This is a genomic window from Porphyromonas sp. COT-052 OH4946 (assembly GCF_000765965.1).
GTDB lineage: Bacteria > Bacteroidota > Bacteroidia > Bacteroidales > Porphyromonadaceae > Porphyromonas > Porphyromonas gulae.
The window spans coordinates 56,806-114,476 of record NZ_JQZY01000008.1 but is presented as its reverse complement, the minus strand read 5'-3'; the positions used below and the strand labels follow the sequence as shown (position 1 = coordinate 114,476).

54 protein-coding genes and 4 pseudogenes (2 of these 58 only partly in view) are annotated in these 57,671 nt (G+C 44.0%); 31 read left to right on the top strand and 27 right to left on the bottom strand.

Features of this window, described 5'->3' with window-relative positions:
• Window positions 1-39, top strand: partial view of a DUF1896 family protein gene (locus tag HQ50_RS02235; RefSeq protein WP_039428000.1) — the end only. Its footprint begins 408 nt before the window's first position; 39 of the gene's 447 nt are visible here — the last part of the coding sequence; its start codon lies off the left edge, out of view; the stop codon is at window positions 37-39.
• A complete protein-coding gene (locus HQ50_RS02230; RefSeq protein WP_039427997.1) occupies window positions 26-5,731 on the top strand; it encodes an N-6 DNA methylase in 5,706 nt (1,901 codons plus the stop codon). Before HQ50_RS02235 ends, HQ50_RS02230 begins: the two co-directional genes overlap by 14 nt.
• 44 nt (window positions 5,732-5,775) lie before the next feature.
• On the opposite strand, the gene HQ50_RS02225 is transcribed toward HQ50_RS02230, so the two are convergent.
• The 6 genes from HQ50_RS02225 to HQ50_RS02200 form a co-directional block, all read right to left on the bottom strand.
• Window positions 5,776-6,546, bottom strand: coding sequence for a YhcG family protein (locus tag HQ50_RS02225; RefSeq protein WP_255327674.1), 771 nt, complete (start codon window positions 6,544-6,546; stop codon window positions 5,776-5,778).
• Window positions 6,547-6,604: 58 nt separating this feature from the next.
• Complete coding sequence (locus HQ50_RS02220) at window positions 6,605-6,916, bottom strand: helix-turn-helix domain-containing protein (RefSeq protein ID WP_039427995.1); 312 nt, start codon at window positions 6,914-6,916, stop codon at window positions 6,605-6,607.
• A gap of 15 nt (window positions 6,917-6,931) precedes the next feature.
• Window positions 6,932-8,980: an AAA family ATPase gene (locus tag HQ50_RS02215; RefSeq protein WP_039427991.1), complete on the bottom strand. Its 2,049-nt coding sequence runs from the start codon at window positions 8,978-8,980 to the stop codon at window positions 6,932-6,934.
• Window positions 8,943-9,302 carry a helix-turn-helix domain-containing protein gene (locus tag HQ50_RS02210; RefSeq protein WP_021680126.1) on the bottom strand — a complete coding sequence of 120 codons (360 nt, stop codon included), beginning with the start codon at window positions 9,300-9,302 and terminating at the stop codon, window positions 8,943-8,945. The genes HQ50_RS02215 and HQ50_RS02210 overlap by 38 nt, the downstream gene beginning before the upstream one ends.
• A 182-nt stretch (window positions 9,303-9,484) precedes the next feature.
• A complete protein-coding gene (locus HQ50_RS02205) occupies window positions 9,485-10,336 on the bottom strand; it encodes an RteC domain-containing protein (RefSeq protein ID WP_039427988.1) in 852 nt (283 codons plus the stop codon).
• A gap of 153 nt (window positions 10,337-10,489) precedes the next feature.
• Window positions 10,490-10,987 (bottom strand): nuclear transport factor 2 family protein, encoded by a 498-nt coding sequence (locus tag HQ50_RS02200; protein ID WP_235317911.1) that lies wholly within the window; start codon window positions 10,985-10,987, stop codon window positions 10,490-10,492.
• Between the two features lie 141 nt (window positions 10,988-11,128).
• Here HQ50_RS02200 and HQ50_RS02195 point away from each other — a divergent pair, with 141 nt between their 5' ends.
• A complete protein-coding gene (locus HQ50_RS02195) occupies window positions 11,129-11,443 on the top strand; it encodes a helix-turn-helix domain-containing protein (protein WP_039427985.1) in 315 nt (104 codons plus the stop codon).
• Window positions 11,444-11,493: 50 nt separating this feature from the next.
• On the opposite strand, the gene HQ50_RS02190 is transcribed toward HQ50_RS02195, so the two are convergent.
• From HQ50_RS02190 to HQ50_RS02165, 6 genes and pseudogenes are all read right to left on the bottom strand, one after another.
• A complete protein-coding gene (locus HQ50_RS02190) occupies window positions 11,494-12,282 on the bottom strand; it encodes a carboxymuconolactone decarboxylase family protein (protein WP_039428066.1) in 789 nt (262 codons plus the stop codon).
• Between the two features lie 146 nt (window positions 12,283-12,428).
• A complete protein-coding gene (locus HQ50_RS02185; protein ID WP_039428064.1) occupies window positions 12,429-13,217 on the bottom strand; it encodes an AraC family transcriptional regulator in 789 nt (262 codons plus the stop codon).
• A 54-nt stretch (window positions 13,218-13,271) separates the two neighbouring features.
• Window positions 13,272-13,790, bottom strand: coding sequence for a hypothetical protein (locus HQ50_RS02180; RefSeq protein ID WP_021679521.1), 519 nt, complete (start codon window positions 13,788-13,790; stop codon window positions 13,272-13,274).
• 26 nt (window positions 13,791-13,816) lie between these two features.
• Window positions 13,817-14,236 carry a virulence RhuM family protein gene (locus tag HQ50_RS02175; RefSeq protein WP_021679520.1) on the bottom strand — a complete coding sequence of 140 codons (420 nt, stop codon included), beginning with the start codon at window positions 14,234-14,236 and terminating at the stop codon, window positions 13,817-13,819.
• Window positions 14,237-14,256: 20 nt separating this feature from the next.
• Complete coding sequence (locus HQ50_RS02170; RefSeq protein ID WP_039427983.1) at window positions 14,257-14,775, bottom strand: ORF6N domain-containing protein; 519 nt, start codon at window positions 14,773-14,775, stop codon at window positions 14,257-14,259.
• 268 nt (window positions 14,776-15,043) lie between these two features.
• Window positions 15,044-16,234, bottom strand: a pseudogene (locus HQ50_RS02165) (site-specific integrase); the annotation flags it as partial.
• A gap of 1,157 nt (window positions 16,235-17,391) precedes the next feature.
• On the opposite strand from HQ50_RS02165, the gene HQ50_RS02160 reads away from it, so the two are divergent.
• From HQ50_RS02160 to HQ50_RS02135, 6 genes are read left to right on the top strand one after another with little or no spacing between them, the layout of a single operon-like run.
• Window positions 17,392-17,733: a helix-turn-helix domain-containing protein gene (locus HQ50_RS02160; protein ID WP_039427979.1), complete on the top strand. Its 342-nt coding sequence runs from the start codon at window positions 17,392-17,394 to the stop codon at window positions 17,731-17,733.
• Window positions 17,734-17,735: 2 nt separating this feature from the next.
• The gene (locus HQ50_RS02155; protein WP_039427975.1) at window positions 17,736-18,125 is read left to right on the top strand and encodes an AlpA family transcriptional regulator; all 390 of its coding nucleotides are present in this window, start codon (window positions 17,736-17,738) and stop codon (window positions 18,123-18,125) included.
• Window positions 18,122-20,170: a bifunctional DNA primase/helicase gene (locus tag HQ50_RS02150; RefSeq protein WP_039427972.1), complete on the top strand. Its 2,049-nt coding sequence runs from the start codon at window positions 18,122-18,124 to the stop codon at window positions 20,168-20,170. The genes HQ50_RS02155 and HQ50_RS02150 overlap by 4 nt, the downstream gene beginning before the upstream one ends.
• Entirely contained in the window at window positions 20,167-20,361 is a 195-nt protein-coding gene (locus HQ50_RS02145) for a helix-turn-helix domain-containing protein (protein WP_004585376.1), read from the top strand. Before HQ50_RS02150 ends, HQ50_RS02145 begins: the two co-directional genes overlap by 4 nt.
• Before the next feature lie 8 nt (window positions 20,362-20,369).
• Complete coding sequence (locus tag HQ50_RS02140) at window positions 20,370-21,038, top strand: DUF6088 family protein (RefSeq protein ID WP_021644795.1); 669 nt, start codon at window positions 20,370-20,372, stop codon at window positions 21,036-21,038.
• Entirely contained in the window at window positions 21,035-22,045 is a 1,011-nt protein-coding gene (locus HQ50_RS02135; RefSeq protein WP_021644794.1) for a nucleotidyl transferase AbiEii/AbiGii toxin family protein, read from the top strand. Before HQ50_RS02140 ends, HQ50_RS02135 begins: the two co-directional genes overlap by 4 nt.
• A gap of 19 nt (window positions 22,046-22,064) precedes the next feature.
• On the opposite strand, the gene HQ50_RS02130 is transcribed toward HQ50_RS02135, so the two are convergent.
• The 14 genes from HQ50_RS02130 to HQ50_RS02065 form a co-directional block, all read right to left on the bottom strand.
• Window positions 22,065-22,733, bottom strand: a complete 669-nt coding sequence (locus HQ50_RS02130) for an HAD family hydrolase (RefSeq protein WP_039427964.1) — start codon at window positions 22,731-22,733, stop codon at window positions 22,065-22,067.
• 82 nt (window positions 22,734-22,815) lie between these two features.
• On the bottom strand, window positions 22,816-23,343 hold the full coding sequence (locus HQ50_RS02125) for a hypothetical protein (RefSeq protein ID WP_039423437.1): 528 nt from the start codon (window positions 23,341-23,343) through the stop codon (window positions 22,816-22,818).
• A gap of 10 nt (window positions 23,344-23,353) precedes the next feature.
• Window positions 23,354-23,641 carry a hypothetical protein gene (locus HQ50_RS02120; protein ID WP_235317909.1) on the bottom strand — a complete coding sequence of 96 codons (288 nt, stop codon included), beginning with the start codon at window positions 23,639-23,641 and terminating at the stop codon, window positions 23,354-23,356.
• 372 nt (window positions 23,642-24,013) lie between these two features.
• Window positions 24,014-25,420, bottom strand: a complete 1,407-nt coding sequence (locus HQ50_RS02115) for a hypothetical protein (RefSeq protein WP_039427961.1) — start codon at window positions 25,418-25,420, stop codon at window positions 24,014-24,016.
• A gap of 11 nt (window positions 25,421-25,431) precedes the next feature.
• On the bottom strand, window positions 25,432-26,166 hold the full coding sequence (locus tag HQ50_RS02110; protein WP_021644789.1) for an outer membrane lipoprotein-sorting protein: 735 nt from the start codon (window positions 26,164-26,166) through the stop codon (window positions 25,432-25,434).
• Window positions 26,163-28,415, bottom strand: a complete 2,253-nt coding sequence (locus tag HQ50_RS02105; RefSeq protein WP_039427955.1) for an RND family transporter — start codon at window positions 28,413-28,415, stop codon at window positions 26,163-26,165. The genes HQ50_RS02110 and HQ50_RS02105 overlap by 4 nt, the downstream gene beginning before the upstream one ends.
• 23 nt (window positions 28,416-28,438) lie before the next feature.
• Complete coding sequence (locus tag HQ50_RS02100; protein ID WP_039427952.1) at window positions 28,439-29,569, bottom strand: beta-ketoacyl-ACP synthase III; 1,131 nt, start codon at window positions 29,567-29,569, stop codon at window positions 28,439-28,441.
• Entirely contained in the window at window positions 29,562-29,987 is a 426-nt protein-coding gene (locus HQ50_RS02095) for a hypothetical protein (RefSeq protein WP_039427950.1), read from the bottom strand. Before HQ50_RS02095 ends, HQ50_RS02100 begins: the two co-directional genes overlap by 8 nt.
• A gap of 426 nt (window positions 29,988-30,413) precedes the next feature.
• The gene (locus HQ50_RS10310; protein WP_051322484.1) at window positions 30,414-31,010 is read right to left on the bottom strand and encodes a TetR/AcrR family transcriptional regulator; all 597 of its coding nucleotides are present in this window, start codon (window positions 31,008-31,010) and stop codon (window positions 30,414-30,416) included.
• Between the two features lie 178 nt (window positions 31,011-31,188).
• Entirely contained in the window at window positions 31,189-33,432 is a 2,244-nt protein-coding gene (locus HQ50_RS02085; RefSeq protein ID WP_369794161.1) for a helicase-related protein, read from the bottom strand.
• A gap of 740 nt (window positions 33,433-34,172) precedes the next feature.
• Window positions 34,173-34,643, bottom strand: a complete 471-nt coding sequence (locus HQ50_RS11670) for a hypothetical protein (RefSeq protein WP_161780802.1) — start codon at window positions 34,641-34,643, stop codon at window positions 34,173-34,175.
• 77 nt (window positions 34,644-34,720) lie between these two features.
• Entirely contained in the window at window positions 34,721-35,185 is a 465-nt protein-coding gene (locus HQ50_RS02075; RefSeq protein ID WP_039423017.1) for a hypothetical protein, read from the bottom strand.
• Complete coding sequence (locus tag HQ50_RS02070; RefSeq protein ID WP_235314656.1) at window positions 35,172-36,008, bottom strand: hypothetical protein; 837 nt, start codon at window positions 36,006-36,008, stop codon at window positions 35,172-35,174. Before HQ50_RS02070 ends, HQ50_RS02075 begins: the two co-directional genes overlap by 14 nt.
• A gap of 180 nt (window positions 36,009-36,188) precedes the next feature.
• Window positions 36,189-36,662: a histidinol phosphate phosphatase gene (locus HQ50_RS02065; RefSeq protein WP_039428054.1), complete on the bottom strand. Its 474-nt coding sequence runs from the start codon at window positions 36,660-36,662 to the stop codon at window positions 36,189-36,191.
• A gap of 469 nt (window positions 36,663-37,131) precedes the next feature.
• Between HQ50_RS02065 and HQ50_RS02060 the strand changes: the two genes are divergently transcribed.
• The 5 genes and pseudogenes from HQ50_RS02060 to tssD (HQ50_RS12460) form a co-directional block, all read left to right on the top strand.
• A complete protein-coding gene (locus tag HQ50_RS02060) occupies window positions 37,132-37,857 on the top strand; it encodes a tetratricopeptide repeat protein (protein WP_039427943.1) in 726 nt (241 codons plus the stop codon).
• Window positions 37,854-38,576, top strand: a complete 723-nt coding sequence (locus HQ50_RS02055; RefSeq protein WP_039445744.1) for a tetratricopeptide repeat protein — start codon at window positions 37,854-37,856, stop codon at window positions 38,574-38,576. Before HQ50_RS02060 ends, HQ50_RS02055 begins: the two co-directional genes overlap by 4 nt.
• Window positions 38,573-39,310, top strand: coding sequence for a hypothetical protein (locus HQ50_RS02050; protein WP_039427939.1), 738 nt, complete (start codon window positions 38,573-38,575; stop codon window positions 39,308-39,310). Before HQ50_RS02055 ends, HQ50_RS02050 begins: the two co-directional genes overlap by 4 nt.
• 23 nt (window positions 39,311-39,333) lie before the next feature.
• Entirely contained in the window at window positions 39,334-39,762 is a 429-nt protein-coding gene (gene tssD, locus HQ50_RS02045; protein WP_039425937.1) for a type VI secretion system tube protein TssD, read from the top strand.
• Between the two features lie 19 nt (window positions 39,763-39,781).
• Window positions 39,782-40,117 (top strand): annotated as a pseudogene (gene tssD, locus HQ50_RS12460) (type VI secretion system tube protein TssD); the annotation flags it as partial.
• On the opposite strand, the gene HQ50_RS02040 reads toward tssD (HQ50_RS12460), so the two are convergent.
• Window positions 40,034-41,194 (bottom strand): DUF3945 domain-containing protein, encoded by a 1,161-nt coding sequence (locus HQ50_RS02040; RefSeq protein ID WP_235317908.1) that lies wholly within the window; start codon window positions 41,192-41,194, stop codon window positions 40,034-40,036. The pseudogene tssD (HQ50_RS12460) and the gene HQ50_RS02040 sit on opposite strands and share 84 nt — an antisense overlap.
• Before the next feature lie 271 nt (window positions 41,195-41,465).
• Between HQ50_RS02040 and tssD (HQ50_RS02035) the strand changes: the two genes are divergently transcribed.
• The 17 genes and pseudogenes from tssD (HQ50_RS02035) to HQ50_RS01975 all read left to right on the top strand — a co-directional run.
• Complete coding sequence (gene tssD, locus HQ50_RS02035; protein ID WP_018966015.1) at window positions 41,466-41,858, top strand: type VI secretion system tube protein TssD; 393 nt, start codon at window positions 41,466-41,468, stop codon at window positions 41,856-41,858.
• Between the two features lie 103 nt (window positions 41,859-41,961).
• Window positions 41,962-42,423: a hypothetical protein gene (locus HQ50_RS02030; protein WP_039427937.1), complete on the top strand. Its 462-nt coding sequence runs from the start codon at window positions 41,962-41,964 to the stop codon at window positions 42,421-42,423.
• Window positions 42,424-42,440: 17 nt separating this feature from the next.
• Window positions 42,441-43,835 carry a DUF5458 family protein gene (locus HQ50_RS02025; protein ID WP_039427933.1) on the top strand — a complete coding sequence of 465 codons (1,395 nt, stop codon included), beginning with the start codon at window positions 42,441-42,443 and terminating at the stop codon, window positions 43,833-43,835.
• 52 nt (window positions 43,836-43,887) lie between these two features.
• Entirely contained in the window at window positions 43,888-45,720 is a 1,833-nt protein-coding gene (locus tag HQ50_RS02020) for a phage baseplate assembly protein V (protein ID WP_039427929.1), read from the top strand.
• Between the two features lie 9 nt (window positions 45,721-45,729).
• Entirely contained in the window at window positions 45,730-47,103 is a 1,374-nt protein-coding gene (locus HQ50_RS02015; protein ID WP_039427926.1) for a M48 family metallopeptidase, read from the top strand.
• Between the two features lie 23 nt (window positions 47,104-47,126).
• Entirely contained in the window at window positions 47,127-50,678 is a 3,552-nt protein-coding gene (locus tag HQ50_RS02010) for a DUF6531 domain-containing protein (protein ID WP_052074868.1), read from the top strand.
• A 25-nt stretch (window positions 50,679-50,703) separates the two neighbouring features.
• Window positions 50,704-51,324, top strand: coding sequence for an RHS repeat-associated core domain-containing protein (locus tag HQ50_RS12385; RefSeq protein WP_304412767.1), 621 nt, complete (start codon window positions 50,704-50,706; stop codon window positions 51,322-51,324).
• A gap of 20 nt (window positions 51,325-51,344) precedes the next feature.
• On the top strand, window positions 51,345-51,755 hold the full coding sequence (locus HQ50_RS02005) for a hypothetical protein (protein WP_039427923.1): 411 nt from the start codon (window positions 51,345-51,347) through the stop codon (window positions 51,753-51,755).
• 71 nt (window positions 51,756-51,826) lie between these two features.
• Window positions 51,827-52,117: pseudogene (locus tag HQ50_RS12360) on the top strand (RHS repeat domain-containing protein); the annotation flags it as partial.
• A 3-nt stretch (window positions 52,118-52,120) separates the two neighbouring features.
• Window positions 52,121-52,504: a sugar-binding protein gene (locus HQ50_RS10540; RefSeq protein WP_081960023.1), complete on the top strand. Its 384-nt coding sequence runs from the start codon at window positions 52,121-52,123 to the stop codon at window positions 52,502-52,504.
• A gap of 6 nt (window positions 52,505-52,510) precedes the next feature.
• On the top strand, window positions 52,511-52,996 hold the full coding sequence (locus HQ50_RS02000) for an SMI1/KNR4 family protein (RefSeq protein ID WP_039427920.1): 486 nt from the start codon (window positions 52,511-52,513) through the stop codon (window positions 52,994-52,996).
• A 256-nt stretch (window positions 52,997-53,252) separates the two neighbouring features.
• The gene (locus HQ50_RS01995) at window positions 53,253-54,833 is read left to right on the top strand and encodes an RHS repeat domain-containing protein (RefSeq protein ID WP_235317907.1); all 1,581 of its coding nucleotides are present in this window, start codon (window positions 53,253-53,255) and stop codon (window positions 54,831-54,833) included.
• On the top strand, window positions 54,814-55,563 hold the full coding sequence (locus HQ50_RS01990) for a hypothetical protein (RefSeq protein ID WP_143733893.1): 750 nt from the start codon (window positions 54,814-54,816) through the stop codon (window positions 55,561-55,563). Before HQ50_RS01995 ends, HQ50_RS01990 begins: the two co-directional genes overlap by 20 nt.
• 18 nt (window positions 55,564-55,581) lie before the next feature.
• A pseudogene (locus HQ50_RS10535) lies at window positions 55,582-56,072 on the top strand (RHS repeat-associated core domain-containing protein).
• Window positions 56,073-56,082: 10 nt separating this feature from the next.
• On the top strand, window positions 56,083-56,454 hold the full coding sequence (locus HQ50_RS01985) for an Imm10 family immunity protein (RefSeq protein WP_039427914.1): 372 nt from the start codon (window positions 56,083-56,085) through the stop codon (window positions 56,452-56,454).
• Between the two features lie 38 nt (window positions 56,455-56,492).
• A complete protein-coding gene (locus HQ50_RS01980) occupies window positions 56,493-57,263 on the top strand; it encodes an RHS repeat domain-containing protein (protein ID WP_369794160.1) in 771 nt (256 codons plus the stop codon).
• 20 nt (window positions 57,264-57,283) lie between these two features.
• On the top strand, window positions 57,284-57,671 hold the 5' portion of the coding sequence (locus tag HQ50_RS01975) for an Imm12 family immunity protein (RefSeq protein ID WP_018966123.1). Its footprint extends 56 nt past the window's final position; the window shows 388 of its 444 coding nt (coding positions 1-388); the start codon lies at window positions 57,284-57,286; its stop codon lies beyond the right edge, outside the window.

Genomic DNA, 57,671 nt, shown 5'->3' with positions numbered 1-57,671 from the left:
GGCATCATTCAATTGCTGTTAGAAGATGGGCTACAATAAGCGTATTCATCTGCGACAGAATATCGACGCCATCCGGCTGGTGTTGATGCTCGACAAAGAACGACGGGAAGCTACGCCCGAAGAGCGTAGCGTGCTATCTCTCTATTCGGGTTTTGGAGGGCTCAAGGCTATCCTAAATCCTGTTGATAAACCCGAAGATATCCGACATTGGTCTAAATCCGAAGCTGAGCTTTTCCCTTTAGTCGCAGAACTTCATCAGGTACTTCGTGAATACTCCTCCACACCGGAAGCGTATAAACAATATATCGGTTCATTAAAAAACTCTGTACTCACCGCCTTCTATACGCCTAAGCCTGTTGTTGACATCTTGGCAAAAACACTGAAAGAAAGCGGGATTGAGCCGATGCGTTTCTTGGAGCCGAGTGCAGGGACAGGAGCGTTTATAGAGGCTTTTAAGGAAGAGACTCTCGAATCCCGGTATATGGCATTTGAAAAGGATTTGCTGACCGGTAAAATCTTATCGCATCTCTATCCCGATGAGTATATCAGAATAGAAGGCTATCAAAAAATCGAGAACCGTTACTCCGGATATTTTGACGTCATCGCTTCCAATATTCCTTTCGGGGATGTAGCCGTCTTCGACCCGCAATTCTCGAATCACAAGCATCCTGCGGTCAAGCAATCGACACAGGCTATTCACAATTACTTTTTTACCAAGAGCGTTCAAACGGCGAGGGAGGGCGGAATCATCGCTTTTATTACAAGCCAAGGCGTTCTTAATTCGGAACAGAACAAGCCGGTACGGGAATACCTGATGACCGGTTGCAACCTCGTTTCCGCTATCCGTCTGCCGAACAATCTTTTTTCAGACTATGCCGGGACGGATGTCGGGAGCGACCTGATTATCCTGCAACGAAAAAGTGAAAATACATCTCTAAGCCCAAGAGAACAGGATTTTATCGAAAGCCGGAAACTGTCGAACGGTATTTCGATCAACAATCTGTTTCGCGACTTTTCACGGGTGGTGCAAACCCATTCAAAAGTAGATACCGATCCTTACGGTAAACCGGCCATTGTCTTTACGCACGAAGGAGGGATAGACGGTATTGCCCGGGATTTGGGACAAATGCTGAAAGAAGACTTTGCCCGGCATCTGGATTTGCGGCATTATCATATCTATACTCATCAAGAAGAAATAAAAAGTGCCGCACAGTTGGATTGGGAAGAAAATCCTTTGGGACTTGAAGACGTTTTTTCCGACGAGGAGTTGGAAGATATCCGGCTATCAAACGAACAGCAATTAACCTTAGAAGAAACTCGACCTACTTTTAATCAAGAGACCTCTCGTCCCCCTGATGATCTAGATCCTTTTTGGCAGGCTATTGAGGACGAGTGGTTCCCTGAAGAAAAAAAGTTTTGGAATCAGGAAGAAAAAGGTCAATCACGAGTAATTCTTCAAGAGGAAAATCATTATAAGAATGGGGATGGAGTACAGCAGGATACTCTCTTTAAATTAGATGAGTTCAAAGAGCCGACTTCGGAGGTGAAAGTAGATACGGTTTCACAAGCACCGGTCATTACGCTTTACGACCTCTTCGGTTTCTCGCAGGAGGAACGCAGCCAAGTCAAAAAGCCCAAGAAGAAGGTTAAGCGAGCAAAACCCAACGTAGAATCGGAGCAAGCTCTCCTTTTCATGGACTGGAGAGAGGAGATGGCTTACGAAGCCGCTCAAAAACGGGAGCAAGAGAAACAGGTAATACCCATCCCTTATTACCTTTCCGAAAAGATGCCGGCCCATTATCGTGAAGGCTCACTGATAACCGATGAAAACAACCGTATCGGCTATTTGCGGGACATGAACGGATTTCAGCCGATGTTCCATCCGCTTCAACTGACGACTACACAGCAGGCGAAAGCGTCCCTTTATATTGAGATACGGGACACTTATCACCACCTGTACAGTAACGAAGCGACACGATTGGAAGCGAATCCTGCCCTTCGTGAAATGCTGAACAGGCTTTACGACGATTTTATCCGTCGTTTCGGGAACATCAACGACCCCAAAAATCTCAGCCTGATCAAGATGGACGCGGGAGGAACGGAAATCCTCTCACTCGAACGCTACATCGATGGCAAAGCCGTCAAAGCCGATATATTCCGGCAGCCCGTCGCATTCAATCCGAACGAGATAACTCATGCCCGGAGTGCCAGAGAAGCCCTGACTGCTTCTCTCAACAAATATGCAACCGTGAACCTTGAGTATATGGCGGAACTCACGGGAGGAACATCCGAAGAACTATTAGATGAACTAAAAGGCACGGTTTACTTCAATCCCATGATCGCGGCTTATGAAATCAAGGATAAGTTCATCAGTGGCAATGTCATTTCCAAAGCCGAACAGGTGGAACGTTTTCTGGAGAGCCATGCTGACCATAAAGCGGCCAAAGAGTCTCTTTCGGCTTTACACGAAGCGATTCCCCGGCCAATTCTTTTCGATGAGCTGGATTTTAATTTCGGCGAACGATGGATTCCGACAGGAATTTACAGTAAATATGCTTCATACCTGTTCGACACGGACGTTTCGATACACTATGCCCCAAGCCGGGACGAATATACCCTTACTACAAACAGTAAAAACGTAAAGATATGGGATCAATTTGCGGTAAAGACCCAAAGTCGAACGTTCGACGGCATTGCCCTGATGAAACATGCCTTGCACAACACATCGCCGGACATTACAAAGAAGGTCAATAAATACATTGACGGAGAATTGAGAGAGGTGAAGATACGAGACGCTGAATCTATTCAACTTGCCAACTCAAAGATCGATGCAATACGAAACGGCTTTACCGACTGGTTGAAAGAACAATCCGAGGAGTTTAAAGAACGGCTGGCAGACAAATATAACCGCACATTTAATTGCTTTGTTCGCCCCGATTACGATGGTTCGCATCAAACTTTTCCCGGTCTGGATTTGAAGGGATTGGGTATTCCCAATCTATATAAGAGTCAAAAAGATGCCATCTGGATGGATATATTGAACGGCGGAGGGATTATCGATCACGAAGTTGGCGGAGGAAAAACGCTGATCATATGCGTAAGCTCTTATGAGAAAAAACGGTTAGGACTAGTCAATAAACCTGTTATTATTGCCTTGAAAGCCAATGTTCACGAGATTGCGCAAACCTACTGTACGGCTTATCCCAATGCCAAGGTGCTGTATCCCGGCAAAGAAGATTTTACTCCGGCCAAGCGGATAAAAATCTTCCATGAGATGAAAAATAATAACTGGGATGCCATTATCCTGACACACGAACAGTTCGGTATGATCCCTCAATCGCCCGAGATACAGCGGCAGATACTGCAAGCGGAACTCGATAGTGTGGAAGAGAATCTGGAACTCCTTCGGAGGGAAGGTAAGGAAATATCTCGTGCGATGGAAAAGGGACTTATCAAAAGACAACAGAATCTCGAATCCAAGCTGGAACGTATTGCTTTTCAGATTGAGAACCGGAAAGACGACACGGTCGATTTTCGCCTGATGGGTATCGACCATCTTTACGTGGATGAATCGCATCGTTTCAAAAACCTGACTTTTACGACCAGACATGACCGTGTCGCGGGATTGGGAAATGCCGAAGGTTCACAGCGTGCCCTCAATATGCTCTTTGCTCTGCGGACGATTCAGGACAGGACAGGTAAAGATTTGGGTGCGACATTCCTTTCGGGAACCACCATTTCCAACAGTCTTACGGAACTGTATCTTTTATTCAAATACCTTCGTCCGAACGAATTGGAGAGGCAAGGCATCAATACATTCGATGCGTGGGCGGCTATTTTCGCCAAGAAATCGATTGATTACGAATTTTCGGTAACGAATGAAATCGTACAGAAGGAACGTTTCCGCTATTTCATTAAAGTCCCTGAACTGGCCGCGTTCTATGCCGAGATAACGGATTATCGTTCTGCCGAGGATATCGGTATCGATCGCCCGGCAAAGAATGAAATCCTGCATCATATACCGCCCACTCCCGACCAACAGGAGTTTATCGGAAAGTTGGTGGAATTTGCCAAGACGGGAAATGGGGAGATACTGGGGCGTGAGCCTTTGTCGGAAAAAGAAGAGAAAGCCAAAATGTTGATCGCAACCGACTACGCCCGAAAGATGAGTCTCGATATGCGAATGATTGATCCTGACAGTTACGGTGACCATATAGACAATAAGGCTTCTCATGTGGCTAAAATGGTATCGGAATACTACAAAAAGTTCGAGGCTCATAAAGGAACACAGTTTATCTTTTCGGACTTGGGAACATACAAGCCCGGCGAATGGAATCCCTGCTCGGAGATTAAACGGAAACTGATGGAAGATTATGGCATTCCGTCGCACGAAATACGTTTTATTCAGGAAGCCAAAACGGACAAAGCCCGTAAGACCATGATTAAGGAAATGAACGAGGGGAAAATTCGTGTGTTGTTTGGTTCTACTGAAATGCTCGGTACGGGTGTGAATGCCCAGAAACGCTGCGTTGCCATTCACCATTTGGATGCTCCGTGGCGACCGTCGGATTTGGAGCAAAGGGATGGCCGGGGTATCCGCAAAGGCAATGAAATCGCCAAGCAATATGCCGGCAATAAGGTTGATGTGATCATTTATGCTGTGGAGAAATCATTGGATGCGTACAAATTTGGGTTATTGCATAACAAACAGCTTTTTATCCGTCAGCTGAAGAACAATTCATTGGGTAGCCGTACAATCGACGAAGGAAGCATGGATGAAAAAAACGGGATGAATTTCAGTGAATATGTGGCCATACTTTCGGGGAATACGGAACTGTTAGAGAAAGCCCGCTTGGAAAAGAAGATTGCCTCCCTCGAATCGGAGAGGCAAGCGTTTATGCGGGGTAAATCCTCTTCACGCTATAAATTGGAGGATGCTCTTACGAATGTGGAGAAGAACAACCGTTTTATCAGCCGCATATCCCAAGATATGAAAGCCTTTAGCGCTCGTGTACAGTATCAACCGGACGGTATTACCCGTTTGAATCCGGTACTGCTGGACGGTCTGCAAGGGAGCAATCCGAAGGAAGTCGGCTTAAAATTGAATGAAATTGCCGATAACGCCCGTACACACGGAGCACATGAGAAAATAGGCTCGCTTTACGGTTTCGATCTGCTGGTCAAATCCGAGACAACGGTCAAAGACGGTTTCGACCTGATTCAAAACCGCTTCTTTATCAAAGGCGCAGGCGATATTCTCTACAACTACAATCATGGGATTATAGCCTCCGATCCAAAGACGGCATCGTTGAACTTCCTGAATGCCCTTGACTCTATGCCCAAACTGAGGGACAGGTATCAGGCGGAAAACGAAAAGTTGCAGAAAGATATTCCGGTACTCAAAGAGGTGGTGGAAGGTTCATGGCGGAAAGAGCCTGAGTTGAAAGCCTTGAAAGAAGAGTTGATACGGTTAGACCGCAAAATACAACTCTCCCTGAAACCGATAGAAGAACAGGAAGGAGAAGAGGTAACTGCCGACAAGGCTGTCTCTTTAAAGCCTCTTAATCAATTACAAGTAAAACGCGAAACATCCATAGCACCCGATGTTTCATTACCTAGTACTTTGGCAGGTGTGAAAGAAATCATGGGAGACAGGCTTGTTATCTCATCGGTGGGAGGCAGTATGCCGAAAGTAGAGAAAAGAGAGGTTGTTAAAGGTGTAAGATTATAAACCAAAAGCGGCTAATCTCACAAGTTAGCCGCTTTTATTTGTTATCATTCATCAAATAATTCCTGTAATTTTCGTTGGAGGATTTTCTTGTCGGGTAACTGGGTCTGGTACTCCGATACCATCGTGGGTGATAAATACCTGCTTAGCGCATATTCTACGACTTCACAGTCTTTGTCTTTACATAACAGAACGCCAATGCTCGGATTCTCATTGGGCTTCTTTACATCCCTATCCAATACTTCCAGATAAAAATTCAGCTGTCCCAACTGTTCGGGCTTAAACTTATCAGCCTTCAATTCAAACGCCACCAAACACTGCAATCCCCTGTGATAGAAAAGCAAATCAATGAAAAAATCACTGTTGCCAACCTGTATCCGGTATTCCTCGCCAACAAACAGAAAATCCTTTCCCAACTCAAGGATAAAATTTTTCATCTGTCCGATCAGCCCTTTTTGAAGTTCTTTCTCATCATGGTCTTTCGGCAATGTCAAAAATTCAAGCACATAACTATCCTTGAAACTGTTTTTTATGAAAGGGTGAGTTTCTCTCAACACTGTTGAGAGTTTTGTGTTTCCAATCATAGTCCGTTCAAATAGTCCTGAAGAGATTTGTCTATCCAATTCCCTTTTTGAGTACCGTTCATTTATGCTTTGATTGAGATAAAACTCCATCTCTTCAATACTTTTGCTACGTGAGAATATAAGCAGGTTATTCGTCCAGTTAATTTCTCTCACCAGTGGTGAGAGTTTTGGATAATCCCTGTACGTTTCATAAAACTGTTTCATTCTCCAAAGGTTTTTATCGGAAAAACCCAAATATCATCAGTAGACACAATCTTCTGACAATATTCTGAATGCAAATTCCTTGGGTTCATCACAACGTTTCGGAACTTCTCCCATTCCGTTTCTTATTAAAATTCTCTCTGATAAATGTATGTACGTCGCTCTCCTTATAGAAAGTCTTTTGATAAAGTGTATGAAAAGGCAACTCCCCCGAACTTCGATAACGCTGCAAGGTACGTTTGCTCACGTGAAGCAATTGGCACAAGTCCTGATTGTCAAATAACAACTCTCCGTCCAACATATTCCGATGTTGCCCCATTTTATCGAGGGTCTTATCCAATCTGCTGAAGCGATCCATAATGCGTTCCATCCATGCTTCAAAATTTTCCTTGTCGATATACATAACCTTATGTTTTTTTTAGATGATGTGACCTATGATAAAGTAGTTTTGGTTCGAGGGATCTTTGATAATAATTTCTTTTTCTCTCATATATTTGATGTAACTTTTAGCGGTACGCTCCTTGACATCCATCGTCTGCTGGATGCGGTCGCAAAGATCAATATAAGTCAGATGCTTCTGCATACCGAATATCTCACGGGCAACATTCGCCAGTTCCTTTTCTTTCCGTTTCTCTTTCTCCTCTCTCGGTTTTTCTCCCAGATAGGTGTGCATGCCTATTTCCTTATTCCATGCAAACTGCATCAAGGGAACATCGAGCGGGCTTCCGTCCCTTACTTTCAATGCCTTGACAACCGATACCGACGGCTCGGTATCAAGTTCAATACTCAAAATTGCTGCTGCTTTACGTTGTAACTCCGAACCGAGATGTCCCCGAAGTTTCAGACCATTAGGTACATAATGCAGAACACAGACGATACACGTACGGTAAATCCCGGCCAATCGATATAACTCGTCTACTATACGAATGCTTTCCGCTTCATCGTTGGCAGACAGCACCAAGTCGGCAATCCCGTCGATAACCACCAAGCGGATGCCCTCGTATTCGTAATAGTATTTATCCATACTCTGAACAATGGCTTGCAAACGTTCTTTACGCGACATCCCTGTTAGAGAGAATGCCCGGAGCTCCTCAGGTTTCTCTGTCAACTTAGCCCGTTTGAGCAGATTAGATACATTCTTGAAAAGCTGTACTTCCGATTGCTCCGTATCATACAGCAGAATGGCTCTACCCTCCGGATTGTTACACACTTGGATGCCCAGCGTGTCTATATTTCGATGATCTTTGATGACTGCACCGGCAATTAAGGATGCAACATAGTTGCTTTTCCCGGTACCTTCACCTCCCGTGATACAAAGAATGTTGCCTTGTGTACCGAGTGGTACATCCCCTGCAGAAATTACCTCCTCAGCTTTAGCGGGAGGATTATTGAAATCGATTTCACATGACTTGAGCATGGTCATGGTTTCATTATACAGGTTGTCAAGAAGATCAATGAATAGTTTTTGGAATTCTTTGTGACCGTTCCCCTTGTGAAAATAGTCCGTAACATCTTTGTCTTTTTTATCTCCGGAGAGCGGTAATATCAATCGTTTGACGTCATACTCCGCCAATGCCTTTTCATGTCTCAAGGCTGCCTCTCTACCGGTTTTATCTACATCATAGAGCAATACGATATGTTTGAAGCGAAACGTAAGCTTATAGATGATTTCCGGCGAGATAGTAGAAGTTTCACTATTGAAACAGATGGCGTGAAAACCATGTGCTGCGAGTGTCATCACATCTTTTTCTCCTCCTGTGATGAACAGCGTATCTCCTTTCGATGGAAGTTGCTCCAATCCGAAACAATAGCCCTCGCCGATCATTCCGCCGTACAGGAAACGGACTTCCGAAAAAGGACGATAGATTTTGATATATCGCTTGCCCATATAGCCAAATATCGGCTCACTATCTGACGAAATGTAACCAAACGGTCTGCTTTCCCGGTTTTCGCTTCGGAACTCTTTTAGAGAAATGACTTTATACTGTTTCAGTATTTCGGGAGTGATGCCCGACTGAAACCAAAAATCCAGTTCTTTCTGTGAGAACTTTTGTTGGATGATATGATAAGGTTTGCTCTTAGGAGGCTCGCTATGCAATGGCGTATTCTTTTGTGGTAAAGGAATGGCTGATGGTCTATAAGACATGCAACCGGCATCCTCCAGATGCAAAGACATGTCCCGGTTAATGGTTTTTAGAATTTCCACGAAATCCGTTCCGTTGTTACAGTCCAGACCTTTGAGTTTTCCGACAAAAAAGAAACAGTCTCCACTATACGTATCATTACCGAAGTCTTTGATCCGATAGATGTTATTATGCCGGTCGAAGTAAACATTGCAAGATGCTTTGCGGTCTTCATACAGCGGATTCAGAAAATTTCGTCCCACTCTCCATTGTACCGGAATGTAGTGCCTGAACACGTCCAGTCCGTTATTTGTCCGCCTTAATATTTCGTCTTTGCTGAGCATGGAGCTTATGATTATTGACAAGGTCGTTCATACATTCATCGGTACTGCGGATTCTCTTTTCGGCAAGCATCCGTTTGATCTCGGCAATGGTATAATACGATTTACCGGAGATAATGGAATAAGAAATCTGCCGTTTACTGCGTAAACGTTGCAAAGTGCGTTCGCTGATTTTAAGAAAAGTGCAAACATCATAACTGTCCACCCACATTTCGTCGGGGTTCATCTTGTCACCGTCCTGATGGTCGATGACAAACTTGGCTATGGCGTTTATTTTAGCAACCAGTTCTTTGTAAGCTTGACTGTCTATAGTGATGACTTCCATTGCTGTAATTTTCTTGATTCGGTGCAAAGTTCGGAAGCCTGAAAACGATACTCTGCCAAGTTGGTAAAAGTTTTTTTGAGTCAAAAAACAACGATTTCAGAGGGCTTCTGTCAGGTCTGAAACGAACAAAAAAGAACTACCAACTTGGTAGTTCTCAGGAAAAATAATAAGTTGATCTTCAACTATCTTTCATCATCTTCATCCATTCGTCTGACAAGATTTTCAGTGATGAGATTCAAGTATTTTGTCCGGTCAATTTTTCGTTCCCGGATGGATACATAGGTTCTGTAATATTCGCCCAGATCAATATTAAAGACCGTTTCCAAAGCCATCATAATCTCTTTGATATCAGCATTACCTCGGTTAAGGTATTTGCTCGCATCCAAAGCATATCCCAACTCGACCAGAGCGACCTTGGGCCCTGTCCACTTCAAATCATTGACAGGATAGGTTGCCCTGCTTTTATTAATAACCGTCTGTTTTTTCAGTGCATGCATTTTCCTGTTAAGGAAAATACGTAACATCTCATTGCAGATGATTTTTGCAACCTTATAATCGTAACCTGTTGCAAATTCATTGTCCATGATATAGTGCACACTTTCGAGTCCCAGCTGATGGCAACGCTTGTGTCTGATGAAGTAATGCTTATCCAAATGGCTGGACTTAGAGCGGTAATACTGATAGAAGTCGAGGTTTTGCTGAAAGAAATAGGTCAGTCCATCCAATTCTCTCTGGTAATACGCTGCCAATGTGTCGTTGCTCCCATTAGGGCATTTCAACTCGATCGTATGTATTTTGTTGAAGTAAAGAAGAAATCCGAGAATCTCCGGCTTGATTTCTTTGAAAAAGACAATTTCATCTTCCTCTCTAATAGATTCAAAGGAAACAAAGCGGGTTCTTATCTCTTGCAAGCATCCTTCCAAGTATTCAATAATCGAAACCAAAGCTTTTACGGAGATATCACAGCTTTCCATGTCGATGGCCTCCAATTCTTGGTGAACTTCTTTTAGTTTCTGGGATAGGTATTCTTTCATCAATTGTTATAAGTAATACTTACCTGCTCGCTTTGAGGAATGTTTTTCACCATAATGACTTTATTGCCCATTACTGAAGACGATAGTGTATCCCACTTTCTAGCTGATTCAGAAAGTGGGGATAATATCGTCTTTTGATGATGCTGTAATAACTTACTTTTTATTTGACAGACTTGTCCAGAAAGCATCTTCCTCTTCAATTCTTTCGGAAAAAAGCCAGACCTCTTTGATAAGTCCGTCCTCCAAACGAAGCAAATCCACGCCTCTCATCGCCATAGAAACTCCATTTTTATCCAAAGCAAAACGGATAGAAGCCACCACCATAGCCCCATTGTCGGCAAGGTAATCTACTTTAATACCCAAATCGCCACCGCTCCATTCAGCCAATTTCCCTAAGTGGGCAAAGACGGCTTGTTTCCCGGTGAAAGTACCCGACTGAACGCCCTTGCCCGGCTGATGCCAAACCAAATCATCGGCAAAAAGCGACGCCACTTTTGCCATATCGCCATTTTCCAACGCAGAAAAATACTGCTGTACAATTTCTAAATTTGTCATTTTTAAATCTTTATTTTTAGATGAATTCTTGTTTTCACCGAATTGACAAGATGCAAATCCCATCAAAACAACTGCTAATAAAACTATCTTTCTCATTACCGATTGATTTTTGTGATGAAAAGTTGAGTTTTTGATGGCAAAATTATATCTTTGCTCTCTATTTGTCAAGTACCTACAATATTGTATGATACTTACCATATTGTTAGATTTATTGATAATCAATAATAAAAAATTGCTATGGAGAGAAAAAATTCAGACAATGAATGCCCAGTACGAAAGTCGATGCAGATTTTTGCAGGTAAATGGACTTTACTCATTATTTATCAAATCAACAGCAGAATAGTCCGCTACGGAGAGCTCAAGCGTGCCATTCCGGGTATAAGCGAGAAGATGCTTATAAACGAACTGAAATTCCTCTGCGACAAGGGATTGATTGCCAAAAAACAATACCCGGAAGTGCCTCCACGTGTAGAGTATTCGCTTACACCATTGGGCGAGAAAGTGCTGCCGATTATCGATGAAATTGCCCGATTCGGAATGGAAAATCTGTGAATCATATTCTAATGGCACTCTCTGCTATATGCACGCCATGCGGAAACAGGTCATTTACCTTCGTCAAGTACTTCTCTTAATGCATTCATCCCGTTAATGGCGGATGGGAAACCCGAATAAACAGTCATCAAAAGCATAATTTCCTTGATGCTTTCTTCGGAAAGTCCGACATTCAAGCCTGCTTCGATATGAAACTTCAACTGGGGGCGGGCATTGCCCAAGGCTGTTAACGCTGCAATGGTGGCTATTTGACGATATTTTCTGTCCAAATTTTCTCTTGAGAAAATATCTCCATATCCGTATTCGAGTATAAATTGTGTCAATTCAGGAGCAAAACCATCGTAAGTGCTTTGCAGCTTTTCCACCATTCCCGGAGCTATCGCCGACAATTGCTGTTTTCCTAACTGCAATCGGTCTTGGGCGTTTTTTCTTTCTTCAAAACCCTCATTGTCAGAAACACCATGCTGTTTTCGTTCCTGCAAGACTTCTTTTAATGCATTCATCCCGTTAATGGCAGAAGGGAATCCGGCATAAACAGACATTTGTAAAACAACCTCTTTCAGCTCATCGACAGAGCTTCCCGTATTGAGCGCTCCGTTGAGATGAACCTTCAGTTGCGGTCGGGCATTGCCCAATGCCGTAAGTGCAGCAACTACCGCAATTTCTTTCGATTTCAAATCCAAGCCGTCACGAGAATAAATATCTCCAAACGAATACTCTATAATGAATCTTCCCAAGTCGGGAGAAATCTCTTTGAGACTTTCAATTACTTTCTTGCCGGCCTCACCATCAATTTCTTTAAGCTTTTGCCAGCCTCTATTAAAACGTTCTGAATCCATATCTCTTTCTTTTATTTGTGCTTGTGGCAAACGCTGAAATAAATAAAAACAAAATACCAATTATCGGTTTCATCTTTTTTTGGGTTACAAAGATAATTCGGCAAGAATGCGTTCGGATAGGATTTTTCTCCTTTATTTGGGTGCTTTTACGACCTTTTTAGATATTTCTTTTGGAAAGCAGTCGGTGAGAAAGATGTTTTCCGGCGAAATATTTTTGCAAAATAAGAGTTGTCTTCAAATCCTAATTTAAAAGCGATTTCATTGATGTTCAGAGAGGTGTATAACAATAATCTTTTGGCTTCGGTTATTTTCATATCCAACTGCAACTGCTTAGCTGAAAGCCCCGTTTGCACTTTGCATAGTTCACTTAGTGTATCAGGAGTTGTTTTCAGTCGTTCGGCATAAGCTGTTATGGGTAGATTCGTATGGATATTTTCCATAAGTAGTTTTTTGTACTTAAAAATCAAGCTATCCTGACTCCTATAAATAGTCGTCCCATTCTTAAGCAAAGAAATAAAATAGGAAATGGCTATCTCCTGCTTTTGCTTATCCTCTTCCGCAAGCATTTTCTTCAAAACAGTCTCCATAAAAGAGATTTCCTCTTTGTCAATATCCCGGTAGGGAGTAGAAAAATCAATATTATACTGTTGAGCAAAAGACGTTTCCATCAAGATGAAATAACCCTGTGTCTCAGCAGAATATTCCCAGTTATGGATTTGTCGAGGATTTGTGGTAAAAATTCGCTGAGGGCAAATTTCGTATTCTTCAAAGTCAATAACATTAAGCCCTTTTCCTTGAGTAAACCAGACGATTGAATAAAAATTGTGTCTGTGAGGCCATTCAATATCTGCGTCCGGCGTCTCTTCAAAAATGCCGATATAATGCTGTACCGGTTCGGTACTATCTAATATGTCGCTAATTTTATAGATTTTCACTTGAAAGAGTTTTTCTTGCAAAATTACAATATATACCAACAAATCCCCAACATATCAAATTCCATTCTTCCTATAACATTGATTCCCATTAGGGGATAAATAAAAATCAAATGTTTCCTCAACGGTCGTACCTGAGATATTGAGCAAATACTTACAACGGATAATCACAGCCAGCACATCATTTGTATTTCTACTGCCATATCCCTGTAAGTTGTCAGGAAGTAAACTTTTAAGCGAGTCGATACGAGCATCCATTCTTTGAATATCTACCGCATATCTATCATATTCACTTTTAAGTTTTGTCTTGGTTTGTAACTCCTTGGTCATAGCTTTGGCAAGTTCGATACGTTTGATGACAACTTCCTTATCCTTTCTAAAATCGTTTGTCAGATAAGCAATACTGTCGGCAACCGTGACTGTGCCTTGTTCCGACATTTCCAATACCTTAAAGTCAATGCCGGATTGACCTTTCAATACATAATCACGAATGGTTTTCTCGTACTTGCTATTCATATTTGAACCACTGCAAGCAACGAAGAGAACCGCAATCAAAAAATAAATTGTCTTTTTCATAACTGAATTGTTTGTGAATATTCTACTTAATTTAGTTTTATATCAGCAAATCTTGACGATAAGTTATATACCACCCAAACCTCTTTTCCTCTTTCTGGTTTTGTACGGATATATTCGGTCAAAGCCTTCATGACCCATTCCCTAAAAGCTCTTGCTTCAAAGGAGGCCGTCCGGTAGCTTACGAATATGAGAGCATCCAAATTATAGAGCTTCATTTCAGATTCGCGACCATTATACTTATATTTATGTATACAGCTCACTTCGTCTTCACACAATAACCCGAATTTGAATATACTCCGAAGCTGATTGCCGATGCTACTTACATACACATTGAACAGACTCGCAATCTCATGCTTAGTCATCCATAAAGTGCAATTTACAAGTTTTGCTTCAACAACAAATTGATTTTCGCCGTTTTCTCGGATTTTGATATAACCTCGATTCATAACACAACATATTTAATCGGTTATTCCTCCTCTTGCTTTGCTGTGAAACCGATTTGCCGGCGAGGTTTGTTTTCCTGCTCTTTTTGTGATGCGAGTTCGGTGAGTGCTTGGTAGATGTCACTAAACTGCATATTCGTTTCAATCATAAATTCCTCCAGTTTGCGATTCAGTTCGGCGTAGCCTAAGGCGTATTGACGCAGTATCACGAATGCTCGCATGATAGAGATATTCACCTCGATAGCTTGGGGACTTCTCAATACGGAAGAGAGCATTGCCACCCCTTGTTCGGTAAATGCAAATGGAAGGGCTGGACTGAATTTCAGGTTCTGAGGCAGGTTGTCACACATTGTGATAAGCTCTTGCCATTCACTTTTCGTGAGTTCAAACATAAAATCCGGTGGAAAACGCTTTATATTACGTTTCACAGCTTGTTTCAACGCACGTGTTTCAACCTCATAGAGCTCGGCAAGATTATAATCGAGCATTACTCGTTGTCCCCGAATCTCGAAAATCTTGTTTTGAATAAGTTGTAATTCCATATATTGAAACCAATTAGTTGATGTTTGCTATGGAGATTTCTGTCTTTACTTTTGAGTGAAGACCCATTTTCTTCTCAAATGTATGTGCCCAAAGGGAAGACTTCTCTTCTTCGGAAAGACTGTGCCACATTGTAGATATACGTTTAACCCTTTCCGGATCATGCGACAATGTATCCGGAAGATTAAACAATGCCATCTTCTCTCCCAAAGAAAGGCACTCGAATAATCTGTCTAAACATGAATTCGACCTTATTCTCTTTTCCTCCAATCGTTTTGCGAATGACGCCATATCGCTGCTTACCTTTGCATCGGTAATCCGAGCATAAATCTGTGTCGTTTTGATATTGGTGTGTCCCAACATTTTCGATACGCTCTCTATGGAAACTCCTTTTGTAAGCGTTAAAGTTGCAAAAGTGTGGCGGGCAAGATGGAAGGTCAAGTCTTTGCCTATGCCACAAATTGTTCCGATTTCTTTCAAGTATTCGTTCATTTTCTGGTTACTCGCTACAGGAAGGACTTTATCATTGGGCAGTTTTCCTGAGTATTTTTCAATAATCTTCTTAGGAATATCCAGTAGAGGCACACTAAAACTCACTCCGGTTTTCTCCCGTTTACCCATTACCCACAGTCTGTCATCAAACGAAGTGCGGATATTGGATTGACGCAGGTTTTTTACGTCAATGTATGCCAAACCTGTAAAACAACTGAAAATGAAGATATCCCTGACTTTCTCCAAGCGTTCGGTCGTGAACTCTTTTTGCATGATAGTGTCTATCTCTTGCTGCGTAAGGTATCCGCGATCCGTTTTTTGGAATCTTATTTTGAAGTTGGCAAACGGGTCGATGTGTATCCAGCCGTTATTTTTAGCCATGATAATAATGGTACGGAAGCGCTGAAGAAATTTAGCTGTAGTGTTCGGAGCACACCGGCAGGTGGTCATCAGGTAAATCTCAAAATTGTGCAGAAACATGTGATTTACTTCTTTCAGAGAAATATCAGAGACGTTATAGTACTCTTTAATAAATCCAGCCATCCGCTTATAGGCTACTTCATATTTTTGAAGCGTCTCTTTAGATTTATTGATACCAACCAGTTTTGCCACATCCTTATTGTGCCGTTGAAAGAGTTCTAAAACTGTCTGGTGTTTTACCTCAATCCCCAGAAAGAGATTCTTTACCCGTTCGGCATTAACGTTATTCTCCTTGGTCTGCAAATCATGATATACGTTATGGATGCTTGTCTTAATAGTATCCAGAAGGGCATTGATTTCGACCGCTTCTTTCGATTTGCCTATGGCAGCACCGGTTTTGGCATTCCATACATTTAGATTCACATTTGTCTTCGTATAGAAACGGCTGGCCTGCCCGTCAATCGTGATGCGACACATAATCGGAAACGTGCCGTCTGCCCGTTGTTTGTCCTTTTTTACGTAGAAAAGGATGCGAAAAGTACTTTTCATAAACTCATTTTTTACTGTTACAAAACTACAATGAACTATCTCAAAATGAATCTTATGCGTACTGCCAAATCGGTACATTGTCCTGCCAATTTCGGACAAACTGTACCCCCTTCGTCTTAATTTACTGTACCCCTTGTATTTTTCGAGGTAGGGGGTACAGTTTAGGGCCTCTATTTTGTCGTTTTTTGTCTTTTTCTTGACTTTCGACTAAGACAAAATACATAGAAAAAGCCCTTCAAATTCACTGAATTTGAAGGGCTTGTCTTTCTTTTGTCGCCTTTTGTCTTAGGCTTTCTGCGGTATGGACGGGAAAAGAACCATCCATTGTATCCTTTTTATTTTCAGCTCCTTAAAAGGAAGTCTTTGCTTATGTAACCAAAATGAAACCAAAGACAGATTATCTTCAGACGATGCTCAGACGACATTTTTTGATGTCCTTAGATAAAGGAGCAAAGGAAATTCATTTTGCTCTTCAGACTTCTTTCAGACTAACTGAATTGTTCCAGCGGTGCGTACGGGATATGAACCAACCCGTATCAACAACCTTATTTCCAACTGTTTAATGAATGGCATTTGTCTATTGCAACCAAAACGGAACCACAGAGTAGTTATTTTCAGGCTATGTATAGACGAAACCTCATTACTCAAATTTCAGGTACAAAGGTATTACTTTTTTGAACCTAAACCAAACTTTATGTGAAATAAATAATTGAAAAAATTTTGGGTTACATTTTTAGTGCAAGTGCAAGCCCCCTATATATAAGGGGAGCTTGCACTTGCACTAACGGAACCTGTATCTGTATTATCCTGATTTTAGTTGTTTATTAGTCATTCAATCTCTACGTAAGCCAATTTTATCGGATAACATAATTCCCTTTTTTCTTCCTGTTTTTTTGTATCATTCTTCAAGCCTCTAAAATATAATCATAGCAGATAATGAGGTTCTCCTGCATATGTGTTGAAAAATCATAACAAACCGCAATGATGTTAAATATTTTCCATTGAACGCAACGGCCTATACTTTAGTCTCATTTTAGATATAGAGACGTATATTATAAAAACCATTGCATCCTACGCAAAATTCTTTACGGAAAGCGAAAAAAGATGTGTAATAAAAGTAATGGAAGCTGCCGGGGTGCAACTAACTTTACATTGTTATGCAGAACGTAGGATTAAGACTCAAACAGGAGCGGAACAGAAAAGGCTATTCTTTACAGTATGTTGCTGCTTCACTGAGTGTTAGTACCACTACAGTCTATCGGATCGAAACCGGAAATAAATATTTAAGTATGGAGCTTTTCGACCGGTACTGTGAACTTTTGGGACTGAATCCCAGAGACGTGTTTTCGAATCCTGCAATGGAAGAACGAGACCGGATTGCTCTTGAGATCGGCCGAAGGTTTATAGAGATAATGGAGTTGGGGGTAACAATTATCCTGCCCAAGATTATGAATATCAATATCCGCCCCGGGCCTCCGGACAGTAAAATGAAACAATAGATATGATGGAAAGCGATGAAATAAAAAGCATTCAAGAAAACCTCAAAGATATTCAGGGGGTGTTATCGGAGATACATGGTTTTATGAGAGACCTGAAAAAAGATTACAGCCCGGTGGATGAAAGCATCAGTCTGGATTCGAGTATGCTCGCCATGCTTTTGAATGTCTCTCCTACTACTGTTTACCGATGGAGAGCAAGGAATGAGTTGCCCTACACGATTCTGAGCAGCGGAGCATGTGCCTATCGATTCGACGAAGTGTACGTGGCTGTCAAATGCGGCCGGTTAAGAGCCCGCGGATTCAATCGGATAGAGGCATTAAGGACTTTATCCGTCTATCGGGACGGTATCATCAGAGGGTGTGGTTTTGAAGCAAAGGAAAAAGACGAATGAAGCATATCAAGGAACAAATACTGGAAAGAACGGATGGAGGATTACTTGTATTCAACTACTATATGCCTTTTCCTTTCAAGCCGAAGAAGAAATTTCAAAACCCGCTCTACGAAGACAAACGAGCTTCCTGTTATATCTATAAGGTGGCAAAAACGGGAGTTTACCGGATGAATGATTTTGGCGATCCCAATTATTCGGGAGATTGTTTTTGGTTTGTCGCCGCCATGTATGGTATGGACGTACAAAAAGATTTTGTGCATATCCTGAAAAAAATTGTCCGTGACCTTTCTCTTCCGATAGCTATACCTGCATACTCGAAAGAGCCTTTTCCGGCACGAAACAGAAAACTCCCATATCTCGAACAAACTTTATCAGAACCGAAAGAAGCATCCATGAGACCTTATAAAATCACAGAAAAACCTTACACCCGGAGCGAGCTTTCTTTCTGGGAACAATATGGTACCGGACAAAATATTTTGGATCGATATCATGTCAAATCTCTGCAAACTTTCCAAAGCGAAAATGCCGAAGGAAAAAGCTACTGTTTTACGAATACCTCAAAAGAGCCGATTTTCGGTTTTCTGCGCAAAGACTATGTAAAGGTATATCGCCCTTTCAGTCAATGCCGGTTCGTTTACGGGGGAATATTGCCGGAAACCTACGTGTTCGGGATGGAACAACTTCCGCAAAGAGGAGATATACTTTTCATCACGGGAGGAGAGAAAGATGTATTATCCCTTGCCTCTCATGGATTCAATGCCATCTGTTTCAACAGTGAGACAGGCAATATCGAAGAATCCGTCATCGAAATGCTTGCTCGAAGGTTCAGGCATATTTTCTTTTTGTACGATATGGACGAAACGGGCATAAAAGCCTCTACACGCTGGTGCGAACGTTTTTCTCACCATAAATTACAGCGGATCGAATTGCCTTTATCCGGGAACAAACAAGAGAAAGATATCTCCGATTACTTCAAGCTGGGGAACAGCACAGAAGATTTCAGGAAGCTGATATCCGACCATTTGGAGCAATTATATACACAGACCATTATGCTTTTAAGTTCATGTGAAATCAATTATAACAATCCGCCCGATCGTTCCAAAACGGTTATTTCCGTGAACGACGTTCCTTTGGGAACTTACGACAATCTGTTCTGCATTACGGGTGGTGAGGGAACGGGCAAGAGCAACTATATCGCGGCGATTATTTCCGGAGTGTTGCATACTGAAAAGAGGGATTTCCCGATAGATCTGCTCGGACTGGATGTTTGTCCGAATATGCGGAGCAAAGCGGTTCTGCACTACGATACGGAACAGTCGGAATACCAACTTCATAAAAACATCGGAAAAACACTCCGAAGAGCCTCTCTTACGTCTGTTCCCGATTTCTATCATCCCATATTTCTTGCAGCTCTTTCACGTAAAGAGAGATTGCAGTTGATAAAAGACAGCATCGATTTGTATCATCACCGGTATGGAGGAATTCATCTGGTCGTCATCGATGGAATAGCCGACTTGATCCGTTCGGCCAATGATGAAAGCGAGAGTATTGCCATTGTGGACGAACTCTACCGGCTTGCCGGTATCTATAATACCTGTATTATCTGTGTGCTCCATTTTGTCCCGAACGGGATTAAACTGCGTGGGCATATCGGTTCGGAACTTCAGCGCAAGTCGGCGGCCATCCTCTCCATAGAGAAAGATGAGAATCCGGCTTTGTCGGTCGTAAAAGCCCTTAAAGTAAGGGATGGCAGCCCGTTGGATGTGCCTTTGATGCTGTTCGGATGGGACAGGGAAAAGGAAATGCACGTTTACCGGGGAGAGAAATCTCCGGAAGACAAAGAAAAACGGAAACTTACGGAATTGGGACAAATCGCAAAAGAAGTCTTTCACGCCCAAGAGCATTTATCTTACAACGAACTGGTCGAAAGAATCATGCAAACGGTCGACGTCAAAGACCGTACGGCCAAGAGTTATATCAGTTATATGCGAAACAATGGAATTATCGAACAACAAACGAATAATCTTTACAACCTGAAACTATGATGACAGAGAAAAATTTGAAAAAGGAGGAACAAATCTATTACGATGCTTTTGATGTAGCGAGGATTTTGCGAATACATTTCAAAACAGCTTTGAGATGGGGAAAAAACGGGAAATTACCGTCTTTCAAAATAGGAAACCGGCGTTATTTTCCGGCAGAAGGCATTCTGGCTTATAAAAAAACGATGTGGTAAGTTTTTCAATGAAAGGTAGAATCTTTTGCAAAAAGTTTCTACCTTTGTGGCTGAAACCAACGGCGATGATTATGTCAATAACAGATGCTATAACAGCCCAAATCGAAAGAGCTCAGCAAGGAGATGTTTTTTTTGTATCCGACTTTGCCAAATCCGGAAATGATGTATTTATCAGTCGTGTATTATCCGAACTGGTAGATAAAGGAAAGCTGGATCGTCTTGCGATTGGAATTTACTACAAACCGCAATCGACGGACTTTGGGCTACTTAAACCATCTGTTGATCAAATTGTAAAGGCCATTGCCCGAAGGGATCACGCACAAGTCATGCCAACCGGTTTGACGGCAGAAAACCGTCTGGGACTTTCTACCCAAGTTCCGATGAATTATGTATATCTCACAACCGGCTCTGCTCGAAATATCATCATTGGCAATCGAAAGATTGTCTTTAAACGATGTGTTCCCAAAAATTTCGCTTTCAAAGGAAAATTAATGCCTGTTCTGATTCAGGCAATGAAATCGATCGGAAAAAAGAATGTAACGGAGAAACAAATTGATCATATCAAAGGATTATTAAGAAAATGTCCTGAGAACGAAACCTTTGAGCATGACTTGGCTTTGGCTCCGATATGGATTAAAAAGATTCTTTCCAAAATTCAAAAAGAACTTACATTATGAATTGGTTATCAAACTCCATCGAGAACAGGCGAGCCATGCTTCAACAGGCGGCGGAAGCTGAAAATTTGCCCGAATATGCCATTGAAAAAGATTGGTGGGTGACAATGGTGATCAAGGCTTTGTTCCAATCGGAATGTGCCGGATACTTGCTTTTTAAGGGTGGCACCAGTTTGAGTAAGGGTTGGCAGTTGATACAACGCTTCAGTGAAGACATTGATCTGGCTATCAACTATCAGTATTTTAAGGAATCGATTGAAAACAACAATCAATTAAAAACTTTGCGTAAGCAATGTCGCAAATATATCATAGACACTCTTGTCGAAGACATCGACAGCCGAATGAAGTCCATCGGATTGTTCGATTACAGGATTTATCCCGTAACAGAACAAGATGGAATCGCAATATCAACGGATAGCGATCCGACTGAAATCATGATCGAATATTCTCCCATAGTTGAAGAACAATCCGGCTATCTTAGACCCATGGTCAAAGTGGAGATCAGTTGTCTCTCCATGAAAGAGCCTTTTGAGGAAAAAGTGATTACCACAATGATTGGCAAACATTTCCCTGATGCAGATCGGGATTCTACAGCAGTTATTCCGACAGTTCTTCCTTCGAGAACATTTCTGGAAAAAGCTTTTTTATTGTGCGAAGAATTCCAGAAAGAAAAGCCTCGCAGTCTACGCATGAGCAGGCATTTGTATGATCTGGAGAAATTAATGGATACCGAATTTGGGCGACAAGCGTTAGCTGATAGTGCTCTGTATAGAGCAATTGTAGAGCATCGTAGAAAATTCTATCATGTATCCTATGCTAACTATGATAAAGATTATCCGGACAAAATAGAGTTCTATCCTCCTGTAGAATGTATAAAGGATTGGGAGAACGACTATGCTGCTTTACAGGAATCTTTTATTTATGGAAACAAAATTTCTTTCGGACAACTTTTGCTTCGCATTAAAGAATTACAGCAGCGATTCCGAAGTATCGGCACAACGAGTAAGTAGAAAATTTTTGCAAAATATTCTACTTCATAAGGGTGCAATCGTTTTCCATATTATCTCTCAAAAGGTCTCTCAAACCCTCGAAAGAGGAGACAATATAATCGGTGTAGGGGTTGGAAAGGTATTCCTTTCTGACCATCAGGACGGTTGTAAATCCCAACTCCCGTCCTGCTTTTATTTCGGAAGTGGGATCATCGCCTACTACGTACGTCTTTCGGTCTTTTAGGTCCAATTCCCTGCTTAATTCACGGAAGATATCCAGTTTGCTCGAATTCGCATAGACGGGATCGTTGATGATTATCCGGTCGAAGTCTTGACTTATCTGCAGTTTTCTCAATTTTTCCTCTTGTAATCTTTTGAATCCGGTAGTCACCAAAATCTTATATGCCGGTATCGCTCTGAAAGCGGCGTAGTCCTCATACGGCACCATGGCAGAATGCTCCAGAGAGATACCGTTCAATTCATCCAAGACAGGTAATATCATTGATTTGGGCAATCCGTACTTCTCGCATACCCTGTCGAACGGATTGGATACGATGTCTTGAATGATCGAGAGGATGATTTCCGCGGTAAAGCGTCCTGATAAATACTCGGTTGCTTTGTGAAGCAACGACGCAAACAATTCGGGATCGATGCTCGAAGTATCGAATATCGTGTTGTCCAAGTCGCAAATGATAACCTGATCCTGCATCTTGTTCTTTGTGTTAATGCTTCAATAAAATGAGAGAGGATGCAAGGGAGCCGCATCCTCTCTCTACAGGAAAATGATTAAATCATTTGAGTTTGCCTTCCTTCTTCAATTGCTTTAGGAATTTAGCCCATCCGGGAGCTCTTTTCTCCGCATTCCGGCGAGTACCCTCCGGGTCCCAATAATCCGGCCAATTATCGTTCAGAAAATAGGCATTCTTCTCCATGTCATAAAATAACACAAGATTGTTGTACGCCCGGTTGACAACATGACTTATATGAGCAACAATCGTAAAGACCGTTTCTTCCCCTACTTTCATTTCTATTCGTGCGTAGACCGGAATAGAGTTGATCTTTCTGAATCTAATTTCCCGTGTTCTCGGATTGAACCATTCGATATCGTCTCCCGTGAAAGCGAGCCTTGCAGAAATCGAACCATATTGTGATTCATCATCGGATGCTGTTTCATATTCCGAGACGATCCCTTCCACATTGCCGCTCCTTGTGACGGCCGTTATCAAAGATTTCCCTTCGGTAACCGGTTCATTGTCCGTTTGGCTGCAGCCGGCGAAAACGATCAGACATAAAATAAATACATACATTTTTTTCATCATACAATTCCTCCTATAATAATTTATTAAACAATCTTTTTGCGAATTTCTTCACGAACATTTCAGGAACCGGTGCGATATAAGCTCCCTTTTGATTGTACTGATTACGTCTCCAATCATTTTTTATCGCCTCGATTTCTGCACCATATTCTGAAAATATTACGCAAAACATATAGTGGGACACTGCCTTGGTGGCAGTCTCGCGACTATCGTTAAAATACAGGTTGATAAAGAATACCAGAGCCTCCTGTTGTTTTTCCCGGCAATATGCGATCAGGTTTTTCCCTTCCTGAATCTCCATAGGATCCATACACGTCGCAGTTGCCGTAATAAGCACCGAAAGCACCTACGGAAGATATCTCTGCCGTTATCTGCTTCACTTACGGCCAACCCTGACAGAAAGTCAGGTCGACCTAACCGGCCATTTAGGTCGACCTAACGGAGCATTTAGGTCGACCTAACAGAGCGATTAGGACGACCTAAAACAGACGGAGGGTCGTCCTAACCGGAACGATACGTCGTCTCCGGCAAAATGGCAGGCTCGTCCTTGTTCTTTGTAAAATATCGTCTCAGCAATTTTCTCAATTTTTTCCTCTTGTAATCTTTTGAATCCGGCAGTTACCAAAATCTTATCAGGAACCGATACGATATAAGTGCTCCTTTCTGATTGTTCCTAAAACGAGTATTTCACTTTCAGATACGCATCTCCGTTTTTTCTTATGGGGTGAAACGGAGCATCTTTTCCGGTGAAGATGCAGTGTGCACCGGCCTTGAGTTCGACATTGTCGACCGGCTTATACGAAAGCTCCGGCAACCAGAACAATGTACACCCTTCTTTGAGGTTATTGAAATCGGCAACCTGAAAAGCTCCGTTCAACAATGATAATTTCAGTTTTTCATCGGCCGATTTCCATTCGCATGTCCACGCCAGCCAGTCGGTCAGGTTCTTCCTCCCTTCCTCGTGAAAGAACCCATGTACATATTGTACATTCAGATAGATATTAGCCGGAAAAGTGTAATCGAATCCGAGTGTATATTTCAAATACGGATTGCCGTCAAAGATTGTACTGTCGGGAAGAACCGGATTAAATGTTCCCATAGGACTTTCTATAGAGACCGAACGCGTGAGTATCGTTTTTTCAGGAATAAATAAAGCCGCCTCTCCCCATACGCCCACACTTCCGAGGGAACCGGACAAATCGGCACTCACGACGTTGCGCAACGAGTATGAGAGCATTGCATCGACCGTCGTATTCATCGGAACAGGCATATCAGGGGAAGTGGGCAGGCTCGTTATTTTTCCCTGAACGGATAAACGGGTCAATACCGGAATCGGTGCATATTGGCGCAACCATCCGAACGAAACGGTATAATTACGTATATCCCGGGCTATTTTGACGGCATAAGTCGATGCTTTCAGTTTCCGTTCGGGCAGATTTTCCATCCGGGAAACAGAAAGAGGCTGAAGCCATATATCCGTCATCGTCCCGTCTGGTAACGGAATTTGCCAGCGATCGGGAACTTCAGGCATAAACGCTGCTTTCCAACTTTGGTCGGGAAGTAAGGATGGAGAAAACCGGGGCGTGAACACAGCCGTAAGTGTGAACCCATTCCAATAGTATTTGGCAAGAAGACTATTGGTAGGTGTATGCCGTCCGAAATCCCAAAAGTCCTCCAGCTCCCAAGGGTTGATATTATCCGAAGGGTTGAGCCGGTCGGCCGTTCCCCAGGCAATGCGCTGTCGGCCGATACGGACATCGATATGCTCACTTAAAAAGCCGTATAAATCGACGTATGCCTCTCGAAGCTGTACATTCTCGACCGGCTGGTCGAAAGGTGAAGCTGTGATAAGTTTGCGAATCCAAATATCGGCATGCAGCCGTGCCTTATCGTTTACCTTATACACGGGTTGCAGGCTCATCCGGTATTCCTGCCAGTCAAGCCCTCCGCTTTTCAGGCGGATACGGTCATCGAGTTGCAGACTGCCATTCAGCTCGAAAGGTTTATCTTCGACGGTTTGAGCGTGCACCTTGGCAAATATCGTCAGACATGCCATCAGGATAAACAGAAGAAATCTCATGGTTCAATGGTTTATTTCATCAGATTCCGTTCGGTGAAAACATCGTCTTTTAAGCCTGTATTCAGTTCCACATGCTGAAGATGCGTTTGTGTCGAACTGCCTCCTGAAAGGTCTTTCATTTCAGATGTTTTGGCAATAAGAAAACCTTTGTGATTGGAGATTTCCGAGACGGTCATCCGTTTGGAAGCCACTCCTTTCTTGTTGTAGAAAACAACTTCCACGGGGAAATAGGTATCCGCTTTTATCCGGATATCCATCTTGGCATAATCTGTCTTGACCCCCTTTTTCGGTGTAAGCGACAATGTGTATTCGCCGGCTGACCGACTTTTCAGTTCTGCATCCCACTTATCGGCATAACGTTTGGCCTCCAGATCTTCATAGGTGTAATCCGTTCCGGCAAAACGGGTGTTCTTTACGTGCGAAGCTATCCGACGCGTTTTTCCGAAAGCCGGCAAATAAAGAATCTGATTGTCGTTGGGGAGCGAGAGAAAAGCGATGCCCTTCTGATCTGCAGGCGAGAGGAACCGAACCAACCGTTTGTCGGTTCCTTTCTGAAAGACCTGCATGGTGCGGACACTCCGACTGCCGTTTTTGGCAGTGATTGTCATCGTACTGGTTGCTGTCACATCTTTAGGTGCATTCAGCACACTGTCTGCTTTTTCTAAAATGGTTGTGGCATTTTGAGCCGATGCTGCCGAATACGAAAGCAGAAAGGCAGCCATGAAGAAGAAAGATAATTTTTTCATTGTTTCTGAGTTTTATTAAGATTGATATGAAAACATAGAATCATCGAAGGCAGGAGGAGAGTTGCCGCCAAGCCGGATACGAACATGGTGGCAAACATGATCAGACCGAACTCTTTCAATGGTACGAGGTCTGCAAACACCAAAACCAGAAAACCGAATGCAACAGCCGTTACATTGAACAGGATGCCCTTTCCGGAAGTCTGAAGCGTTTGAATGACAGCTTCGTTGCATTCTTTCCCCGATACGAGCGCATTCCGGTAACCGGAAATAAAGTGGATGGAATAGTCTACCCCAATCCCTACGGCAACTCCGGCAATCAGCACAGTCGCGAGGTTAAGGGCGATGCCGAGATAGCCCATCAGTCCGAAGATGAAAAGGATGGCGCTCATAAGCGGTACAAATCCGACAAGGGCGCTTTTAAGCGATTTGACCAGAAATGTCATACAGATAAATACCAATACGCAGGCTAACAGCAGACTCCAGAAGAGATTCTGCATCAAATTATAGTCAAAATTCGAATAGATGGAAGGCAATCCGGTTGTTTCGAATTGCACCGTACCGGATGAATGTGCGGCGGCATATTCGTCGATTTTCCGGCTTACCGCATGATAATCTCCGGTCGGTGCATTACACATGGTAGCATGGATCATGCCTTCACTTTTGTCGGTATTGCAGAGCTGCTCCATTACGGGTTCTCCTTCGAGCAGGAACCAGAGGTTTTGTATTTTCTCTTGTGTGTCGGGTATTTGCTTGCCTTCCCCCATAGCTTGATTCATTTCTTTGATAAGCTCCGTTACCGATTGCGGATTATGCACATGCGGAAGTCCGGAAAGGAAATCTTCGAAATCTTGCATGGCTGCCAGCGTTTCGGGACGTGTCAGGTCAGCAGTCACCTTGATCTGAATTGGGAGGGTTCCTCCGAATTCCCGGTTGAGAAAGGCCGCAGATTGTCTTAACGGATGCTTTTCTGGGAAATAATAGAGTACATCAATGTTACTTTTTAGTCGGAAAAGGCCGGCTCCCATCAGAAGAATCAAGCCACCGGCACAGTAAAGAACCATTTTGTTGCGGTGTATGGAAACTCCGGCAAGCCATTGCAAAATATCGGAAAGAACGTGTTTCTTCTGTTTCTTCTCCTGATGTTTCAAGGGTGGAAGATAGGACTCGACAGCCGGAATAACGGTGAGTGACAAAAGCAGGCAAAAGAATGTACCCAATGCCATAAAAATGCCGAAATCACGAATGATGCTCAGGTATGTTCCCGGAATAAATGAAAGGAAACCGACAATGGTCGTCAGTCCGGCCAGCATTACGGGAACCCCTATAATCGTTATTCCCCTTACGACGATTTCCTTATGATTTTCGCCGTTTTCAAGCAATTTGAAAAAGTTCAGAACATGTATTGTGTAAGCCGATCCTACGGCAAAAAGGACAACCGGAATCGAGCCGGATATGGGAGAAAGTTGAACATGGAACAGTCCCATCGCCCCCATACTCCAAATGCTGCCCATCGCCACGGAAAGCAGCGGAAGGAATATGCCTCGCAACGAATGCAGTGTCAATGCGAGAATAAGAGCAATCAGCAGGCAGACAAGGGGAACAAGCCGGATCAGATCCTTTTCCGTTGATTCCGTAAGGCTTTGTTGCTGCATCGGCAAACCGTCGCAATAAACAGTTAATTCGGGATGCGATCGCCTGACTTCATCAAGCAGGTCATTTACCTCCCGGGCAGCTTTTTCCTTGTCGGCAGCTGTTCCGACAAAAACAATGATTGCCGTACTTCGCCCGTCTTCCGACAACAGTCGGCCACGATACATCTCTTTATTCAAAATATACGACTGTAAGGAGGGTAAAGAGTCGGAAATTATCTCTTCATCCATCAATCGGCCTATTTCCACTCCGTCGTTACGATGCCTGATATCGATTACATTGGCCAGGCCGGTTACCTTCTCCACTCCTTCTATTTCGGAGACGGAGTCGGTAACCTGCCGTATAACCGATATTCCTTCTGGCGTTATAATGGTATTTTCCGTATTGCTTATCCCGATTACAATAATATTTCCTGTGGCATATAAGCTGTCCGTTCGCTCAAACAGCATAACTTTCCGATCATCATCGGGTAAGTAGGACATAAAATTGGAGTTGATGGTCAGCTTGGTCGAAAAATAGCCGAGTATCAATGTAACTGCTACGCCGGCCGTAATGATGGCAAGTCGTTTTTTGACGATAAATTCTGCAATACGGTTCATATACGATATAATTTGAAATTTACTTATACAGCTGTGAGTAAAGCCACTGAATAGGAGAATCGACTACTTTCGGGTACGATAAGTAAAACCCGGTGCCCTTGCTTGAGTTTACCCGAATGGAATAATTCGTCGAGCATTAAATAAATAGAAGCCGACCCGACATTTCCCACATAAGGCAAATTGAGGAACCACTGTCCATCCACCACCGGATAACCTTTCATCTCAAAGCCTTTTTTCAGCTTATCGAAAAAGTACATTGAGGATATATGGGGAAGCACGTAGTCTATTTCATTGAAGCCGATATCATGTTTGCAAAGATTCTCGCAAACGAAGTCGACTCCTTTTTCTATGACATGGGCTCCGAGAAGTCTCGTATCCTGTTTAACAGCGAAGTAAGATTCTCGTCCCCATTCCAGGGGATCGGCTTCTTTCCAGCTTTTGAAACGTTCGTTCTCGAAAATGGCTCCTGCATACATGCAGACCTCCAGTTCATTTGCGTAAGAGATGGATTCGAGCCAATCGATTCTCAAAGACAAATCTCCTCTGCATCTGTTTTCGAATAAGAATGCTCCGGCACCGTCCGATAACATCCAACGGAGAAAGTCTTTCTCAAAAGCAATAATCGGCTTTTCTTCGACCAGACTCAGCATTTTATATTCTTCTTCAAAATTATCGGCACGAAGTACAGGTGAGACCAGTTCCGAGCCTGTCGATACGGCATTCTGAGACATGCCGGAAAGAACGGATAAATAAGCATGTTTGAAAGCATGCATACCCGCACAACAGACACCCGAAGGAGAAAGCAGATCTATCGGCTTATTCCCCAAAAGACCATGTGTCATAACGGCATGTGATGGGAAAAGTTGATCCGGAAGCGACGTTCCGCAGGCTAATAAACCTATGTCCTTAAACGAAATAGCCTGATCGAATAACTTGTTTACGGCAATAGCGGTCAATTCTGCGTTTGTGTAAACAATCTTTCCCTCTCTGTCAAGAGAATAATAGCGTTTCTTAATCCCGTTTTGACGAAGAATGATACTGCGGACTCTGGAAGGATGACCACCGACCATCCCCAGGATTTGTTCCATGTTGTCATTCTCAACGGCTTCGTTAGGAAGGAAAGAAGATGTTCTTGTAATAAAGACTTCATTCATAACTGTTCTTTGTTTTTTTTGATTTGATTATACGGTTCATGATTGGTGAAACAAATATCAATGCCATTAAAATCCATATTTGAAACAGCAATAAACGAAAGCGATATATTTTGTCTGCAGGCTGAATAAAATGTGCCCATCTTTGAAATTTCCCAAGTATATATTGTTCTTTCAGAAGTTGTTTTTCTTGATATTGAATTCTGATTCGGTTCGACTTATGCAATACTTCATCTAAAACATTCCAAACTTTTTCCTGCTGCTTTTCCATGTTTCTAAACGGGTTATTCTTTCCTGTAAAGAACCATCTGACAAATCGGAAAGCGCTTGACCGCTCTTTGGATTGATCCGAGATTTCCAGCTCGGCAACTATATGCCCGCCACGACTTTCTACATGCGCCGCCATTTGTCTTCTTGCCATGGCTCCGGTATTGCGATAGCAGGTAATAGAGAATAACTTCTCTATCTTTCACGATCCGACCGAACTGCGTAGAGTTTAAGAAAGACTGTATGGGTAATGAAAGATGAAGGAACCACGGCTGAAAACCAAGTAAAATCATATCATCTTTCTCAATCTTTATTTCGTCGCATACAATCCGGCATCCTTTCTGTAAAACAGAGTCGCAGAAGACACTAAAGAAACGTTTCCTGTTCCAAGGAAAAGGAAATGGTTTCACACAATGAATGGGATTCCAGATAAGGACGTAATCTCCCAGATAAGGACGCATCGATTCTTCTATCAAGTATTTCAAAGAACCCGATTGCGAATAATAGACTATTTGTATCCTTCTTTTTTCCATATTCTTTGCAAGATACCGACCGCTCGGTTTGTATTGGAGTAAAAAAATTATTCTTTCAATGTCCGATAAAATTTTTCATATATCTCCTTCAGTGAGTCGGTCGAAATACCGGAAGAAAATGCCATACTCAATCCCAATCCTCGTGGGATAAGCATAAGAAGAGACAGTGTTAAATCAATATCCGTATTTTTACGGATTTCTCCCTTTTGAACAGCCATTTGCAGCACTTCTCTCCATTCATTTTCTTCTTCTGAAAATGTATTTTCAACTTTGCTCTTAAAATCCGGATAAAATTCTTCTACCTGAAAGGCCAGCTTGAAAAAATAAAAGTCATCAACTTTGAAATCGGTCATTTCCCGCAATTTATCAATATGTCCTTTTCTATGTTCAATAGCTTCATTAAGTGCATTTTTCAATGGAGTGTTTGTTTCATCATCAGAATAATGAAAACTTCTGAGAGCCGGGAAAAAGAACAAATCCATTGCTTTGGCAAAGATTTCTTCCTTGCCTTGGAAATGATGATAGATGGCCCCTTTTGATAAGCAGGTTTCTTCTTGGATATTTCTGATTGAAACACCATTATAGCCTTTTTGAAGAAAAAGGCCGAACGACTTTTCTAAAATAAAGTTCTTTGTTGCGTTCATATCATTATCCTTTGCTGCAAACAAGACCGAGCGGTCGGTTTACAGGTGCAAAAGTAAGAAAGATTTTAAGAGATGCAAAAAATACAGCATAAAAAAATCGTCCGTGTTGAATAATCCAATGTAGAGTTGACTCACATATATATAAACAGCAGGCTGATTTTTAATACCTAAGCTCTTCTCACCACCTTCCGGGCTTTATGCTGGGTTTGATTTTTTCATCCTCCCGTATTTCTTTCCAATCGGTATGATTCCGCTCGGAAGACCGTTCCCTTTTTAGCTCCTCCCGCAAGGGCGCATCGACTGCGATTGTCGCATCGGGAGCTACCGTTTCTTCCGGTTTCACTTCGCTGTTGTCCTCTTTTTTGAGCGAAAGGGCGATCTTGCGATCCAGCTCCGCGGCTTGTCTCTTCAGCTCCTGCAATTCCTCCTCTTTCTTCCATACGGCAGAAACCATCGTTTCGAACGCCGGTATCTTGGCTTGTGTCGCAGCCAGTTCTTTCCGGTGACTCTCGACGACTCTGGGAATCTTCTCCAAGGCATTCAGAAAGTTCATGCAGGCCAGTTTGGGGTCTTCTGCCAAATGTCCGTTGTTGTAAGTATAATAGATGCTGCCACAACCTTTCACAAAGAACCGGTTATCCACGAAGTCGAAACTCTCTTTCATGGAGGCTTCGCTCTTGACGGATAATTGAAAGCCGTATAATTCGCCGATCGGCATGTGCTCACCGCCTGTCCGGGCTTTCTCTTCGTACTCTTTCAGCCTGCGGGCGATCGTTTTGATATCCCTGCTCTCTTCCACTGCATCGATCCGTATCGGGTTTTGGTATGTCCCGTCTTCGTTTTTCTTTACCCGCTCCTCGAAAACCGTCCGGTCTTTCCCGGCTTCGGCGATCTTCTTCTCATGAAACTCGACCGCGCCCTGAAGTTTCGCCAGTTGCGAACGGGCCGTATCTCTTTCGTAAAGAAAATTCTTTCGCTCGCTCTCCATCGCCATCACCTTCTTATCCAACCGGGCTTTCTCCAACAGGTCGGTATTACCGGATAGCACGGCTACATATTCGGAAAAGTTCATGCCTGTTGCTTCGTCAATGCCACCTTCGTCGATGCTTCGACTTCCGAGGGAGTTTGTCTTCAGCTGATTGATGAAAAGCTGCTTGTTGTGCAACAGGTTGAACTTGTAGCTGTCGAGCGACTTTTCCACGGCGTAGATGATGACATCGACCTTGTTTCCGGCATGGAACTTGGCTACTTCATTGCCTTTGCGGATTGCCCTGCCATCCCGTTGCTCCAGGGCACTGGGCACCCAGGGCGTATCAAGATGATGCACCGCCACAGCCCTCTGCTGGGCATTGACACCCGTTCCGAGCATTTCGGTGGAGCCGAACAGGACACGTATGCTGCCGGCATTCATGCCCGCGATCATCGCTTTCTTGGCAGCCTCCGTTTTGCATTCCTGAATGAAACGGATTTCCGACGCAGGGATGCCGTAATCATCGGTCAGTTTTCGTTTGATTTCGCTGTAAACGTTCCACTCGTCCGGCTTGTACGTGCCCAAATCCGAGAAAACAAACTGGGTACCTTTCTCCCGTTCATATTTTCGGTAATAATCGTGGATCAGTCGGGCGCAGTGCGAAGCCTTGTTGTCGATATGGTCTTCGTAAGAAGGAGAAATCATCCGCATGTCGAGCGACATCTTGCGGGCGTAGTCGGTGGCGATAAGCATCTTCGCCTTTTCTTCCCGCTCGGAGAGTTTCTCCCGACCCAATAGCTCGGCATTACCGGTACGGGCAAATTCCATCAGCTTTTGGATAAAGGCTTCCTGCTCGGGCATCGGCGGAATGTGATGCAGAATTTCATGCTTCTCCGGACGGTCGATCCCGATATCCTTCGCCGTGCGGAAATCGCAGATTTCGGCGTAGAACGCTCCCAATTCGGGGACTTTGATAAAGGTGCGGAATCGCTCCTTCTGGATAATCTCGTTGGTCACCGAAAATTCATAGTCGGTGCTTTTCCTGGCAAAGACGGCTGCCCATGCGTCGAACGTTCCGATTCCCTGCTTTTCGAGCGCTTGCGGTCTCAGGTATTTGAACAGCAGATACAGCTCGGTCAGACTGTTGGAAATGGTCGTTCCCGAGAGGAAGGTCGCCCCTAAATCCTTGCCCGTGCGTTCCTGAATGGTGCGGATGGCAAAGAGCAGGTTCAGGGCACGCTGACTGCCTTCGCTGTTGCCCAGCCCCGCTATCCGGTCGTGACGGGTCGTAAAAGTCAGGTTCTTGAATTTGTGGCTTTCGTCCACAAAAAGGTGGTCGATTCCCATCCGTTTGAAATCGATCGTATCGTCCTTCCGTTCGACAATGTCGTCAGCAATCCGGGTGAGTTTGGCCTCCAGATTCTTTTTCCGGATTTCCAATCCTTTCAACATTCGTCCGGAAATTTCCCGTCCCTGCTGACGGAGCACTTCCAGATTCTCTTCCACCGAGTCGAGTTCTTTTTGAAAAATCCCCTCCTGTATTTCGAGCGATTGGGGAATGGCTCCGAACTGTTCGTGGGTCAGGATGATGCAATCCCAGTCGTTGTTCCTGATGTCGCTGAAAATCCTTGCCCTGTTTCGGACGGTGAAGTCGTTTTTGCCGGGATAGAGAATACGTGCATTGGGATAGGCTTTGCTGAATGTGGCGGCAATATCGTACACATTGGCTTTTAGGCCGATAATCATCGGTTTGTTCGCCAGACCGAGCCGTTTCATCTCGTAAGCGGCTGTACACATGATCATCGTTTTGCCGGCTCCCACTTCATGGTCACAAATGCCGCCACCGTTCATCTTGAGCATCCATACGGCATCTTTCTGGCTCTTGTACAAATCGTCGAATCCCAATGCCTTTACGTCCAGACCCGGAAAGGTCTGATGGCTGCCGTCGTACTGCGGTCTTACGAAACAGTTGAACAGCCGGTTGTAGCGGTCGGCAAGCTTTTCCTTGAAGGTGTCGGGCTGCCGGACAAGCCATGCGCTGAACTGCTCCCGCATCTCTTCGATCTTTGTATTGGCCTGCCGGATGGCATCTCCGTCCCGTACTTTGATCTGCTTCTCTTTTCCGGTTTCTTTGTCAAGAACCGTTTTCGACTTGCTGATATCGGGAATGGTATTGTGAAGCGCATGTTTCATCAGATTGATTCCGTCGTAGGTTTTGAACTCGCCTTTGACCGCATAAGTATGAGATATTTTCGGATTCTTCGTCGGAGCTTTGACCGTGTACTCGTCGGCCGGTAGGTGTCGCGTAAGTCGATATAGAGCGCCAGCCTGCCGATTTGTGCCGAGGGTAGATCCACGGGATGAAACAGAGGGTTACCCTCCGATACCTGCGAGAGGTAGCCGATCTGCTTGCCCTGGCGGACAATGGAACCGTCGCGCAGGTGTTCGCCGATAACCGAGAGGTAAGGGCGAGGGGCGGTATCGAACGAAGGCGGTGCGGGCGGTTGACGAAACTGTTCGGTCAGTGCGGGCGTATCCCACAGACCTGAAAATAAATCGGGCTGACCGGATGTCGGTTGTTGTTTCCGGCTTGATGGGCGTTGGGTACGAGGTTTGACCGGTGTCGGTTTCCGTTCCCGTTCCACTTCATTGAAACGTTCCACTTCCCGGTTCCATGTCTCAATGGCGCCGGTGGGGAAAAGGGAAGGAACTTCGGATGGAATTGCCGAAGGATTGAGGGTTACCGGTAGTCGGTGTATTTATAGCCGTTTGGGGCTGAATGTTCTTGTAGATAGCTCACAATAAACCGATAGTCCTTCCTCTTAATCCAGCTTTTCGACAGCGTAATTTTTGGCTGCCGATGGGCTTTAAGCTCGATCATCTCATCGTAGGTAGAGTACAAATCGACCGACTTCAGTGTGTTGAGAGGAAACTTTTGCACGGTATTATCCAATGATACGAAGAGGATTTGGTCTTGTCCGATAATAATCCTCCGAATGCCGGTTCGCCTGAAGTAAAGCAGCAAGAAGATTATCGCCATTGCCAACGTAGCGACACAAAGAATCCCGAGGATGATCGATACGATGAGCCTTCCTCCGCCCATCCCCAAAAACATAAATATGCTGCAGGGGATGGCTCCAATGCCTAACAGCAGATATTTTACCGGAGGTCTGTAATCTATGCTTTTACCGTTAATAGAGTCCATCGTACATTTCGATTGTCCCGATATTTTCATCAATTATATCACTCAAGCTTTTTGCCTCTCCATTGATCAGATAGTTCACACCCATAGTCCCAAAGTCGAGGATAAACCAAGCTCCCGCGACGATAGTGCCGACTCCGGTGGTGGAGGCTCCTAACATAACAGCATTTATCGCATGAGAAGGCTTTAGTTCTCCTGACAAGGCAATATCTGCAACGAGTAAGGCTCCTCCTGCCTTAGTCAATTTCCCTGCTGTTCTTCGAGCTGTTCTGACCGTATTTGTTTGGACTTTTCGCCAGTGAGCAGCACCCGGGTTTTTCCATTGTTTCTGAAACCGGTATCTCAAACCTCGTGTTTTTGTCATATGCCAGGCTTCATTCCATTTGTAGTATCCACCTTTATAAACCATATAGGTGGATGCGACACCCAGTCCGGCGTTGACGAAGTCTTTTCCTGTCCCTATTATACTTCTACCGGGTTCTTTTGAAGAGTAAACAATAATTTCAGGTAATTGCTCCAGTATTCTGTTCCCTGATCTGTCATAACAGACCCATCCGCCGGACATAGTACCGATATAGACATATCGACCGTCTTTTGTGTAAAATCGCTCTCCTAAAAATCTACTGTCTCTCTCAGGTGCCTCTTGAGGTGTATCAGCGGTCTTATTACACTTTAGGCTATTAGCTATCAAGTCGGGAGAGACCTCTATCAACTGTTGCTTGAAAGGCAATACATAGCCTTTGGTTTGGCGGAACGGATTTGTCGGGCGATTGGCGTGAGGATTGACAAGTCCACGATGGACAAATGCATATCCGACACCTTCCACAAATCCTTCATAGGGTCGTTGGGTTTGACAAAAGAAATCGAATTGCTCCTGTGTGATATATATTTGATTTCGGCTCATATATACTTACTCATTCTGTTTTTTAAGAATCTCTTTCTTCTGCAAGTATACAAAAAGAGAGAGAGAATACAAGTCCCCCTCTCTCTTTCCGGAGCAGGCGGATCAGAGGCCGCCTCCGCCGCCGCTTCCGCCACCCGGCGTCGAGGGTTCGGACGGTGAGGGCTGCGGCTTCTCTTTCTGATCGACGCGTTCGTAGCTTACGCCCTGAAGCGTAAAGTAACGCTTCGACGGTTTGAGCCGTACGACGGGCTTGGTGATGTGCACGTTGGCGTTGAACTTCTCGACGCCCTTCTCCACGAGCTTGCTGTGGAAGCCGGGCGTGAGCAGGCCGATGTCGCCGAAGTCCACGATGTTGCCGTTTTCGACATGCTTCTTGGCAATCTCGGCAGCGAGTCGCAGCACGGCCTCCACTTCGGCTCCCTTAAAGGTCGTAGCACGAGCTACTTCTTCGCAAAAATTGCGGTGATCGATGCGCCTGCGTCCCGTCGGGCAGGCCTGAAGAACGGTCTTGCCGGCATACTTGCCGAGCGTGGCTTTACGCTCGATGAGCGTGTAGAGCAAAGGTTTGTTCGCCATGTCTTTCCTGTTGTTAAGTGAAGCCCCTTCTTGTCTGATGACGGCCGGCGGAAGCGAGGGGACTTTGACCTCCACCGGCGTATATACTCCGAATACACCGACAAAAATACAAAAACATGTCGTCATTTCCCAACCAAAAGAACGATATTTTGCAAAAAGAGGGTCGGCCCTCTCATTTTGCCGACGACGACCCTCTTTTTTTACCGACGACGACGTATCGTTTCGGCGAGGACGACCCTCCGTCCGTTTTAGGTCGTCCTAATCGCTCTGTTAGGTCGTCCTAATCGCTCTGTTAGGTCGACCTGACTTTCTGTCAGGGTCGTCATGGGTGGTTTATTGCCTCGAAGTATGCGGACGAGGAAGGGGTTGAAGGAGGCGATCTGTTCTGAAATATTTTTTTTGTAAAATCAGCCAAGGCATAAGAAAATATCGTATTTTTGTTAGGCGTTTATATACTTAAAGAAACAGAATGAAACACTTATCAACTCTATTATCAGGCCTCGCCATGATGCTGTTCGTCCTCCTGTCGGCATCGAAATGCGATAATAAGCCGACAAAATCGGCGAAGGAAGAGGCGGCCGAACTTTATAATAAAGGTTTGGAGTTAGATATGAGCGGAAACTATAGACAAGCGTTTATGTTTTATAGCCAATCTATAGAAAAAGACTCTACATCAAGCGATGCATTTACAAACAGAGGCGTCGTTCGTTTTTTTCTGGAAGATACGCTTGGGGCTATCTCTGATTATGAAAAGGCTTCTTCTGTCGATAAAACAAAACCGACTCCGTTAAATAATTTAGGGATGATATATGCGAGCCAACAGCAATATGATAAAGTACAAGAATTTTTCGAAAGAGCAATCGCTGTTGATTCGTCTTATGCTGAAACCTATTATAATTATGGAGTTCTGCTGTATGAAACGAAATCTTTTGAAAAATCGATCCAGATGTTCGAACGATTTGCTGCTTCTGAGGAATCAATTGCACAACGTTTGAGGAATCAAAATCTTTATGATGATCTGATGCCTATATATTATGCCAACTTAGCTAACAGTCTTTTTTATCTTGGTCTTTGTCACAAAAATATCGGCAATGCAGACAAAGCTGTATATTATTTAAAACAAGCAGCAGACAATGGCGTTGAATACGTCGTCGATTCACTCAAGACAATAACACAAAAACTAGTAGTAGAATGAAATACTCACCAACTTTACTATTGGGCCTCTCCATGATGCTGTTCGTCCTCCTGTCGGCATCGAAATGCGATAATAAGCCGACAAAATCAGCGAAGGAAGAGGCGGCCGAATTGTATGAAAAAGGACTTAATTTCGATAAGATAGGAGTGTATAAAGATGCACTGCACTATTATTCTCTGGCTATAGAAAGAGATTCGCTTAAAGACAATGCTTTTACAAACAGGGGCGGAGTTAGAGAAAAACTTGGAGATACTATTGGTGCGATTGATGATTATTTAACAGCGATCAAGATTGATTCATCAAATGTAATTGCCTTAAATAATATCGGATGTCTATACAGCCAAATGCCATATTCCGAAAAGGCTGCATATTATTATCTTAAAGCCATAGCTGCTGACTCTTTGTATGCAAATACTTATTACAATTTTGCCTTAACTCTTTTTGAAAATCAACAGGAGCAATGTGCTATAAAATATTTCCAGCGAGTTCAATCTTTGGAGCAAGCTATGGAAGAACGGTACAGAAAGGAAGGACTCTATAATCATATGATGGGGGATTATTATACAATGCGGGCTTTTAGTTATTATTTCTTGGGCTTATGTTACAAACGCATAGGAAATATGGAAAAGGCAGTCTATTATCTGAAATTGGCCGAAGAAGAAAATGTAATAGGAGCCGCCGATTCACTTAAAACAATAACACAAAAAGAAGCAGAATGAATCCTCCACAGAGAAAAAAGCAACCCGATTCGCCTCTTGCTATTTCTCCGCAACAATTCCTGTTGATGGTGGAAGATAGTATCCCTTACACAGGATACGTGTACGGGATAGGTAATGTGAATCATAAGCCCGATACCTTTTTTGTTGTGCGTCGCTCGTGTAAACCAGCTCCTGATCAGGAAGAGATGGACTGGTTCAATCGCGTTTCACAAGAAGCTCCCCTACCGCTCACTCTCACCTCTATCTATCTTGACCTCAAAGCATATAATATATGGAATGAAAAAACTTGGGTAACAGCAAAAGGAATCAGACGAACAAATGAAGTGTTGGGAATAAATCCTGAGACAGGTCGTTTTTTTCCGGGCAAATCTGGGCATGAGATTGGGTATGAGCTTGCTCGCAAGCGTAGCCTTCCTTTTAAGCGTCTTGGTACGGCGGCAAATGCCGCAGTCGTGGTTCTTGCCTTTGCAGATATAGGCAAAAACGGAGCAAACGGGGGAAATACGCTCGATTTGATTTTCGGCACTATTGCCTTCGTCCCTGAGGTCGGCTGGGTCATATCCGGAGTATATTCCGTTGCTGATTATGTGGTTTACGAGAAAACCGGCAAAAAAATAGGAAATCATCTCGAAGACTTCCTCTTCGAAAAATATGTGGCTTTCGAAAACATGTTGCGGGGATTTTTAAGGTCTTTTTCTCCTCCGATGGGAGACCTTTTCCCCGATATTTTCTAACCTGATTTAAACAGCAATACACTATGGCTGCGAATAAAACGATTCTCTTATTATCAAACGAGAAGGATTACAACTCGGAAACGGTTTTCGGGGAGCCTTACGATTTGATACACAGTAAAATTGAAGCGCATCAACGTATCGACAACAAGGGAAAAGCCCAAAGCGAACCCTATGGTGGAATCATTACGGTTGTATTGGATCGTCTTCCCTCCGATGAAATTATCGAGTGGGGCATGAATCCACGTCGCTATAAAAGCGGAAGCCTCGTCATGGAATTATCGTTGATGGGCACAACGGCTCAGAAGATCATCTTTTCGAATGCTGCTTGCACAAGTATTAAAGTGAGATACACCCGGCATGGAGAGGCATACGCACAAACACGACTTGTAATAAAGGCAGAATCTATCATTGTCGGAGACTTTTCGTTAGATAATGCTTGGACTAAATATTGATCTTTCATAACTCATAACGATGCAGGGCAACAATTCAGATTTGACATTGGATCTCCGGATCAACGGCCATTCCGAAACATATTCGATCATTGATTTTGGGATCGAGTTCGAACAAGTTTGTGACCAAAAAGGCCAACCTCAAAGTGAAACTGTCGGCGGAATCATATTTTTCGTCATCGACGGAGTATCCGACCCCTTTATTACCCATTGGATGTTTAGTCCTTATGCCAGAAAAAGCGGTGTGTTTTCATTCCGGTTACCCAGCGCATCCTCACCTCTTGTCGTAGAATTCGAGAATGCTTACTGCGTAGACTACACCCAGACGACTTCTTTTAATCAGAATCCATATACAAAGCTTGTAATATCTGCACAGACTGTAAAGATGAATGGACGGGATCACAGAAATGATTGGGAATAAATAGGCCTGAGAGAGTTGCCTGCGTTCTTTGAAGGAAAGATTGTCGTTGAAGATAAACTCGATGCCTCTTTTCTCGGCATTGACCTGAAGCGTGGCATCGAACGGTTTGCCGCCACGCGAGAGCATACCTTCTACTTTCACGGGCTTACCTTCGGTCAGGTCTCGATGCTGCTGTTCGGTCAGCAAGACGCTTTTAATCTCTTGCGGGATGATCACGCGGTCGGCACGAAGGGCGACCAGCTCATTGGTCAACGGGTCGATTGAGACGTAGCCTTTGAAGGGTTCGCCGTTTTTTGGGATCAGCTCCACCTGTTTCCCCAAATTGCCCGAATGCAGCAGCGTCGCTTTTTCGTCCTCGCTGAAACGATAGCCCATATAGGGAAAATCGAGCTGTGGCTCTTTGCGGATGCTGTGGATGGCCAACCCCAGGCTGCCGTCTTCGCTTTGACGCAGGGCGATGCGTGCTTCGGTATAGATGGAGGTTTCTCCGAAAGGAACGGAGATACCGATCAGACCCGTTTTCTGCCAATTGAGCAATTTGTTCAGGTCGCCGGACTGTTCGAGCCGGTCACGACTCAATCCGAGACGTTCCAACTCTTTCCAGTCGACTTTGGACTCGTCGATGGCGGGTGCTTTCTGTGCCGGAGCAAACTCGTCGAGATTCATCCGGATACTTTCCAGCATAGCCTTGTTCTGAGGTTCCTCACGTCCGGCAAGCATGTTTCTCAGTTCGGCTACCGACTCGACGGCACGGTCGGAAACCAGACGGTATACTCCGAAATGAGTCGGGTCTTTGAATTGCTTGACTAAATTCGACAGGAAGTTTTTGAGTACGCTGTCGTTCTTCTTGAATTTCATGAAAGCCGTTTGATTGGCTTCCGTCGGTTCGACGGTCTTGACCCGGCCGGCTTCATCCATGGAGGAGACGACGGACAGGTGTCCCGCTTCAGTGGGGGACTGAACCCTGCTACGATCCTCCAGAACGAGTACGTAGCTGTCTGCATTATTTACCATATACTACTGCGATTATAAGGTTATCGCAGCAAATATACGCGAGGCAAACAGGAATGATACCGATAGGTTTCTTAGCGTATCTTAGAATGGATTAGAATGGAAAAGCCGTGAAAAGGAGTGGTGAATGCGATTTTGATTGTTAAATAAAAATACATACCTTGCAGCATCATTTCCTGTGTATGAGGAGTTTTAGGTATAATCTTAACGCTCTATGCCGTGGGAAATTATTTTAACAAACCATTCTAACCTAATTAATTAATTTTGTAGAGCTATGGCATTTAGATCAACTCTCAACCTGGGCGGAAAAGAGTACGATGTACTCGAATGCAAGTATTCACTTCGCCGCGATGTAGACTCCAAAGGACGTCCTGCATCCAATATCTATGGCGGTCGTATCCGTGTTCGTGTAGAATCGACCGCAGACACCACGATTTTGGAGCATATGGTGAACCAGTTTAAGCCATTCAGCGGTAGCATTGTTTTCAAGAAGGGTGATGAGGAAGCTAAAATGAAGGAGCTGTCTTTCGAGAATGCTTACATCATCGAATTTGAAGAAGGCATTGATATCGTAGGTGAAAACCCCATGTCTTTGGCTATAACGATTTCAGCACAAACTATCAAGATCGGTGGAGCACAGTACGAAGAAAACTGGCCAACCAATTGATCTCCTGAGACGGATTCAAAGCGGGTGTCGTTCCCTTATCCGGGTCGGCACCCGTTTGTGGAAAAAAAAGAAACCTGATTCTAACCATAATACTGGCAATTCTATGGGCATACTGAACTATGAAATTGGCGGCAATGAAGTGAAAATAGATGCTTCGGAAGCCATTGCCGATATTCCTGAGAACCGAACCCTTTTGATAGAAAAATTGACAGCGGACGATCCTGTCAACCCTGAAGCTGTAGAAGGACTAACAACCATCGAGGAAGTTTTTGCAGCTTTCCAACCGAATGTCGATGTCGAATTTGAAAATGCTGAGGGCGAGCCTGTGAAAGAAAATTTCCGCTTCAGTAATACCGCAGATTTCCAAGTCAAGAACATGACAGCGGAGAGTCGCTTCTTGAACAACCTGTCGATCAAGAAGGACTTCTACAGCAAATTGGTGAAGCAGCTTCGTTCGAACAAGGTACTTCAGCGGGCATTGGAGAGTCCGGAAAGCCGGCAAGCTCTCATCGATGCTTTGTCAGAATTAAAGAAAGAACTTCAAGAAACATCATCCGCACAATAATCTCTTATATATAAACAATGGCAGATAAAGAACTGAAGCAGCAGACAGAACAGGCTACATCTTTACAGCCTGAATTCCGGGAAAAAACCGCAGAAAAGTTCTCCAAGCAGTCTTTGGATACCGCATTGGTCGGGCTGTCACGCTTCGGAGGGTTCAGTTTTCTGGAATCGGCTATCGATGGAATCCAAAACCTGAATCCCGAGCGTAAAGCGCGCAAGAAAATGTTCCTGCTCGAAGAGCAGAAAGAAGGAGAACGCAAAGATCTGGCAGAAAAAATAGACCTCTGGCTCGAACTCCTTTCAGGTAATAAGGATGTGGCCCAAATGGTGGAAGAGTGCCAAAGCAAAGCCTCTGCCGTATCCGAATTGCTCTCGAAAAATCAGCTGACAGCCGTAGAAGCCGTCAAGGATTTGGAGCGTTCGTACCGTGCCGTACAGCTATTTTACAAGAATACCGAATCGGATAAGCTCACGAATATAACCATTGTCAACGCTACTCCGGAGCAGCTAACCGATTTGGACAATTCTCGCTTTATCGATTTTGTTGCCAATGAGTTGAAGCAGAACTATGACCGCTTGGACCTACGGAACAACTATTCTCTGCTTGTCATACCCGGCTACCTCGGATCGAATAAAGTAGTGGAGAAATGGGCCAAGATAGCCAATAACAACAAGGTCATGCTGTTTACCGATTTTGCAGACCTCGAAAAGCCTGACGATGTCGTGGATATGTTCTTTAGTTCGAATTTATCGGGAGGCGATACCTTCAAGTGTAATACGGTTATGTGTTGCAACTGGCTGGTAGGGCGCGGAGCTTACAAAGAAATCGGCGAGACGGACGATCTGCACGTTTCTCCGGCATCCGCACTTGCAGGGAAGGTTTATTACACGCTGATGTCTCAGGTAACGGCGGGCAAGAAATACGGCGGTCTGAACGAAGTCGATGCAGTCGCATTCCCTCTGAAAAAAAGCGAAATCTCCCAGCTCGATTCCATGGGGTTGGTACCTATGGTTAACGAATACGGTAAGGTGATGGCCTTTTCGGCCAAGACCCTCTTCAACGGAGATAACCTCGGCTTGCAAACCTACTCGGTGGTTCGAGTTTTCGACTACATTACCAAAGTCCTGTTCGACTTCCTGAATCGTCGCTCTTTCGAGAATTGGAGCGGGAAGACAGAGCGCGATCTGCGCAGTCAGATCGTAAAGTTCCTGGACAATATACAGGGTCCCGATCGTTTGATCGAACGTTCGAAGATTATGCGGTTGGAGCGGGATCCGCACCAAAAAGATCGCATTTATCTGGATATTCATATTACGCCTTATTTCCCGGCCAAGAGCTTTGTCATCAAGTTGGATGGTACCAAAGGAGATGATGAGGCCAGCTGGAATAGCGAATATGAGCAGGAAAAATAATACCTCTTTCCTGTATTTCAATCAAGCTTAACCGAATAAAAAGAAAAACATCATGGGAGCAGGAGGAAATTTGAATGCAGTAAAAACCAAGATACGGCTCGATGGAGAGGAGATTCTTTTCGAATCCTTGATTCTCGATCAGACAATGAACTCCTGTCATCGGTTCGAGATTGTCAGGGAGTATCCTACACACAACCAACTCTGGAAAGAAACTCCCGAAAAACTGATCGGGGCGGTCGGTGCGCGAGTGCTGATCCGCTTCGATCATATTGTATCCGGTCGATTCTATGAATTTTCCGGTTGGGTCACGGATATTCGTATTGATACGGGAGAAGAATCCGCAGATACAGGGGTGCGCCTGCGCTCCAGCAGAGTGCGGATTATCGGTAGAGGCGATGTAGTCAGCTTGGACGGAGTCCCTACGATGAACTCTTTTATCGACCAGCAGCTTTCGGACATCGTCTCTCAGGTGACAAGAGATGCCTACTTCAAGGTGGAATGCAATCCGCGCTACAAAGGCATACTGCCCTATGCCATGCAATACGGAGAGAGCAACTTCGAGTTTCTCAACCGCCTCTCCCGTATCTATGGAGAACTGTTCTACTACGATGGCAGGACGTTGTTTTTTGGGACACCTAAAAATGCGGACTCCGAAAAACTCTTTTTTGACGAGGATTTGCTGAATCTACGGACAGGGGCATCCGCCAAACCGCGAAAGTATGCCCATTACGACTATGCTGCCGAAGAGGACAAATTCCTGCGCTTCCAAGCCGATGACCGGATCCCGGGTGGAAACCCGTTGATTGACAATGTGGCCAATCGGGCTGATCGGCTCTTCCCCGAGAAGGGTGTCATCCCCTCCAACTCGCCCGTTTATACGGAGTTCAATTTGCAGGATTTGGTCGAAGAACGCAAGGCCGATGCCGTCGGCAGGATGTTATATATCGAAGCAGAAACGCAGACTTGTCGTATCTCCCTCGGTTCTGTGGTGGATATACTCTTCCCCGAAGCGATGGATGTTCCTGCTTTGGGCAAATACCGTATAACGGCCATTCAGCATTATGTCAGCACAGGAGGGAAGAACTATTCCAATCGTTTCTTGGCCTCACCCGCACTGATCGACTGTGTGCCGGAAGCATACGCCTGCGAAGTGAAAGCCTATCCGGAGATGGCCATCGTCTCGGACAACAAAGATCCCAAGAATCACGGTCGAGTAAAGGTGCAGTTCGACTGGCAGAAGCCGAAAGGCCTTTCCACGAACTGGCTGCGTGTACAGACTCCCGATGCCGGTGGCAGCGATAAGGTAGCCACAAACAGAGGGTTTGTCGTCATCCCTGAAATTGGCGATCAGGTAATGGTCGGCTTCGAGTATGGCGATCCTCACCGTCCATTCGTTATGGGAAGTCTTTTCCATGGGAAGAATGGTATAGGAGGCGGCTCAGGAAACAATATCAAGAGTCTCAGCAGCAAAAGCGGTCACACCGTTGAGCTGAACGATGGAGGCGGTATTACAATTAGGGACAAGACCGGTGGAAATCTCATCGTTGTGGATGGCAAAGATATGATAACCGTGGCCTCTTCAAAGACTATTGCCATCTCGAACGGGAAGTCTTCCATTATTCTGGAAGAAGATAAGATCGTAATAGATGCAGCAAAAATTGCAATCTCCGGCTCTGAAATGGTTTCGGCCGGCAGTGGCCCGGCCGGTTTCCAACTGGCGAATGACGGAGGCATTGCAGCTGTAAGCGGAACGAAAGTTGTAGCTTCGGGAAGCAGCGAGATACAAGTTCAAGGGAGTCAGACCTCTATAAGCGGAACCAAAGTTTCCATCAACGGAGATGCTGATACAACCATCACGGGGGGCCTTGTAAAAATCAATTCTTAAAGGGGGATCATGACAGCTTCTATTGCCCAAGAGTACTACAAACTGCATGAAGAATGGAGGAAAATAGATGTACTCCCTTCATGGAAATTAGCTGTTTGGGTGGCGGATTACCCTGATGTCGATATTATCACCAAGTTTATGGACATCGAGCAATCGCCTGTAGGGAAGTTCGATGATCTTTTTTTTCGATTCGATACTGTTTATGAAGGAGATACAGCTGCCTTCGAGGAAAAACTGTGGGCAGAATTCATATCATGGTTCGATCCCTCCCCCGATCCGAAGATGGACTTGCATCGGGCTCTCTACGAAAATCATTTTCTGACCGAGCTATTTGTACCGAAAGCTGATCTCCCCCATACGCCAGAAAATCTGTGGAGTGAGCTGCTCCGCTTCAGGCAGAGCATCAACGGGATTACTCCCGACACTCATTTCTGCTTATATTTCCCCATTGCTGCATACAGCAAGCATAACATTGCCGAATGGCTCCGACAAGTCATCGGCAATGTCCCTGATGGTTTGCGTCTGGTAACGTTGGATTTGGCGGCAGACAGAAAAATCCGTATCAATGAGTCGGATTTGTGCATATATCTGCACCCTAAGCTCAATATGGCAGAAGCTGTCAGCAATGAAATGAAAAAGGGGGGAGGAGATAACGATACCGTTGATATCGATGCTCGTTTCAGAAAGCAGATTATCGCGGTAATGGATTCGACTACTGAAAAGCTGAACAATAAGACTCCCCACGAAGTAAAGAAACTGCTATCGATTACCGAAGAGATCGGTACGACATCTTCTCGGATTTCGGGATTACTGATTGCTGCACAGGCATATTTTGCCATTCGAGATACTCGTAAGAGTGCAGCCTATACGGACGAAGCATTGGATAAGGCTGCTGAAGCGATGGGCAATAACGAACCGTCAGGTTATCAGGTATGGAAGTCTTGCATGCTCTTGAAAGGTGCTCTATTATATAATGAAAGCAAATATACTGAAGCCCTCCTCGTATATGAAAACTTAGCCACCAAGGCATCCGAGCAGGCAGATGCCTACTACCTGATGGAAGCGAGACGTCTGTCCGGCCATCTCTATTACGAAAAAGGCGAGAAGCAAACGGCTTTTGAATATATGCTTTTGGCTCTGGCTTCCGGAGCCTATCTGGATATAAGTGTGCGAAGACAATCGACTTTTCTGCACGCTGCTCAGATGGCTCTATTCTTATGTACCGCCATCCGTCCATCTTCGGACGTGGCGATCTTGCAAGACCAACTGATAGAATGGCTGGGCGACGATTGGGCAAAAGTTCTTCAGGAAGCAGGTGTAAATAACGATAAGACGGCTTCCAAAGGGATGTTTTCCCCTAAAAGTCAAGAGTCTCCGAACTAATCATCTTAGAATTGACAGCATCCATGGCAGACGTATTCGACAAAATCTTAACGGCTCCTGTATTCAGGAAAGGTTTCGGGGAGCTATTCGGAGAGGCGAAGGACAAACTCGACCATCTCCAAAGGGATCTCGCAAATATCCTGCCATCGATGCCGGGCATGCCCGTAGCCAAGTATTTCGATTTGGCTATCGGGGTGGATTTTCACGAAACCGTTTTCCCACCCTCTCCCCTTCTGCCGGTACCTCATATCGGTATGGTCTTCGACATTATGGGAGCCATTATGAGTGCCATCTCTACGGTACTTCCCCCTCCTCCCCCTGTTCCTGCCGGCGAAACACCTCCCACCAGTCTGGCATCCATCTGCACGGCTATCGTCAGCGGGATGAAACCATCGGTGCAGGTACATGGGAGATGGGTGGCCAATGCCGGTACAGGCATTCAGCATCTGCCGGGAATTGTGGCTCACCTGCCTTTCCCCATAGTCAAGCCTATGGCCAGCTCCGAGATGTTTATGGGCAGCAGTACGGTTTTGGCGGATGGAGGCCCCTGCAGTACGCTGTTTCATCCGGCTTTGTCTTGCAACTTGGTCGGAGTGCCTGCCCCTTTCAGAGCGAATAAGGCCGGTAAAAAGGTCTCGCTCATGGCTCCGACCTCGATGTTGTTGGTTATCACTTCTGTAGGCGGGCCTGTCCTCGTGGGGGGGCCTCCCACGATAGACCTTTTCCAGTTGGCGATGAAGCTGGGGCTGAAAGGAATGGGAAAATTGTGGGGAAAGATCGGAGACAAATTTCAGGATCTGATCGACAATATCAAAACCAAGCACCCGAAACTTGGTAAGATTTTACAGCCGGTCAAATGCCGTCTTTTCGGCGAGCCGGTCGATGCTGTAACGGGACGTGTCTATTCTACGAATCGGGACATCGAACTGCCCGGCCCTATTCCTTTTGTTTGGGAAAGGACTTATTACAGCGATGCCGAAGTCGATGGGCCATTGGGATATAACTGGCACCATAACTACAATATGGGCCTGTATGATATGGGGGATGGCTTTGCCACGGTACGACTGTGGGATGGCCGGGAAACGGTCGTTCCTCTGCTTTCGGAAGGCGAGCGTTTTGTCAGTCGCAAGGAAGGACTCGCTTTCACGTGCGATGCCGAAGGATTCCAGCTTACGGACAAAGACAAACGCCGGTATCGTTTCAATGCTTCGAAAAACAGAGCGGGCTATAAGATGCTTTCCTCTATCGAAACGCCCGATGGCTTTGCCATCCGATTAAAATATGCTCCGGGGGGAATCCTTCGCTCCATAACCGACAGCGTCGGCAGGGTAATCGAAGTGGAAACCGATGGCAAAGGGCGCGTGCTCGAATTGCATACGACCTTCGATGGGAAAAAGACCAGCCTCATACGCTATACCTACGACGAAGAGGACAATATGGTACAAACCTGCGATATGCAGGGAGCAGAGAAACACTTCCGCTATCAAGGTCACCTCCTGGTACAGCTGACCAATCAGACAGGGCAGAACTTCTACTGGGAGTACCGCGGCCAAGGAGACGAGGCGAAATGTGTGCATACATGGGGCGATGGCGGTGTGCTCGAGCACCATACCGAATATAGTGCCGGACACACGCTCACGCGCAACAGCCTAGGCTTTACCACCCGATACTTCTACGACGAGCGGAATCTGATCTACAAGATCATCGACGAAGTAGGAGGCGTTACGCTGCAGGAATACAACGAATACGAAGAATTGGTCGTAACGGTAAACCCCGAAGGACTGAGTCGGAAATACACCTACAACGATTCGGGAGAGGTCATCTGCTTCGAAAACGAGAACGGAGAAAGTACTCGCTACGAATACGATGAGCGGGGCAATCTACTCAGCATTACTACTGCACAGGGTACAAAATCGGCATGGGAGTATGATGCTCTGGATCGGGTGGTAAAACGAATCCTGCCCGATGGCAATACACTTTCGTACGAATACCAAGGCCGGAATCTGAGTCGGGTAACCGATGAACGAGGCAATGTCTTCCGCTTTCTGTTCGATGAGGCATATCGCCCTGTACAGCTTACCTATCCGAACGGCACCTACCGCCAGTGGATGTACGATGCCCGGGGATATTTGTCTGAGGAGCGCGACCCACGTGGCAACCACACTTTCTATCGTTCCGACGAAGCCGGTAACCTCCTCTGGATGCAGGAGGCCGATGGCAACGAACACCATTTCTCTTACGATACTTCAGGCAACCTCGTCCATGCCAAAGACCGGCTCCGCGAGGTAAGCTTCCGCTACGGCAGTCTCGGCACCCTGCTGAGCCGGACGCAGAACGGGCGGACGGTTTGCTTCGAGTACGATACCGAACTGCAACTTACGGGCATTGCAAACGAAGGTGGAGAGCTCTACCGCTTCGCTTTGGACGGCCGCGGTGATGTGGTGGACGAATGGGGATTCGACGGTCTTCACCGCCATTACGAGCGCGACGGTGCAGGACGTGTCTCCAAAGTGTTGCGTCCGGATGAACGGTGGAGCACTTATGAATACGACGGCGTGGGGCGTATCGTCGGGGAACGCCACAGCGACGGCACCGGTACGGCTTACAAATATAACAAGGACGGTCTGCTTACGGCAGCCTTCAACGATTCGATCAAGATCGGGTTCGAGCGCGGTCGGGACGGGTGTGTGCTGAAGGAAACGCAGGGCGAACATATGGTCGAGAGCGTTTACGATGCTTTCGGTAGCCGCATCCGTCTCAGCAGCGATTTGGAAGCCGATATAGCCTTGCGGTACGACACAGAGGGCCTACTGGCCGGAATGCAGTCCTCGGACTGGTCTGTTTCGATAGGCCGTGATAAAAGCGGTTTGGAGATTCAGCGGGAGTTGAGCGGCGGGGTGCGTGTTACGACGGGTCGTGATATGCTCGGACGTGTTGTTCGCAGGGATATTCTCTCGGGCGGAGCGGAGCAGAGCCGCATNGTTACGACGGGTCGTGATATGCTCGGACGTGTTGTTCGCAGGGATATTCTCTCGGGCGGAGCGGAGCAGAGCCGCATGCGTTACCATTGGGGCATGGGCAACCGCCTGCATCGCAAGGTGAACGAACGCACAGGCGAAACCGTCCTTTTCGACTACGATTCGTGGGACAATCTCTTCCGGGCCGATTATAAAGGTGGCTCCGAGGTGGAGAGCATTTACAAGGCTCCAGATGCCTTGGGCAACCTGTTCCGCACGCCCGAAAGGAAAGATCGTAAGTATGGCAAGGGCGGAAGGTTGTTGGAGGACAAGAAGTTCTCCTATCATTACGATGGTGAGGGCAACCTTGTTCTGAAACAACGATTGAGACCCGACGAGACTTTAGCTCCGCTTTGGCAAGAGGGTGATTGGGCGTATGAATGGCAGGGCAACGGCATGCTCCGAAGCGTGAAGCGTCCCGATGGCGAAACAGTTAGTTTCGAGTATGATCCTTTGGGGCGACGTATCTCGAAGACATATAAAGATAAGACCACCCGTTGGGTTTGGGACGGCAACGTACCACTACACGAGTGGACGGAGGAAGCGGACGTAATCTGATGGAGAAAAAACATGGTCGGTAGAATTGGATATTTATGGCTCTGTTCGTAACTTTGCCGGGCGTTCTTTGAGCGATTGTCCGTTCAGGTATCAAGGTCAGTACGAGGATGAGGAGACGGGGCTTTATTACAACCGTTTCCGCTATTACGACCCGAATGCAGGCAATTATATCAGCCAAGACCCGATAGGGTTAGCGGGGAGTAATCCGACGTTGTATGGATATGTGAGTGATAGTAATAGTTGGGTTGATGTTTCTGGATTATATAATAATTACCCAAGACAAAGCGGTGGTAGATTTGGTTCAAACCCTAACCCTAAACCACCTAAGCCATCAACCCATGGTAACTCAAACTCGTCGACTGCTATAAATTATTTATATGCAAAATACGACAAAGATGGCAATTTCTTAAAATGGGGAAAGACAAATAATCCAACAGGTAGATATTCTAATCTGGAATTAAATGGTGGAAAAATAGAAATACTTGGAGAAGGAGGGGCTATTACCGACATAAAAAAATTGGAAAGGGAATTAGCAGAAAAAATGCCAGGTATAGATAATCATGAACCTTGGGCTGGAAGTAAACAAGGACAAACTCTAAGCCCAGAAGCAGAGGCTCGGCTAAAAAAAGCTTCTCATTATCATTAACGATATAGTAAAAAATAAAGATGAATAGTTTTTCGATTTTTCTTAAATTAGGAGGTGGAGATACAATATCCATTGTAAACGAGTATTGGCAGAAAATTACAAAAATATTTGACAAAATGTCTGAACATTCATATTCTACAGATATTGATAAGTTTCATATTGAAATGAGAGTAGATGGAGATTTTCTGAAATTTGGAGATTCTGAAGGATGTAATAACTTGCGTTTATTTAAGAAGAGACGTTTGATTGCAAATAGCATTTCATTTGGTGAGAATATTTACACTAACGAGCATATTTTATCTGAATTCTTGACTGAAAATTTATTGTTAGCTTTTGATCAAATAGTAATACGGCTAAAAAAGGAAAAGTTAAATATTGATGGGGAATCACTATTGACGGATTTAGATGAATATATTTCGGATTCTTGGTAGCTTGGTTGTGCTCCTGGTAATGCTTTAGATTTTGAGTTGAGTTTTTGTATCCACATTGCCTATCCTGAGATAAGTCATACAGCATTATCACCGATTATCTCGGCACACCCACTCATGCTTTTGACAGCAAAGGCGATAAAGTTTGGGAAAGAAATCTCGACATTTACGGCAAAATAAGAACAGGAAATAGTACCTTTGTGCCTTTCTTGTATCAAGGGCAATACTTTGATGCGGAAATAGATCTTTGTTATAATAGATTCAGGTATTATTCACCCGATGAAGGGATATATATATCGCAAGACCCGATAGGGTTGGCGGGCGGAATCCCGACACTGTGCGCCTACGTTCACGACCCGAATAGTTAGATAGACCCATTTGGATTAAGTCCAACGAATCCTTTTGATGTTGTCCCATACAAACCGTCAAGTTCACCATTAGAAAATCATCATGGCATACTTGATGTATGGGCAGCAAATAATATTGACGGATATAAGAGTAGAGCATCGCACAATCCTACAATTGCTTTAACTAAGGGACAACACGATGCTACTAAAGCTGTGTATCGCGACTGGTTAAAAGAAAAAACAGGAAAACCTGTTGGGGGAAAAGTTGATTGGACAAAAGTTTCGGCTAGAGAAGCTCAACAACTTTCAGAACGTATGTTCGATGCAGCCAAAGTTCCACAACATGCACGAGATGAATATTATCGGAAGTTTAATCAATATATCTATTCAGGATGTAAAGGATAAGTATTTATGAAAGAAATAATGGAAATTTTAACAGAGATAGAGAATACAAAAGATTGTACTGTTTCTAAACTAGAAAAACCAATTAAAAAGTTACCTTTTGACTTGCCAAAAGATTTAGAATATTATTTGAAAAATTATTCTTCTATAGTTCTTTTTCAAAATGCAGATTACTCAATAAAAATTGTTGGGGTTTCTGGATTTAAAAGGGCTAATCCTGTTATTGTTGGGGAAGAAGTTGAAGACGACATAAGTCATAATTGGTATATTATTGCAGATGATAACAACTCTCAATATATAACTATTGATTTGACAAAAGACAAATTAGGGTATTGTTATGATAGTTTTTGGGATAGGCATGGGGTTGTGGGAGAACAGGCTGTTATTGCTCAAAGTTTTACCGAGTTGTTAGAGCGATTATACAACTCTAGAGGTCAATCGTGGTATTGGATAGATTCTAATTTTCAATCGTATGGTGATGCTTACGATGATTAAGAAATTAAACCTCCGCATCATCGAGGCGGACGGTTTGCTTTCTTTTCTCCACCTTTGGCGAAACATTGGTGGGTGTTTTTTGTGGCTTCTGACAAAAAAAGAACAAAGACGAGTAATTTTCCTCGTCTTTTCTGTTTCAACATAAAATTGCCCTGTCAAATTTCCTTGTAGAATCACTGAAATTTTGTTGGCGAAGTAATTTTATTTTCTTCGCCAACAAAATATTTTTTCTTCGCGAAGAAAATTTACGCTCTTCTTGGATGGCATTTCTTTGATTATATTGTATATGTTTATCCGCCTTGTATTCAGCCTATTTCTTTGTTTTTTGAGAAGTTTCTCTTCTGAGGGCCTGCTTGCCGGAATGCAGTCCAAAGATTGGGGCATGTCCATCGGTCGCGATAAGAGCGGTTTGGAGATTCAGAGAGAGTTGAGCGGCGGGGTGCGTGTTACGACGGGTCGTGATATGCTCGGACGTGTTGTTCGCAGGGATATTCTCTCGGGCGGAGCGGAGCAGAGCCGCATNGTTACGACGGGTCGTGATATGCTCGGACGTGTTGTTCGCAGGGATATTCTCTCGGGCGGAGCGGAGCAGAGCCGCATGCGTTACCATTGGGGCATGGGTAACCGCCTGCATCGCAAGGTGAACGAACGCACGGGCGAAACCGTCCTTTTCGACTACGATTCGTGGGACAATCTCTTCCGGGCCGATTATAAAGGTGGCTCCGAGGTGGAGAGCATTTACAAGGCTCCCGATGCCATCGGCAATCTGTTCCGCACGGAAGAAAGAAAAGACCGCAAATATGGCAAAGGTGGAAGGTTGTTGGAGGACAAGAAGTTCTCCTATCATTACGATGGGGAGGGCAACCTTGTTCTGAAACAACGATTGAGGCCCGACGAGACGTTAGCTCCGCTTTGGCAGGAGGGTGATTGGGCCTATGAATGGCAGGGCAACGGCATGCTCCGAAGTGTGAAGCGTCCCGACGGTGAAACAGTTAGTTTCGAGTATGACCCTTTGGGGCGACGTATCTCGAAGACATATAAAGAGAAGACTACCCGTTGGGTTTGGGACGGCAATGTTCCGTTGCATGAGTGGACGGAGGAAGAGAATGTAACCACGTGGTTATTTGAGGAGGGTACATTCATACCTGCGGCAAAGATAGTTGGCGATAAGTCCTACAGTATTATAACGGACTACTTGGGTACGCCAACTGAAATGTATAACTCTGATGGGGAAAAAACATGGTCGGCAGAATTGGATATTTATGGCTCTGTTCGTAACTTTGCCGGGCGTTCTTTGAGCGATTGTCCATTCCGCTATCAAGGTCAGTATGAGGATGAGGAGACAGGGTTGTATTACAATCGTTTTAGGTATTACGACCCGAATGCAGGCAATTATATCAGTCAAGACCCGATAAGATTAGCAGGTGGAAACCCTACGATTTATGGGTATGTGTTTGATAATAATTCGCAGGTGGATATTTTTGGTCTGGAGTGTTGGAGAACAGCTAAGAAAAATTATTGGAAGACGAAATATGCTGATGAAATGTTAAATCCAACAGGAAAATACTCTCCTAACAATTTAGCTTTAATGAAACGAGGAAATGCTCCTAAAATAAAAGTTGAAGTATCCGATGCTTTGGGAAATAAAAATATTGTTGATGTTCCTATTGAATTGCATCATACAAGTTTGCCTCAAAGGTTAGGTTCCTCTAAAGCCAATGAAGCATGGAATTTGACTGAAGTTACACCTTGGGGACATGCGAGCATGGATCCTTATAGAAATTTAGGCGATAATTTCAAATTAGTACGAATTATTAATGGCACAAATTCTTGGTGAAATGGAAACGAACAATATAATAAACGGACTAAAACATTTATCTGAAGGACTATTCCTACCCGAAGAATGGATTGATTGGTGGAGACAAAATGAAAAATTTGCAAAACAGTTTTTGTCGTCGCGGTGGTATTTAAAGATAAAACCTAAGATGTCACAAGGTTTAATGGGTGCCACACTAATATCTCAAAATGCGGCTCGCGAATACTTAAAATCTATAAATCAATCTTATAACGAAAATTCACAAGTCAATTATATGGAAGGATGGAGAAAGCAAATAGATGATATCTCCTTGAACTATGACAAAGTTGATATTATTGATTTTGACTTGAAATTTACTAAATTGAAGCAAAGTTACCCTAACTTGTTTGCTGTAATAAAAAAACACTTATTGAAAAGTGATGTTGTGGAAAATAATTTAACCGAAGAAAAATTAACCTCATCATTCTTTTATAAATTATTGCATAGTGATGTAATTACATTTTTTTATTGTATTTCGCAATTAAAAATGGAAGGTATTCTTATTGATTTTGATATGTTAGAATTACGGGGAGAATATATTAAAATTGGGGAATTGTGGTTGAATAGTGATGGGGATGAGTTATATATCAGACCATATGAAGCTTCTGTATATTTTCATGATATAGGGAAAAATCAAATACATATTATAAATAAATCATTTAACTTATTTATTGAAAATGATTTGAGTCGTTTTGTATATGAAAATGCTTAGTCTTTTACTCTGTATAGATTGGTCTATCATAGATTTCGGTATTACGACCCAAATTCAGGGAATTATATCGGTCAAGACCCGATAGGACTTGCAAGTAATGAATTAAACTTGTATTCTTATGTTCACGATCTTAATTATTGGGTCGCCCCCAATGCACTGTCTCCTTCTTTTGGTTCAGGGAAAGGATCACATATTGCTATCGTAAATGTTTATGATAGTAGTGGCAATAGAATAAGCAGAGATGTCTTAAGAAGTGGCAATATGACACCTGCCGAAAAAGCTCTTGGTTTTCCTCGATCTACACTTGCTACTCACACAGAAGCAAGAGCGATGAAAATATTCCATTAAGCGAAGGACAAAGGATGGAAATTTTTGGCATGTATCCACCTTGTAACTCATGCAAAGGAAAAATGAACGCAAAAGCTAAAGAAGTTAGTGCAGATATAACTTATATATGGAAAGATAAAGAGACTGGAGAAATAAAAAGATGGAAAGCAGGAAATCATTAAATTATGTAGTATGAAAATAAAATTTACGGCAAATAAGATTGCATATGAGTCAAATGTGGGCGAAAATTATAACGTGATAGGATTTTCAGACAATGGAGATGATCCTAATCAATATGTTATTATACAAAAGGCAATTGCTTTTGATCCCCAAGATATTGAACTAGGTATGGATAGTTATTACTTTGAGTATATAGACCAATCAAATTCTGGCTATGATATATGTAGAAATGCTTCTGCAAATAAAAATGGCATATTATTTGAATTAAAAGAAAATGCAATTGAGGGGATAGAGTCTATAGAAATTGTAATTGAAAACAGTTACACAATAGAGAATTGGGAAGAATTTAAAACTATTTTTGACGAAATATTTTCGGACATATAATCTGTTTATTTATCATTTGACTCTTTTTATATTTAGCAATTTATGTAACTGATGTTATTGGTCGACAGGAACTTTTCTGCGCCAAACTTCAAAGCGGAGAGAGCTACAGCATTGTAACAGACTATCTCGGTACACCAACTGAGATGTTCAATTCTGATGGAGAAAAAACATGGTCGGTAGAATTGGATATTTATGGCTCTGTTCGTAACTTTGCCGGGCGTTCTTTGAGCGATTGTCCGTTCAGGTATCAGGGACAGTATGAGGATGAGGAGACAGGGCTGTATTATAACCGTTTCCGGTATTACTCACCCGATACAGGTAGTTACATATCCCAAGACCCAATAGGTCTGGAAGGAGACGTCTTTAATCTATATAATTACGTCATTGATTCGAATGATGGGATTGATCCTCTTAGTTTGTATAATCCATACGGTCATAGGAAGAATGGGCAGTTCAAAAAGAAACCTGGTGCAAAACCAAAAACGAAACCCCAATTACATGGCAACTCAAGATTGTCTTCCAAACCGACTGTATTGTATGCAATGTATGATGGAGACGGTAATTTTCAGAAATGGGGCATTACAGATAAGGTGAACAATCCCAAGTCAGGTCGTTACGGCAATTCTTTGCCTGAAGATTGGGATGTTATAGAAATGACACGAGGAAGAAGAACCGATATGTTAGATATAGAAAGAGAATTATCTGAAAAAGTCCCTGGTCCTATGAATCGTGAAAGTTGGGCTGGTAGTAAGAAAGGTGAGGCTTTGAGTTCAGAGGCAGATTCTATTTACAAGAAAGCACATCATTAAATACACAATATATACTTGGGATGGAAATCATTTTAAGCTCTGCAATTGGAGGAGATATCTCTCCTGAAATTAACGCAAAGAATATTCATCAACTGGTGATAGAGGTGAGGAAATCCTTAAAAACTCGATTTAAGGACAAGTTCTTTTATGGGGTTGATAAGATAAAGATTGACTTATATGTTGATGGAGATATATCGGAGTATTGCACTGAGTCTGGAGTTGCCAAATGTAGATATTATCAGAAAAAGCGAGAAATCGCTTCAGAGTTTTGTATCGATAGGAACTATTGGTTGTCTGAACCATCTCTTGGCTATAAACGAAAATTTAATCTATTTATGGAGGCTTCCTTGTCAAACTTAGGTACATTTATAGAGAAGCGATTGAAGTCTGATGGCGTAAACTTTGATA

What these genes read in the sequence shown, in the direction of transcription:
- HQ50_RS02230 (WP_039427997.1), top strand. Translation starts at nt 26, where the DNA reads ATGGGCTACAATAAGCGTATTCATCTGCGACAGAATATCGACGCCATC.
- HQ50_RS02220 (WP_039427995.1), bottom strand. Translation starts at nt 6,916, where the DNA reads ATGTATATCGACAAGGAAAATTTTGAAGCATGGATGGAACGCATTATG.
- HQ50_RS02215 (WP_039427991.1), bottom strand. Translation starts at nt 8,980, where the DNA reads ATGCTCAGCAAAGACGAAATATTAAGGCGGACAAATAACGGACTGGAC.
- HQ50_RS02210 (WP_021680126.1), bottom strand. Translation starts at nt 9,302, where the DNA reads ATGGAAGTCATCACTATAGACAGTCAAGCTTACAAAGAACTGGTTGCT.
- HQ50_RS02205 (WP_039427988.1), bottom strand. Translation starts at nt 10,336, where the DNA reads ATGAAAGAATACCTATCCCAGAAACTAAAAGAAGTTCACCAAGAATTG.
- HQ50_RS02200 (WP_235317911.1), bottom strand. Translation starts at nt 10,987, where the DNA reads ATGAGAAAGATAGTTTTATTAGCAGTTGTTTTGATGGGATTTGCATCT.
- HQ50_RS02195 (WP_039427985.1), top strand. Translation starts at nt 11,129, where the DNA reads ATGGAGAGAAAAAATTCAGACAATGAATGCCCAGTACGAAAGTCGATG.
- HQ50_RS02190 (WP_039428066.1), bottom strand. Translation starts at nt 12,282, where the DNA reads ATGGATTCAGAACGTTTTAATAGAGGCTGGCAAAAGCTTAAAGAAATT.
- HQ50_RS02180 (WP_021679521.1), bottom strand. Translation starts at nt 13,790, where the DNA reads ATGAAAAAGACAATTTATTTTTTGATTGCGGTTCTCTTCGTTGCTTGC.
- HQ50_RS02175 (WP_021679520.1), bottom strand. Translation starts at nt 14,236, where the DNA reads ATGAATCGAGGTTATATCAAAATCCGAGAAAACGGCGAAAATCAATTT.
- HQ50_RS02170 (WP_039427983.1), bottom strand. Translation starts at nt 14,775, where the DNA reads ATGGAATTACAACTTATTCAAAACAAGATTTTCGAGATTCGGGGACAA.
- HQ50_RS02160 (WP_039427979.1), top strand. Translation starts at nt 17,392, where the DNA reads ATGCAGAACGTAGGATTAAGACTCAAACAGGAGCGGAACAGAAAAGGC.
- HQ50_RS02155 (WP_039427975.1), top strand. Translation starts at nt 17,736, where the DNA reads ATGATGGAAAGCGATGAAATAAAAAGCATTCAAGAAAACCTCAAAGAT.
- HQ50_RS02150 (WP_039427972.1), top strand. Translation starts at nt 18,122, where the DNA reads ATGAAGCATATCAAGGAACAAATACTGGAAAGAACGGATGGAGGATTA.
- HQ50_RS02145 (WP_004585376.1), top strand. Translation starts at nt 20,167, where the DNA reads ATGATGACAGAGAAAAATTTGAAAAAGGAGGAACAAATCTATTACGAT.
- HQ50_RS02140 (WP_021644795.1), top strand. Translation starts at nt 20,370, where the DNA reads ATGAAAGGTAGAATCTTTTGCAAAAAGTTTCTACCTTTGTGGCTGAAA.
- HQ50_RS02135 (WP_021644794.1), top strand. Translation starts at nt 21,035, where the DNA reads ATGAATTGGTTATCAAACTCCATCGAGAACAGGCGAGCCATGCTTCAA.
- HQ50_RS02130 (WP_039427964.1), bottom strand. Translation starts at nt 22,733, where the DNA reads ATGCAGGATCAGGTTATCATTTGCGACTTGGACAACACGATATTCGAT.
- HQ50_RS02125 (WP_039423437.1), bottom strand. Translation starts at nt 23,343, where the DNA reads ATGATGAAAAAAATGTATGTATTTATTTTATGTCTGATCGTTTTCGCC.
- HQ50_RS02120 (WP_235317909.1), bottom strand. Translation starts at nt 23,641, where the DNA reads ATGGAGATTCAGGAAGGGAAAAACCTGATCGCATATTGCCGGGAAAAA.
- HQ50_RS02115 (WP_039427961.1), bottom strand. Translation starts at nt 25,420, where the DNA reads ATGAGATTTCTTCTGTTTATCCTGATGGCATGTCTGACGATATTTGCC.
- HQ50_RS02110 (WP_021644789.1), bottom strand. Translation starts at nt 26,166, where the DNA reads ATGAAAAAATTATCTTTCTTCTTCATGGCTGCCTTTCTGCTTTCGTAT.
- HQ50_RS02105 (WP_039427955.1), bottom strand. Translation starts at nt 28,415, where the DNA reads ATGAACCGTATTGCAGAATTTATCGTCAAAAAACGACTTGCCATCATT.
- HQ50_RS02100 (WP_039427952.1), bottom strand. Translation starts at nt 29,569, where the DNA reads ATGAATGAAGTCTTTATTACAAGAACATCTTCTTTCCTTCCTAACGAA.
- HQ50_RS02095 (WP_039427950.1), bottom strand. Translation starts at nt 29,987, where the DNA reads ATGGCAAGAAGACAAATGGCGGCGCATGTAGAAAGTCGTGGCGGGCAT.
- HQ50_RS10310 (WP_051322484.1), bottom strand. Translation starts at nt 31,010, where the DNA reads ATGAACGCAACAAAGAACTTTATTTTAGAAAAGTCGTTCGGCCTTTTT.
- HQ50_RS02085 (WP_369794161.1), bottom strand. Translation starts at nt 33,432, where the DNA reads ATGTTGAAAGGATTGGAAATCCGGAAAAAGAATCTGGAGGCCAAACTC.
- HQ50_RS02075 (WP_039423017.1), bottom strand. Translation starts at nt 35,185, where the DNA reads ATGGACTCTATTAACGGTAAAAGCATAGATTACAGACCTCCGGTAAAA.
- HQ50_RS02065 (WP_039428054.1), bottom strand. Translation starts at nt 36,662, where the DNA reads ATGGCGAACAAACCTTTGCTCTACACGCTCATCGAGCGTAAAGCCACG.
- HQ50_RS02060 (WP_039427943.1), top strand. Translation starts at nt 37,132, where the DNA reads ATGAAACACTTATCAACTCTATTATCAGGCCTCGCCATGATGCTGTTC.
- HQ50_RS02055 (WP_039445744.1), top strand. Translation starts at nt 37,854, where the DNA reads ATGAAATACTCACCAACTTTACTATTGGGCCTCTCCATGATGCTGTTC.
- HQ50_RS02050 (WP_039427939.1), top strand. Translation starts at nt 38,573, where the DNA reads ATGAATCCTCCACAGAGAAAAAAGCAACCCGATTCGCCTCTTGCTATT.
- tssD (WP_039425937.1), top strand. Translation starts at nt 39,334, where the DNA reads ATGGCTGCGAATAAAACGATTCTCTTATTATCAAACGAGAAGGATTAC.
- HQ50_RS02040 (WP_235317908.1), bottom strand. Translation starts at nt 41,194, where the DNA reads ATGGTAAATAATGCAGACAGCTACGTACTCGTTCTGGAGGATCGTAGC.
- tssD (WP_018966015.1), top strand. Translation starts at nt 41,466, where the DNA reads ATGGCATTTAGATCAACTCTCAACCTGGGCGGAAAAGAGTACGATGTA.
- HQ50_RS02030 (WP_039427937.1), top strand. Translation starts at nt 41,962, where the DNA reads ATGGGCATACTGAACTATGAAATTGGCGGCAATGAAGTGAAAATAGAT.
- HQ50_RS02025 (WP_039427933.1), top strand. Translation starts at nt 42,441, where the DNA reads ATGGCAGATAAAGAACTGAAGCAGCAGACAGAACAGGCTACATCTTTA.
- HQ50_RS02020 (WP_039427929.1), top strand. Translation starts at nt 43,888, where the DNA reads ATGGGAGCAGGAGGAAATTTGAATGCAGTAAAAACCAAGATACGGCTC.
- HQ50_RS02015 (WP_039427926.1), top strand. Translation starts at nt 45,730, where the DNA reads ATGACAGCTTCTATTGCCCAAGAGTACTACAAACTGCATGAAGAATGG.
- HQ50_RS02005 (WP_039427923.1), top strand. Translation starts at nt 51,345, where the DNA reads ATGAATAGTTTTTCGATTTTTCTTAAATTAGGAGGTGGAGATACAATA.
- HQ50_RS02000 (WP_039427920.1), top strand. Translation starts at nt 52,511, where the DNA reads ATGAAAGAAATAATGGAAATTTTAACAGAGATAGAGAATACAAAAGAT.
- HQ50_RS01990 (WP_143733893.1), top strand. Translation starts at nt 54,814, where the DNA reads ATGGCACAAATTCTTGGTGAAATGGAAACGAACAATATAATAAACGGA.
- HQ50_RS01985 (WP_039427914.1), top strand. Translation starts at nt 56,083, where the DNA reads ATGAAAATAAAATTTACGGCAAATAAGATTGCATATGAGTCAAATGTG.